Origin of the sequence: Xanthobacter cornucopiae, from assembly GCF_043195065.2 — a bacterium.
Lineage (GTDB): Bacteria > Pseudomonadota > Alphaproteobacteria > Rhizobiales > Xanthobacteraceae > Xanthobacter.
Window position 1 is genome coordinate 1886496 of record NZ_CM195531.1, and the last position, 56793, is coordinate 1943288.

Annotated in this window: 49 protein-coding genes, 2 tRNA genes and 1 riboswitch (1 of these 52 cut by a window edge); of the genes, 28 read left to right on the forward strand and 23 right to left on the reverse strand. The window is 69.8% G+C overall.

The features are described from left to right. A protein-coding gene (locus V5F53_RS08385; RefSeq protein ID WP_509212988.1) for an AI-2E family transporter crosses the window boundary here: on the reverse strand, positions 1-115 show its 5' end (the start). 920 nt of this gene lie to the left of the window's left edge; the window shows 115 of its 1035 coding nt (coding positions 1-115); it begins with the start codon at positions 113-115; its stop codon lies beyond the left edge, outside the window. A gap of 35 nt (positions 116-150) precedes the next feature. Beyond that, positions 151-708 (reverse strand): hypothetical protein, encoded by a 558-nt coding sequence (locus V5F53_RS08390; protein WP_393997152.1) that lies wholly within the window; start codon positions 706-708, stop codon positions 151-153. 230 nt (positions 709-938) lie between these two features. Between V5F53_RS08390 and V5F53_RS08395 the strand changes: the two genes are divergently transcribed. Next, positions 939-2108, forward strand: coding sequence for an alpha/beta hydrolase (locus V5F53_RS08395; protein WP_393997153.1), 1170 nt, complete (start codon positions 939-941; stop codon positions 2106-2108). Positions 2109-2302: 194 nt separating this feature from the next. Here the strand turns inward: V5F53_RS08395 and V5F53_RS08400 are convergent, their stop codons facing one another. After that, positions 2303-2644, reverse strand: a complete 342-nt coding sequence (locus tag V5F53_RS08400; RefSeq protein ID WP_393997154.1) for a hypothetical protein — start codon at positions 2642-2644, stop codon at positions 2303-2305. A 510-nt stretch (positions 2645-3154) separates the two neighbouring features. Here V5F53_RS08400 and V5F53_RS08405 point away from each other — a divergent pair. From V5F53_RS08405 to V5F53_RS08425, 5 genes are all read left to right on the forward strand, one after another. Beyond that, complete coding sequence (locus V5F53_RS08405) at positions 3155-4219, forward strand: helix-turn-helix transcriptional regulator (RefSeq protein ID WP_393997155.1); 1065 nt, start codon at positions 3155-3157, stop codon at positions 4217-4219. Between the two features lie 305 nt (positions 4220-4524). Further along, positions 4525-5055: a flavin reductase family protein gene (locus V5F53_RS08410; RefSeq protein ID WP_393997156.1), complete on the forward strand. Its 531-nt coding sequence runs from the start codon at positions 4525-4527 to the stop codon at positions 5053-5055. A 196-nt stretch (positions 5056-5251) separates the two neighbouring features. Continuing rightward, positions 5252-5827 carry a hypothetical protein gene (locus V5F53_RS08415; protein ID WP_393997157.1) on the forward strand — a complete coding sequence of 192 codons (576 nt, stop codon included), beginning with the start codon at positions 5252-5254 and terminating at the stop codon, positions 5825-5827. Positions 5828-5966: 139 nt separating this feature from the next. Beyond that, the gene (locus V5F53_RS08420) at positions 5967-6383 is read left to right on the forward strand and encodes a DUF3775 domain-containing protein (protein ID WP_393997158.1); all 417 of its coding nucleotides are present in this window, start codon (positions 5967-5969) and stop codon (positions 6381-6383) included. A gap of 237 nt (positions 6384-6620) precedes the next feature. Next, positions 6621-7148, forward strand: a complete 528-nt coding sequence (locus V5F53_RS08425) for a YbhB/YbcL family Raf kinase inhibitor-like protein (RefSeq protein WP_393997159.1) — start codon at positions 6621-6623, stop codon at positions 7146-7148. Here the strand turns inward: V5F53_RS08425 and V5F53_RS08430 are convergent. Both V5F53_RS08430 and V5F53_RS08435 read right to left on the reverse strand, forming a co-directional pair. Continuing rightward, positions 7055-7732, reverse strand: coding sequence for a phosphoribosyltransferase (locus V5F53_RS08430; protein ID WP_393997160.1), 678 nt, complete (start codon positions 7730-7732; stop codon positions 7055-7057). The two genes, V5F53_RS08425 and V5F53_RS08430, sit on opposite strands and share 94 nt — an antisense overlap. Then, positions 7729-8400 (reverse strand): dienelactone hydrolase family protein, encoded by a 672-nt coding sequence (locus V5F53_RS08435; RefSeq protein ID WP_393997161.1) that lies wholly within the window; start codon positions 8398-8400, stop codon positions 7729-7731. The genes V5F53_RS08430 and V5F53_RS08435 overlap by 4 nt, the downstream gene beginning before the upstream one ends. Positions 8401-9047: 647 nt before the next feature. On the opposite strand from V5F53_RS08435, the gene V5F53_RS08440 reads away from it, so the two are divergent. From V5F53_RS08440 to bla, 4 genes are all read left to right on the forward strand, one after another. Then, positions 9048-10202 (forward strand): NAD(P)H-dependent glycerol-3-phosphate dehydrogenase, encoded by a 1155-nt coding sequence (locus tag V5F53_RS08440; RefSeq protein WP_393997162.1) that lies wholly within the window; start codon positions 9048-9050, stop codon positions 10200-10202. After that, positions 10199-11017 (forward strand): HAD-IIB family hydrolase, encoded by an 819-nt coding sequence (locus V5F53_RS08445; protein WP_393997163.1) that lies wholly within the window; start codon positions 10199-10201, stop codon positions 11015-11017. Before V5F53_RS08440 ends, V5F53_RS08445 begins: the two co-directional genes overlap by 4 nt. Next, positions 11014-12570 (forward strand): glucosylglycerol-phosphate synthase, encoded by a 1557-nt coding sequence (gene ggpS, locus V5F53_RS08450; RefSeq protein ID WP_393997164.1) that lies wholly within the window; start codon positions 11014-11016, stop codon positions 12568-12570. Before V5F53_RS08445 ends, ggpS begins: the two co-directional genes overlap by 4 nt. A gap of 471 nt (positions 12571-13041) precedes the next feature. After that, entirely contained in the window at positions 13042-13908 is an 867-nt protein-coding gene (bla, locus tag V5F53_RS08455) for a class A beta-lactamase (protein WP_393997196.1), read from the forward strand. 18 nt (positions 13909-13926) lie between these two features. Here bla and V5F53_RS08460 read toward each other — a convergent pair whose 3' ends face one another. Further along, positions 13927-14547 carry a DUF938 domain-containing protein gene (locus V5F53_RS08460; RefSeq protein ID WP_393997165.1) on the reverse strand — a complete coding sequence of 207 codons (621 nt, stop codon included), beginning with the start codon at positions 14545-14547 and terminating at the stop codon, positions 13927-13929. A gap of 160 nt (positions 14548-14707) precedes the next feature. Between V5F53_RS08460 and V5F53_RS08465 the strand changes: the two genes are divergently transcribed. From V5F53_RS08465 to V5F53_RS08500, 8 genes are all read left to right on the forward strand, one after another. Beyond that, entirely contained in the window at positions 14708-15622 is a 915-nt protein-coding gene (locus V5F53_RS08465; protein WP_509212989.1) for a thermonuclease family protein, read from the forward strand. Between the two features lie 74 nt (positions 15623-15696). Further along, the gene (locus V5F53_RS08470; RefSeq protein WP_458575947.1) at positions 15697-17127 is read left to right on the forward strand and encodes a M48 family metalloprotease; all 1431 of its coding nucleotides are present in this window, start codon (positions 15697-15699) and stop codon (positions 17125-17127) included. Between the two features lie 353 nt (positions 17128-17480). Beyond that, positions 17481-19154 (forward strand): Na/Pi cotransporter family protein, encoded by a 1674-nt coding sequence (locus tag V5F53_RS08475; protein WP_393997167.1) that lies wholly within the window; start codon positions 17481-17483, stop codon positions 19152-19154. Positions 19155-19217: 63 nt separating this feature from the next. Next, positions 19218-19314: riboswitch (TPP riboswitch) on the forward strand. Continuing rightward, complete coding sequence (gene thiO / locus V5F53_RS08480; RefSeq protein ID WP_393997168.1) at positions 19303-20496, forward strand: glycine oxidase ThiO; 1194 nt, start codon at positions 19303-19305, stop codon at positions 20494-20496. It overlaps the preceding riboswitch by 12 nt. A gap of 5 nt (positions 20497-20501) precedes the next feature. Continuing rightward, positions 20502-20732 carry a sulfur carrier protein ThiS gene (gene thiS / locus V5F53_RS08485; protein ID WP_393997169.1) on the forward strand — a complete coding sequence of 77 codons (231 nt, stop codon included), beginning with the start codon at positions 20502-20504 and terminating at the stop codon, positions 20730-20732. Positions 20733-20781: 49 nt separating this feature from the next. After that, a complete protein-coding gene (locus tag V5F53_RS08490; RefSeq protein ID WP_393997170.1) occupies positions 20782-21561 on the forward strand; it encodes a thiazole synthase in 780 nt (259 codons plus the stop codon). A gap of 5 nt (positions 21562-21566) precedes the next feature. After that, the gene (locus tag V5F53_RS08495) at positions 21567-22196 is read left to right on the forward strand and encodes a thiamine phosphate synthase (RefSeq protein WP_393997171.1); all 630 of its coding nucleotides are present in this window, start codon (positions 21567-21569) and stop codon (positions 22194-22196) included. A 191-nt stretch (positions 22197-22387) separates the two neighbouring features. Next, on the forward strand, positions 22388-23134 hold the full coding sequence (locus tag V5F53_RS08500) for a carbonic anhydrase (RefSeq protein WP_393997172.1): 747 nt from the start codon (positions 22388-22390) through the stop codon (positions 23132-23134). A 142-nt stretch (positions 23135-23276) separates the two neighbouring features. Here V5F53_RS08500 and V5F53_RS08505 read toward each other — a convergent pair whose 3' ends face one another. From V5F53_RS08505 to ccrA, 4 genes are all read right to left on the reverse strand, one after another. Then, the gene (locus tag V5F53_RS08505; RefSeq protein ID WP_393997173.1) at positions 23277-23507 is read right to left on the reverse strand and encodes a hypothetical protein; all 231 of its coding nucleotides are present in this window, start codon (positions 23505-23507) and stop codon (positions 23277-23279) included. A gap of 349 nt (positions 23508-23856) precedes the next feature. Further along, entirely contained in the window at positions 23857-24264 is a 408-nt protein-coding gene (locus V5F53_RS08510; RefSeq protein ID WP_393997174.1) for an EF-hand domain-containing protein, read from the reverse strand. Between the two features lie 154 nt (positions 24265-24418). Beyond that, positions 24419-26122: a 30S ribosomal protein S1 gene (rpsA, locus tag V5F53_RS08515; RefSeq protein ID WP_393997175.1), complete on the reverse strand. Its 1704-nt coding sequence runs from the start codon at positions 26120-26122 to the stop codon at positions 24419-24421. A 421-nt stretch (positions 26123-26543) separates the two neighbouring features. Continuing rightward, positions 26544-27809: a crotonyl-CoA carboxylase/reductase gene (gene ccrA / locus V5F53_RS08520; RefSeq protein ID WP_393997176.1), complete on the reverse strand. Its 1266-nt coding sequence runs from the start codon at positions 27807-27809 to the stop codon at positions 26544-26546. 285 nt (positions 27810-28094) lie between these two features. On the opposite strand from ccrA, the gene V5F53_RS08525 reads away from it, so the two are divergent. Together V5F53_RS08525 and V5F53_RS08530 are read left to right on the forward strand one after the other, a co-directional pair. Beyond that, positions 28095-28331: a GlsB/YeaQ/YmgE family stress response membrane protein gene (locus V5F53_RS08525; RefSeq protein ID WP_393997177.1), complete on the forward strand. Its 237-nt coding sequence runs from the start codon at positions 28095-28097 to the stop codon at positions 28329-28331. A gap of 133 nt (positions 28332-28464) precedes the next feature. Then, complete coding sequence (locus V5F53_RS08530; RefSeq protein WP_393997178.1) at positions 28465-30438, forward strand: methylmalonyl-CoA mutase family protein; 1974 nt, start codon at positions 28465-28467, stop codon at positions 30436-30438. 91 nt (positions 30439-30529) lie between these two features. On the opposite strand, the gene V5F53_RS08535 is transcribed toward V5F53_RS08530, so the two are convergent. Continuing rightward, a complete protein-coding gene (locus V5F53_RS08535) occupies positions 30530-30991 on the reverse strand; it encodes an Lrp/AsnC family transcriptional regulator (RefSeq protein WP_393997179.1) in 462 nt (153 codons plus the stop codon). 141 nt (positions 30992-31132) lie between these two features. Here V5F53_RS08535 and V5F53_RS08540 point away from each other — a divergent pair, with 141 nt between their 5' ends. After that, on the forward strand, positions 31133-32410 hold the full coding sequence (locus tag V5F53_RS08540) for a D-amino acid dehydrogenase (protein WP_393997180.1): 1278 nt from the start codon (positions 31133-31135) through the stop codon (positions 32408-32410). Between the two features lie 193 nt (positions 32411-32603). Here V5F53_RS08540 and V5F53_RS08545 read toward each other — a convergent pair whose 3' ends face one another. Together V5F53_RS08545 and nifH are read right to left on the reverse strand one after the other, a co-directional pair. Then, entirely contained in the window at positions 32604-33431 is an 828-nt protein-coding gene (locus tag V5F53_RS08545; RefSeq protein WP_393997181.1) for a hypothetical protein, read from the reverse strand. 373 nt (positions 33432-33804) lie between these two features. Beyond that, positions 33805-34683 (reverse strand): nitrogenase iron protein, encoded by an 879-nt coding sequence (gene nifH / locus V5F53_RS08550; RefSeq protein WP_393997182.1) that lies wholly within the window; start codon positions 34681-34683, stop codon positions 33805-33807. A gap of 724 nt (positions 34684-35407) precedes the next feature. Between nifH and V5F53_RS08555 the strand changes: the two genes are divergently transcribed. Continuing rightward, positions 35408-36205: a TOBE domain-containing protein gene (locus V5F53_RS08555; protein ID WP_393997183.1), complete on the forward strand. Its 798-nt coding sequence runs from the start codon at positions 35408-35410 to the stop codon at positions 36203-36205. A 315-nt stretch (positions 36206-36520) separates the two neighbouring features. On the opposite strand, the gene V5F53_RS08560 is transcribed toward V5F53_RS08555, so the two are convergent. Beyond that, complete coding sequence (locus tag V5F53_RS08560) at positions 36521-36781, reverse strand: hypothetical protein (protein WP_393997184.1); 261 nt, start codon at positions 36779-36781, stop codon at positions 36521-36523. A gap of 240 nt (positions 36782-37021) precedes the next feature. Here V5F53_RS08560 and V5F53_RS08565 point away from each other — a divergent pair, with 240 nt between their 5' ends. Further along, positions 37022-38242: a nucleotide disphospho-sugar-binding domain-containing protein gene (locus tag V5F53_RS08565; protein WP_393997185.1), complete on the forward strand. Its 1221-nt coding sequence runs from the start codon at positions 37022-37024 to the stop codon at positions 38240-38242. Positions 38243-38940: 698 nt separating this feature from the next. Here V5F53_RS08565 and V5F53_RS08570 read toward each other — a convergent pair. The 3 genes from V5F53_RS08570 to V5F53_RS08580 all read right to left on the reverse strand — a co-directional run bounded on the left by V5F53_RS08570 (position 38941) and on the right by V5F53_RS08580 (position 42239). Next, positions 38941-39837 (reverse strand): FecR family protein, encoded by an 897-nt coding sequence (locus tag V5F53_RS08570; protein WP_393997186.1) that lies wholly within the window; start codon positions 39835-39837, stop codon positions 38941-38943. A 13-nt stretch (positions 39838-39850) separates the two neighbouring features. Next, entirely contained in the window at positions 39851-41221 is a 1371-nt protein-coding gene (locus V5F53_RS08575) for a tetratricopeptide repeat protein (protein WP_393997187.1), read from the reverse strand. A gap of 289 nt (positions 41222-41510) precedes the next feature. Further along, a complete protein-coding gene (locus V5F53_RS08580) occupies positions 41511-42239 on the reverse strand; it encodes an SGNH/GDSL hydrolase family protein (RefSeq protein WP_393997188.1) in 729 nt (242 codons plus the stop codon). 686 nt (positions 42240-42925) lie between these two features. On the opposite strand from V5F53_RS08580, the gene V5F53_RS08585 reads away from it, so the two are divergent. Further along, a tRNA-Asp gene (locus V5F53_RS08585) sits at positions 42926-43002 on the forward strand. 63 nt (positions 43003-43065) lie between these two features. Next, a tRNA-Asp gene (locus V5F53_RS08590) sits at positions 43066-43142 on the forward strand. Positions 43143-43553: 411 nt separating this feature from the next. On the opposite strand, the gene V5F53_RS08595 is transcribed toward V5F53_RS08590, so the two are convergent. Continuing rightward, positions 43554-45419, reverse strand: coding sequence for a DEAD/DEAH box helicase (locus V5F53_RS08595; protein ID WP_393997198.1), 1866 nt, complete (start codon positions 45417-45419; stop codon positions 43554-43556). 466 nt (positions 45420-45885) lie between these two features. Between V5F53_RS08595 and rnk the strand changes: the two genes are divergently transcribed. The 3 genes from rnk to V5F53_RS08610 all read left to right on the forward strand — a co-directional run bounded on the left by rnk (position 45886) and on the right by V5F53_RS08610 (position 47740). Further along, positions 45886-46290: a nucleoside diphosphate kinase regulator gene (gene rnk / locus V5F53_RS08600; protein ID WP_393997189.1), complete on the forward strand. Its 405-nt coding sequence runs from the start codon at positions 45886-45888 to the stop codon at positions 46288-46290. Positions 46291-46528: 238 nt separating this feature from the next. Then, positions 46529-46942 (forward strand): DoxX family protein, encoded by a 414-nt coding sequence (locus tag V5F53_RS08605; RefSeq protein WP_393997190.1) that lies wholly within the window; start codon positions 46529-46531, stop codon positions 46940-46942. 126 nt (positions 46943-47068) lie between these two features. After that, entirely contained in the window at positions 47069-47740 is a 672-nt protein-coding gene (locus V5F53_RS08610; protein ID WP_393997191.1) for an SGNH/GDSL hydrolase family protein, read from the forward strand. 20 nt (positions 47741-47760) lie between these two features. Here V5F53_RS08610 and V5F53_RS08615 read toward each other — a convergent pair whose 3' ends face one another. The 5 genes from V5F53_RS08615 to gspD all read right to left on the reverse strand — a co-directional run bounded on the left by V5F53_RS08615 (position 47761) and on the right by gspD (position 56367). After that, complete coding sequence (locus V5F53_RS08615; protein ID WP_393997192.1) at positions 47761-50724, reverse strand: outer membrane protein; 2964 nt, start codon at positions 50722-50724, stop codon at positions 47761-47763. Between the two features lie 278 nt (positions 50725-51002). Further along, on the reverse strand, positions 51003-52172 hold the full coding sequence (locus tag V5F53_RS08620) for an acyltransferase family protein (protein ID WP_393997193.1): 1170 nt from the start codon (positions 52170-52172) through the stop codon (positions 51003-51005). Positions 52173-52347: 175 nt separating this feature from the next. Further along, complete coding sequence (locus tag V5F53_RS08625) at positions 52348-52959, reverse strand: tetratricopeptide repeat protein (RefSeq protein WP_509212990.1); 612 nt, start codon at positions 52957-52959, stop codon at positions 52348-52350. A 540-nt stretch (positions 52960-53499) separates the two neighbouring features. Beyond that, positions 53500-54225 (reverse strand): prepilin peptidase, encoded by a 726-nt coding sequence (locus tag V5F53_RS08630; protein WP_509212991.1) that lies wholly within the window; start codon positions 54223-54225, stop codon positions 53500-53502. A 9-nt stretch (positions 54226-54234) separates the two neighbouring features. Further along, complete coding sequence (gene gspD / locus V5F53_RS08635; RefSeq protein ID WP_509212624.1) at positions 54235-56367, reverse strand: type II secretion system secretin GspD; 2133 nt, start codon at positions 56365-56367, stop codon at positions 54235-54237. Between the last annotated feature and the right edge of the window lie 426 nt (positions 56368-56793).

The window sequence follows — 56793 nt, forward strand, 5'->3', positions numbered from 1 at the left end:
GCCACACCACCGCGATGACGAACAGCGCGAACGCCACCGGCGCGAACAGGCTGTCGCCCACCGCCAGCGCCGCGCCCACCACCACGGCCGCCATGAGACCCATCATCACCGGCATCGTCCACCCCTTCCCCGCGGCTGAGGCCGCCGGCCTTACGCCACTTTATGATCGAACACGAATTCCAGCCGCATGGACTTGAGCTTTTCATAGAGCCGCACGTCCTGGGCATAGGGCCACCAGGCGTAGAGCAGCAGCTCCAGCGGATGCCACAGCCCCACCCACCCGGCGATGATGAAGCCCTCCACCAGCACCTGTCCCACCAAGCTTTCCGAACCGACCAGCGTCTCGGTGACGGCGGACAGGCCAAGGCAGAGGAACAGGAACAGGGCGCCCATGCGCAGGGCGTGGCGCCCTTCCAGCCGCAGCTCGGTGATCTTGCGGCGGCTGTACTGGATCTGCTTGTCGCAATACCGCTCCAGGTAGCGCGGCATGTTGGCGATGCGCGCGTCCGCCGCATCCGCCTCGGGCAGGTGGACGATGGCGCGCAGGCTTTTTTTCTTCCAATCCGCCTGCGCCTTCAAAGCATCCATCAATTGATCGATACCGGAAATGTCGAGATCGTCACCCTCGAAGGGGTCGATTTCGGGAACCTGAAAGAAATTCTTCACATCGCTGAGATGAAGATGGATCTCGTTCGCCGTTCCACTCATCGACAAATCGCCTTCCGCGCCGTGCTGCGCCGCAATAGCAGAGCCGCGGGGCAGTGGCGAGGCCGCGACACGCCGGCCTTCGCCGCCCGCCATGTCCGGCTCCGGCGCCCCGGCGCGGCCCTTCGGCCACGCATAGGATACGGTACACTATTCCGGCGCGACATCATTCTCATCGCCCCCGCGATCCTCTATGAGAAGAACCGACCGAACCCGAAGGACGCGCCGCACGCATGGAACGCCGCACCGGCAAGCTCATCTTCCGCGCCGGGCAGGTTCTGGCGCTCGTCGCCGCCTGCGCCGTCCCGCTGTCCCTGTCCGGCTGCGCGCGGCCCGACGGCGTGCTGCTTCCGGTCACCGTCGGCCCGGAGATCGGCAGCAAGGTGGACATGCTGGTGGCGACCACCCGCGCCCCGTCCGAGGTGCCGGGGCAGGTGTTCAGCGGGGAGCGCGGCGACAGCCTCTCCTTCGCCAACATCGTGGTGAACATTCCGCCGAACCGCGAGCCCGGCTCCATCCAGTGGCCGTCCCAGGTGCCGGGCAATCCCGAGCGCGAGTTCGTGGTCACCCGGCTCGACCCGCTGGCGCGCAGCCAGGTGCTGCCCTGGTTCCAGAAGCTGCCGGGCAACAAGCGGCGGGTGCTGGTGTTCGTGCACGGCTTCAACACGCCGTTCGATTCGTCCGTGTTCCGCTTCGCCCAGTTCGTGAACGACAGCCAGCCCAACCTGGTGCCGGTGCTGTTCTCCTGGCCCTCGCGCGGGCAGATCACCGGCTATGTCTATGATCGCGAGAGCACCAATTTCTCGCGCTCGGACCTCGCCTATGTGCTCGCCGCCGCCGCCAGGAGCCCGCATGTGGACGAGGTGGTGGTGCTGGCCCATTCCATGGGCGCGTGGCTGACGGTGGAGGCGCTGCGCCAGCTCGCCCTGCAGAACGGCCGCATTCCGCCCAAGATCTCCAACGTGATCCTGGCCTCCCCCGACCTCGACATCGACGTGTTCGAGCGCCAGGTTCAGGAGATGGGCCCGAAGCGGCCGGCGATGACCATTTTCGTGTCGCGCAACGACCATGCCCTCAGCCTGTCGCGCGCCATCGCCGGCGACGTGCAGCGGGTCGGCGCTCTCGACCTTACCGATCCCAGCTACGCCGCCCGGCTGGAACAGGCCAACGGCATCACCGTGCTCGACCTGACCGCGCTGCAGGGCGGCGATGCGCTGAACCACACCAAGTTCGCCACCCAGCCGGACATGGTCCGCCTCATCGGCGACCGGCTGATGGCCGGCCAGGACATTTCCGAAGGGGTGAGCGGCCCGGCCGGTGCGGTGGATGCGGTCGGCGGGGCGGTGGGCGCGGTGGTCACGGCGCCGATCCAGGTCTTCCGCGCCGGCATGACCGCCCGCTGACCCCCGGCCCCGGTGCACCGGGGCCCCCTCCCGGGCCAGCGCGCCGGCGCGCTGTGAACCGCCGCCCTCTCGAAGCCGGCGCAGCGCACACCGCCCGGCCACGATCGTGACCGGCGACGCACGCGCAACGCCGGCGACGGCGGCCAGCCCGCTTGCGCCCGGGCGCGCCACGCTGCGCGCCCGCGGGACGCCGCTCAGCGCACCCAGCGGCCGGGGATGAACACCCACTCGCCGCGCCGCATGACCCACTGCGGCCCGACGAAACGGTAGCCGGAGCGGTTGCGGATCCAATAGCCCTCGTTCCACACATGGCGGCGGTGGCGGCTGCTCCAGGCCCAGTAGCCCGGCACCCAGGTATAACCGGGGCGCGGCCCGGGCCGATGCTGGCTGCGCGGCGGCGGCGGCTGGTTGATGGGCGGCCCCATGGAGCGCTGGTTCGGCGGCTGCCACTGCTGCGCCTCGGCCTGGGGCGCGGCGGCCACGGCGGACGCACCGGCGGCCAGAAGGAGACGAAACACTCCGCGGCGAGACAACATCGGCAACACTCCTGATCGATCAATGCGGGGTCTCGGCCAGCCACGGCCCGCGCCGGGGCGGCGACCGATCGGCCTCGAGGCCTCCGGCCAGGACCCTGGCGACACCAACGCCCCCCGGTGCGCCCGGCCGAGGCCCCGGGGTGGGGAACGCGATCCCGCGCCCGCTGCGCGGAACCACGGCGGCGATTTTAGGTGCAAGCCCCGGGGCCTGCCATGAGCACAGCGTATCGGAGCTGTGCCGGGCGTCCCAATCGGAACCCGTCCGGCAAGACCCCTCCGGCAAGACCCCTCCGCCCCTTGTCCGCCCCCCGTCCGTCCCCGGTCCGCCGGCCGTGCCGAGGTCGACGAAAGGTGTGGGTGCACAGCCACGTTCATACCATATTCAGGCTCAACATCGGCGGGGCAGGGCGCGGGCGGGCGCCCCGCCCCTCCCGCGCCCGGATGGCGCCTGTTCCGGCGGCTGGCAACGGCCCGGCGGACCCACCCGAGAGACGATGACCGCGAGAGACGATGACCGCTCCTGCCTCATCCCCCCCTGACAGGCCCGACGCCGGGCCCGCCTCCAGCCTGCTGCTGGCGCCGTACCGGTTCACCACCCGGACCCTGGCTGCCGCCGACCAGTTCGCCGCGTGGCGCGACTTCATCGCACCCACGGTGGACCTGAGCCTCGTCGCCAGCCCGGATGGCGCGTTCGCAGCCGAGCAGGAGGTGTGGGACCTGGGCAGCATGGCCCTCACCTGCGCCACCATGCCGGGCGCGGGCCATGTCCGGGCCTGGCGCCACTGGCGACGCCCGGCGCTGGACCACTGGTGCCTGGTGCTGTGCCCGCCCCCCGGCGGCCCAGGCGCCCCGCAGGCGGCGAGCCTGGGCCTGCGCTCGCTCGCCTCGCCATTCCAGGGGGCCGGTGCCGACGACCGCGTGCTGAGCCTGTTCCTGCCGCGCGACCTGTTCCCCCATCTGGCCGCAACCTTCGACCAAGCGCCCACCGACCTGCCCGCACAGGGACTGGCCGGCATCCTGGCCGAGCACCTTTCGAGCCTGCACCGTCACCTGGCGCGGACCCGGGCCGAAGACCTGCCCCAGCTTGCCGCCGCCACCCAGGCGCTGGTGGCGGCCTGCATCGCCCCCCGGTCGGATGCGGCGGCCGGCGCCGGCGACCTGATCGCCCATACCCTGCGCGAACGGGCCCGGCGCCTCATCCGCCGCGACCTGTCCTCGCCGGCCCTGTCGCCGGAAGCCCTGTGCCGGGCCCTTGGCGTCTCCCGCTCGCGCCTGTACCGGCTGTTCGAGGAGCTGGGCGGCGTCTCCCGCTACATCCAGCGCCAGCGGCTGCTGGCCGCCTTCGCCCGCCTGAGCGACCCCGAGGATCGCGACACCGTGGCGCAGATCGCCGAGCGGCTGGGCTTTCTCGATCATTCCGGCTTCAGCCGCGCGTTCCGGGCCGAGTTCGGCCTGTCGCCGAGCGAAGCGCGCGCGGCCGGCCGAGGCTCCAGGCCCAGCCCGCCACGCGCCCCCTCGCCGCCGGCGCAGGGACTGCGCGATCTCGGCCACGTGCTCGGCCGCCTCCAGCCGTAGCCGGCCACCAGGCTCCGGCCGGGCACGAGCCGCTCAAGATATTGTGAGGTCCTTTCGCCAACGAGCCGACGTCTCCACTTGATCCTGAGCAAGGACCCGGAAAGCATCCGGGAGTTTCATGCTGTTTGCCGACGCAGGGTTCCGGCCCGCGCCGCATCGGGTTTGGAGACCCAAGGGGGGAGGCGCTTCATGTTGTCCCTGGTTTCGCTCGCGCTGCTCGCGTCCACGGCCGTCATGGTTCTGCGTTGGAGCGAGGTTCAGGCGCCGCAGCCGCGTCTGGTGCGCGTTCGCGCGCGCCATCGGCCGTGAAGGACCTCGCGCTCGGCGAGGTTTATCAGGTGCTGGAACCGGGGCCGGTGGTCTTGCTGACCACCAGCCGCCGGGCCCGGCACAACATCATGACCCTGTCCTGGCACATGATGGTGGAGTTCACCCCGCCCCTCGTGGCCTGCGTGGTCAGCGTCGCCGATTTCAGCCACGCCGCCCTGAAGGCGACCCGACAATGCGTGATTGCCGTGCCGGCGGTGGAGCTGGCGCGCAAGGTGGTCGGCATCGGCAATTGCTCCGGAGCAGACACGGACAAGTTCGCCAGCTTCGGGCTCACCGCGCTGCCGGGCGAGAAGGTGGAAGCGCCGCTGATCGGAGAATGCTTCGCCAACCTTGAGTGCAAGGTGGTCAACACCCGTCTTGCCAAGAGTCATAACCTGTTCATCCTGGAAGTGGTGAAGGCGTGGCGCGACCCCGCCCAGAAGGCGCCGAAGACCATCCACCATCAAGGCTACGGTCGATTCGTCGTGGACGGCGACGTCCTCACCATTCCCTCCCGCATGCCCTGAGGTGATCTGGATGGACGGGCAATGCGGTCGGCGTGCAGCCGCCACGGGGCGGGCGGCACGGCGCCGGAACGACCCGGCTTCGTAGCGCCACGGGGCCGCTCCCTGACCGGCGCAGATCGGCATTGAGAGCAGATCGGCATGGGGCGGATCGGCATTGGGAAAGCGCGGTGCCGGGGACGGTGGAGGACAGGCAGCGGTGGGCGCGCCCGGCGACGTCATTGAAATTCGCCTTGAGCGGATCCTGCAGCTCTTCAACATGCTCGACCCGTTCCCATTCCGGGAACGCGACCTGGATGCCGAAGCGGAAGACTTCATTGTCGGCTGGGCCCGCGAACTGCCCGCCCACCTGCCCATCCGCATCCTCATCCACCTGCCGCCCGGCGAAGCCGGCCGCCCCGAGGCGCTGGGCGCGGGCGAAGCCATCCGCACCTTCTTCCAGGCCCGCTCCGATGCCGTGTCCCGCGAGCTGAAGGAATTGTTCCGCATTGGCGAGCGCATGCTGGTCATCGGGCTCGCCGTGCTCGCCGTGTGCCTGTTCCTGGCACGGGCCGCGGCGGGCGCGCTCGGCAGCGGCACCTTCGGCAGCTTCGTGGTGGAAAGCCTGGTGATTCTCGGCTGGGTGGCCAATTCGCGGCCGCTGGAAATCTTCCTCTATGAATGGTGGCCCCTGGTGCGCCGACGCAACCTGTTCCGCCGTCTCGCCCACGCCGAGGTCAGGCTGACGGACGAGGGCCCCGCGCCGTCCCCCGCGCACCACGCGCCCGCGGCATGAAAATGCGCTATGATGAAACTGATCATCAGCTGGAGTTGCGGGCGTTTGCCGCGCGGCGCACGGCAGGTCGAAGCCGAGATGGTTCGTATAATAACACCGAAGCGGGGCCGCCCGTCGCGTCCCCACAGGGAGAGGCACCATGGCCGAGGCACCTGACCTGTCGATTCCCATCGAAAAAGTAAGCTTCCTGATCCAGCTCGCCCGCCAATTCGACGTCAAGGACGCGGTGAGCGATCCCGATTCCGGCTCCAATGCCACCGACGACGCCATGATCTCGGTGCTGGAGGATCATGCCGACGACCCGGTGCGAAGCGAGATCGTCAGCTTCATCCATGGCTTGAACGAGGACGAGCAGGTCGACCTCGTGACCCTGGCCTGGCTTGGACGCGGCGACGGCGAGACCAACAGCTGGGACGAGCTGCGCGCCGAAGCCGCCCGCGCCCACAATGCCCGGACGGCCAGCTACCTGCTCGGCATCCCGTTGCTCGCGGACGACCTTGAGGAGGGCCTGTCCCTGCTCGGCTATTCCGCCGAGGACATTGAGGGCGGGCCTTAGGTGTTTAGTCCCGACCGAGGTCCAGGCGGGAGGCCCGGCCTCATCGCAGCCGGCCACTTAATACCTCCATCCGGTTGTGCCGACCCGGTTCGACGCGGAAGGGGCGGGCGACATCACCCTGGCGTGATTTGAGGCTTGCGCGTCGCTTGGCCGTGTCGCAGAGACCACGGCAGACCGATACTGCGAGCCGGCGAAGGGTGGGGAACCCGCCCGGGAGGGCCGCGAAGGAATCCAGGCATGCGTTTGTCCTCCCCGGCCTTCGCCAACGGCGAGCCCCTGCCCCGCCGCTTCGCCTGCGACGGCGAGAACCTGTCGCCCCCGCTGCAATGGAGCGGCGCGCCTCCCGGAACCCTGGGCTTTGCCCTGGTGTGCACTGATCCCGACGCCCCGCGCGGCACCTTCCACCATTGGGGCGTGTTCGACTTGCCGGCCAGCACGGGCAAGCTGACCGAGGGCCATGTGCTGTACGGCATGCGCGGCGCCGTCAATGATTTCGGCCGGACCGGCTATAGCGGCCCGTGCCCGCCGCGCGGCTACGGCGCCCATCACTACGTGTTCGAGCTGTTCGCCGTGAATGTCGCGCGGCTGGACTGCGGCCTGCAGCCGAACTGCGCCGACGTGGCGCGGGTGGCGCGGCGCCACGCCACCGCCATCGCCCGCCTCACCGGCCTCTACGCCCGCGGCTTCGAGCCCGGAGGCGGCACCGGACAGCGCAACAGCTCGTCCTCCACCTCTTCGTCGTCCAACTGGCTGAAATCGTCGTAAAAGGCGCCGATGGCGTCGAACGCGCGCGGCGTCAGCAGGCACACCAGGTCATCCACCTGGCGCCGCAGCGCGGCCAGCGTCTCGGCCGGCGCCACCGGCACCGCCAGCACCAGCGCCTTTGGCCGCAGCGCCCGCAGGGCGCGAAGCGCTGCCGTCACCGTGGCGCCGGTGGCGATGCCGTCGTCCACCACGATCACCACCCGCCCGGCAACGGGCACGCGTGGCCGCGCGCCGAGGTAGCGGACGCGCCGGCGCTCGATCTCCTCCAGCTCCCGCCGCCGGATCGCGTCGAAGGTGGCCGCATCGACGCCGCCAAAGGCGATGATGTCGGTGTTGCGGACCACGATCGGGTCAGCTCCCAGGCCCTCCACCACCGCGCCCATGGCAACCTCCGGCTGGTCCGGCAGGCCGATCTTGCGCACCAGCACCAGGTCCAGCGGGGCGTGAAGCGCCCGCGCCACCTCGGCGCCGACCGGAACGCCGCCCCGCGGCAGGGCGAGCACCACCGGATCGCGCGCCGCGTAGCCCGCGAGCGCCGCCGCGAGCTGGCGTCCGGCATCGGCGCGGTCGCGAAATCGCCTCATGTCCGCCTCTCCCCTCCACCGGCGCGCAGATGGCGGATGAACCAGTCCGCGGACCGCTGGGCCACCGCATCGAGCGCGCCCGGCTCGCCGAACAGGTGCCGCGCGCCGGGAATAACCTCCAGGGTCACCGGGCCGCCGAAGCGGATCAGCGCCCGCCGGTTCAGCTCCAGCACCTCCCGGTCGGCGCCGCCGACCAGCAGCAGCGTCGGCGCCCGCACATGCGCCAGCGCCGACAGCACCAGATCGGGCCGCCCGCCCCGCGCCACGATGGCACCGATCGCACGATGGCCGCCGGCCGCGACCAGCAGCGCCGCCGCCGCCCCCGAACTGGCGCCGAACAGTCCGAGAGGAAGCGCCTGAGCCTCCCCCTCGCCAGCCACCCAGTCAAGCGCCTGCGCCAGCCGCTCGGACAGCAGCACCGGATCGAACATCTTCCGCTCGTCCCCAGCCTCCCACGGCAGCAGCAGATCGAACAGGAGGGTGCCGAGGCCAGCGCCCTGGAGATGCTCCGCCACCGCGATATTGCGCCGGCTCAGCCGGCTCGACCCGCTGCCATGGGCGAACACCACCAGCCCTCGCGCGCGCTCCGGCACGCTCAGCAGACCAGCGAGGCCGAGCGGCGCGACGACCACCTCGCGCCAACGGGATGAAGCCGTGTCATCCACCATGCGACAGGGCCCTCGCGCCACGTTAACTCCGTCATTTTCACCGTGCGGCGAACGCGCGATCATTGATCGAACGCAAGCCGCCCGCGTTTCCACCAAGTCCTCACCGCAGCCACGCGACCGGATCCGGCGGCCCCGCCGGGGCTTGAGCCGCGACGGCATCGCCCCTTGCGCCAAGCCACTCATGACGCAGTCCTTTTCCGCCAACAATGAGCCTCTCCACCCGCAGGCGAAGCTAAACCATGGCGCGCATGCATCAATAAATCTACCGCGAAAGACCCACATTCCCCCGACAGCTGATATATGTATAAAGTATTTTATTGCAAATAAAATTGTCTTTTATTGTTATAAATAATAATATGTACATTTTACTTTATTAATAAAATGTAACACAATATAATATACGATATGTATATCCATAATAATAACAACATTAATATGAAATATAGACGGAAATTTGACACAATCGCCATTTTCCACATATGCTCCACTATCGACATATGAACGATGAGCTTCTTCGGAAGCCTCGCCGGGCAAGGCTCACCTCCAAGGCCGCCACCAAGGCCGCCACCAAGTCTTGCCCCATTCTTGCCCCGTCGCCCCCCGTTTCAGGCGGGACGCGGCACGCCCTCGCAACACAGAGGGGTCCCATGACCGACCGCGAAGCCCTGGCCCACCCGACCCGGCGCCCCGCCCCGGAGCCAACGGCGCCAAAGCCCTACGAAACCCTTGCCGTCATCGGCGGCGGCGCCTGGGGCACGGCGCTCGCCATCGTCGCCGCCCGGGCGGGCCGCGAGGTGCGCCTCTGGCTGCGCGAGCCGGAGCGGGCCGCGGAGATCGCCCGCACCCGGCGCAATCTTCCCCGCCTCGGCGACATCGCCATTCCCGAACGGGTGGCGCCGACGGCGGACCTCGCGGCGGCGCTCCGGGGGGCGCAAGCCGTGCTGCTCGCCACCCCCTCGCCCACGGTGCGCGAGATGGCGGGGCGGATCGCGGCGCTGGGCGCGCCGGACGCGCCGCTGTTCGTCAGCGCCAAGGGCATCGAGGCCGGCACCGGGCTGATGATGTCCGCCGTGGCGCGCGCGATGGCGCCGCGGCGCGTCATCGGCGTGGTCTCGGGTCCCAGCTTCGCCCATGAGACTGCGGCGGGCCACCCCACCGCCGTCACCGTGGCCTGCGCCACCACCCCCGACGCTCCTCCTTTGGCCCGCGCCGGTGCCCGCATGGCGGCGAGCCTCACCGACGCCAGCTTCCGCCCCTACGTCTCCGACGACATGGCCGGGGTGGAGGTGGGCGGAGCGGTGAAGAACGTCGTAGCCATCGCCTGCGGCCTGCTGGCCGGGGCCGGCTTCGGCGAGAACACGCGGGCGGCCCTCATCACCCGGGGCCTCGACGAGATGAAGGAACTGGCCGTCCGCCTCGGCGGCCGGCGCGAGACGGTCACCGGCCTGTCGGGCATGGGCGACCTGGTGCTCACCTGCTCCAGCCCGCGATCGCGCAATTTCCGCTACGGCTTCGCGCGCGGCGCCGGCACGGCCAATGCCGAGGTGTTCGACGGCGCCCCGGTGCTGGTGGAAGGCCGCCACAACGCCATCACCGTCACCGATCTCGCCCGCCGGCTCGGCCTTCACATGCCCATCTGCGAGATGGTGCGCGCCGTGGTGGCCGACGCCCGGACGGTCGGCGAGGCGTTCGCCGCGTTCTGGGCCGCGCCCATCCAGGCGGAGCCGCGCGCGCTCGACCTCGCCTTCCCCCATCCGGCGGGCGCGGCGGTGGCGCGGCAATTCGAGGAGATGATGCCATGAGCGCGGCGGCCGCCTGCCCCGTTCGCCCGGCTGCAGCCGGCTGGCGCCTGGTGCTCGCCACCGACCTCGACGGCACCTTCCTCGGCGGCACGCCGGAGGACCGCGCCCGGCTCTACCGCTGGATCGCCCGCCACCGCGCCGAGATCGGCCTCGTCTTCGTCACCGGCCGCGACCTCGACTTCATCCGCGCCCTGTGCGCCGGCGCGGTGGCGGATGCGCCGGACGCGCCATCGCCCGACTATGTGGTGGCCGATGTCGGCACCACGGTGGCCCGCATGGAGGTGACCGACGGCGGCCCGCGCCTGATACCGCTGGCGGAGCTGGAAGCCCCCATCGCCGCCGCATGGGGCGATCGCTCCGCCTTCGTGCGCGCGACCCTGGCCGACCAGCCCGGCCTGCGGCTGCAGGAGACGGCCTTCCGCCATCGCGTATCCTATCACTACGACCCCGCCCGCCACGACCCCGCCGCGACGGCGCCGCTGCGGGCGGCCGGGCTCGACATCCTCGTCTCCGCCGGCCGCTTCCTCGACGTGTTGCCAGGCGGCGTGAACAAGGGCTCCACCCTGCTCGCCCTGCTCGATCACCTGGCGCTGGACCGCGACCGCGTGCTGGTGGCGGGCGACACCCTGAACGACCTCGCCATGTTCCGCACCGGCCTGCGCGGCGCGGTGGTGGGCGGCGCCGAGCCGGCGCTTCTGGCCGAGACCGGCGCCCTGCCGCGCGTCCGCCACTGTCGCGCGGCCGGCGCGGCGGGAATCGCCGAAGCCATCTCGGCCTTCGGTCTCCATCCCCAGCCCCCGGAGGCCTTCGCATGAAGTCCGATCTCGTCATCGTCTATCACCGCGCGCCCTACGAGGAGGCCGTGGAGAATGGCGAGACGGTGCTGAAGGAGCACGCCAGCCCCAACGGCATCGTGCCCACCCTCAAGGCCCTGATCGGCCGCATCGACCACGCCGCCTGGGTGGCCTGGAAGGAGGCCGCTGACCCCGCCAATCCGGATTTCGAGCGGGTGGTGGAGATTTCCGACAGCTTCGGCACCTACACCGTCAGCCGTTTGCCGCTCACCGCCGAGCAGGTGAGAAGCTTCTACCACCAGACCTCCAAGGAGGCCTTCTGGCCCATCCTCCACGGCTTCAAGGAACGCTACAATTACGACCCGGTGGACTGGCCCACCTTCCGCGCTGTGAACTGGGCCTTCGCCGAGGCAGCAGCGCAGGAAGCCGCCGACGACGCAGTGGTGTGGGTGCACGACTACAACCTGTGGCTTGTGCCCGGCTACCTGCGGCAGCTCAAGCCCTCGGTCCGCGTCGCCTTCTTCCACCACACGCCATTTCCCGCCCCCGACATGTTCAACGTACTGCCGTGGCGCAAGGAAATCGTCGACAGCCTGCTGACCTGCGATGCGGTCGGCTTCCATGTGCCGCGCTACGCGCAGAACTTCATGGCGGTGGCCCAGGCCCTGGCCGGGGCCCGGCCCCTGGCGGACGGACGAACCGACCCGCGCCTCACCCGCGCCGGCGCCGCGCTCAACGAGGCGTCCACGCCCCTCGCCCTCGCCGTGGACGGGCGCACGGTGCGCATCGACACCACTCCGGTGGGCGTGAACTTCCGCTACATCGAGGAACTGGCCGCCGCCCCCGCCGTCAGCGAGAAGGTAGCGGCGCTGCGCGCCGGGCTCGACGGCGCCAAGCTGGTGCTTTCGGTCTCGCGGACCGATTACACCAAGGGCAACGTGCAGCAGCTTGAAGCCTTCGAGCGGCTGCTGAAGCGCCGGCCGGAACTGCACGGGCGGGTGCGCTTCATGCTGGTGTCGGTGGGCGCCACCCGGGGCATGAGCATCTATGAGGACGTGCAGCAGCGCATCGAGGAGCTCACGGGCCGCATCAACGGCGCCTTCGGCAGCTTCGAATGGCAGCCGGTCTCGCTGATCTCCACCGCCATCCCGCTGCCGGAACTGGTGGCTTACTACCGTGTGGCGGATGTGGCCGCCATCACTCCGCTCGCCGACGGGCTGAACCTGGTCGCCAGCGAATTTTGCGCCGCCCAGGGCGAGGGCGGCCGGGGGGTGCTCATCCTGTCCGAATTCGCCGGCGCGGCGGTGCTGCTGGATGGCGCCATCCCGGTGAACCCCTTTTCCAACGCCCACATGGACCGGGCCCTGGACCAGGCCCTCGCCATGGAGACGGGCGAGGCGGAGGACCGCATGGCCAGGCTGCGCGCCTGCGCCCGCCGCTTCACGCTGGAGGCATGGGCCGAGGCCACCCTCGGCGGCTTCGCCGCACTGCGCGCGAGCACGAGCGTGGACGAGGAGACATTCGCTCTGGCGCGGCGCCGGGCACGCCGGTATATGGAGGGCAGGTCCCCGTAGCTCAGCAGGATAGAGCACAGGTTTCCTAGAAAATTGGGCACCCGGCGCGGAAACGGCCGGCGTGAATCCGCTCAAAGTCGGGGAAAGCTTCGGCCCTGCGGCCATGCCGATCCCGAGCCAAGCCTTCCGGCCCCGTGCCGGACAGGAAGGTGTAGAGACTAGACGGGCGGCGCCTAAAGCGCGGCGGAAGCAATCCGCCCGCGCCATGGCGAAGGGATAGTCCAGACCACGAACGCCGGCGGGCCACACGGAGCCGACCGGGCGGCGGTGAAAGCCGAAGTGGGATGAAACCTGGTGTCGCGTGTTCGAGTCACGCCGGGGACACCACCATGAGCGTCACGCATCTCCGGGCCGGTCGCGGCCGGCCCGGAGATGCGCGCGTGCCGCCCGGTGCCGGGCCCCCGATGGCGGGCCCCCTGGCCCGGGCACCCTGGCCATCGCCTGCGGTGGGAGATCCGCGCCTTGCCCCATATGCTCTGCAGACGCCGTTTCACCGCCGCCACCCTGATCGGCGCCGCCGGCCTCTGGCGCGTGCCCGCCGCCAGCGCCGGAGATATGGCGCGACAGCTCGCCGACATCGAAACCCGCTCCGGCGGGCGCCTGGGCGTCGCCGTCCACGACACCGGAAACGGACGCCGCTGGACCCACCACGCCGATGCGCGCTTTCCCCTCAACAGCACCTTCAAGGCCTTCGCCTGCGCCGCCCTGCTGGCGCGGGTGGATGCCGGTGCGGCCAGCCTCGACACCCGCGTCGCCATCGAGCCGGCCGCCGTCGTCGCCCATTCCCCGGTCACCGCGCCGCGCGCCGGCACCGCCATGAGCCTGCGCGACCTGTGCGCGGCGGCCACCGCCGTGAGCGACAACACCGCCGCCAATCTCGTCCTCGCCGCCATCGGCGGACCACCGGGGCTCACCGCCTTCCTGCGCCGCATCGGCGACGCGACAACGCGGCTCGACCGTTGGGAACCCGACCTCAACGCCGCCACCCCCGGCGACCCGCGGGACACCACCACGCCCGATGCCGCCGCCCGCAGCCTGGAACGGCTGGTGCTGGGCGACACGCTCCAGGCCGGCTCCCGCCGCCAGCTCACCGCCTGGCTGGAAGGCAACACGGTGGCCGCGCCGCTGCTGCGGGCGAGCCTGCCCGCGTCCTGGCGCATCGCCGACCGCTCCGGGGCCGGCGGCCACGGCTCGCGGGGCATCATCGCCGTGGCCTGGCCGCCGGACCGTGCGCCGGTGGTGATCGCCATCTACCTTACCGACACGCCCCTGCCGCTCGCCGGGCGCGATGCGATCATCGCCGAGGTCGGCCGCGCGCTGGGGGCGGCGCTGGCCTGACCCCCCCGACGGCGGCGGTCAGCCGCCCCGCCGGCGGAACACCAGGGACAGGTTGTTGGCGGGCATGGACACCACCTCCGCCAGATCGAGCCCGGCATGGATGGCGCAGGCCTCCACATCCTCCAGCATCCGCAGGCCCCAGAGGGGATCGCGACGGCGCAGGTCGGCGTCGAAGGCGGCGTTGCCCGGCGTCATCGGCGCGCCGATCCGCCGGAAGGCGCCATAGACATAGAGCACACCGCCTCCCGGCAGCAGCCGGCCGGCACCGCGCATGAGCCCCTCGGTTGCCGCCCAGGGGCTGATGTGCAGCATGTTGATGCAGACCATCGCGTCCACCGGCCCCACCGGCCAGTTGGCGGCGGCCGCGTCCAGGGCCAGCGGCGGGCGGACGTTGGCCAGCCCCTCGGCCGCGATCCAGGCGGCAATGGAAGCCCGGGCCTCGGCGGACGAATCGGAGGGCTGCCAGATGACGTCCGGCCGCCGGCGGGCCATGTGGATCGCATGCTCGCCGGAGCCGCTCGCCACCTCCAGCACCCGGGCGGCGGGGCCGAGCAACGGATTGAGGATGGCGAAGATCGGCTCGCGATTGCGCACCACGGCGGGCGCCGACAATCGGGCATCGGATTCCAGACCGGACATGCGCGCCTCTCCCTCCCCACCGGAGCCCTCGCCCCACCGGAGCCCTCGCCCCGGCGAGGCCAGCTTGCCCGAGAGCGAAGGCCGCCTCAACCGCATGGCAACGCAGCGTAAGAAAGGGTGATCGCCCGCGCCCCGCCCCCGCCTTCAAGATGGCCGCCGTTTGCGGTACTCTGCATGTATGCCCACCTGTGATCCGAAAGCGTTGTCCGGCTGTGCGGTCAACGGCGGCGAAACCGTCAGCCGCGCCGGAGCGGTAGCAAGTGCCCTCGCCGGCGCGCTCGCCGGCGCCTTGGCGCTGTCGGCGCCCGTGGCGGCACACGCCGCGCCGGCACGGGCGGACTGCGCCGGCCCGACCTTCACGCAGGTGGCGCCTGTGCGCATTGGCGGCGTGGCGCCGGACGGCAGCCTGACGCTCGACGACGGCCGGCGCTTCGTGGTCGAGAACATCGTGGTGCCCACCCGCCTGGAACCGGTGGACGGGCTGGCGGAAGCCGCCGCCCGCGCCGGCATGGCTGCGGTGGAAGGGCATCCGGTGCTGGTCTCCGGTACCGCCACGGATCGTCACGGGCGCACCGTTGGACAGGCCCGCCTGACGGCGGCGGTGGAGGGGCGGGTGGACCTCGCGGCGGTGCTGGTGGCGGCCGGAGCCGCCTATGCGACGGGCGACGGCCCGTGCGCCGCCGCCCTTCTGGCCGTGGAGGCGGAGGCCCGCGGCGCCGGGCGGGGCCTGTGGAAACGGGCTGGGGCCGTGGCCGCGGCTGGCGACGAACGGGACATGGCGCGTCGGCGCGGTCTTCATGCCGTTGCGGAAGGCCGCATCCTGGCGGTTGGCGTACGCCGTGATCGCACCTATTTGAACTTTGGAGAAACCTGGCGGCGAGATTTCACCGTTATGGTCCGAACCTCGGATTTCGCCACAATCCTCGGGCATGGCCAGGATCCCGCCATGTTGCGCGGTGCTTTGGTGCGTGTGCGCGGTGTCGTGCGGGAACAGGGCGGCCCGGCAATCATGGTCCAGTCCCAAGCCGGCATCGAGCGGCTCGGGGAGCGAACGGGAAGCGAGGAGCGAAGGTGAGCGTGGAGGCCCGAAACGCGAACGTGCTCCGGCCGGATGCGCCGCGGCGTCGGCCGCGCGCGGGCGTTTTCGCCTTGCCGTTGGCCTTGCTTCTGGCGGCCTGCTCCACCGCCGCCCTGGACCAGGTGAGCGTGCCCCTCGCCAGCACCGCCGCGCCGTCGGAATATGCGGACATGACCCCCGCCCAGCGCCGGGAGCACGAGCGGCTGGTGGCGAGCTACGGCGGCGCCTATGACGACCCCGAGCTCAAGGCCCTGATCCAGCAGGTGGTGGAACGTCTGGTCGCCGCCTCGGAGCGGCCGGACCTCAAGTACCGCGTGACCGTGCTGAACTCCCCGGCGGTGAATGCCTTCGCCCTGCCGGACGGCTCCTTGTACGTCACCCGCGGCCTGCTGGCTCTGGCCAGCGACACCTCGGAAATGTCCTCGGTGCTGGCCCACGAAATGGCCCATGTGATCGCCCGCCACGCCAATATCCGCGAGGATCAGGTGAAACAGGCGGTGCTGGTGAGCCGGGTCATTTCCGACGTGGTCAACGATCCCGATCTCGGCGCGCTGGCCATGCAGAAGAGCCAGCGGACGCTGGCCTCGTTCTCCCGCGGGCAGGAGCTGGAGGCGGACGCCATCGGCGTCGGCATCGCCTCGCGCGCGGGCTTCGACCCCTACGGCGCCTCGCGCTTCCTCACCGACATGGGCAAGTCGGCGGACATGCGCTCGGCGGCGCTGGGGGGCACCTCCTCCACCACGCCCGATATGGACTTCCTGTCCTCCCACCCGGCCACGCCCGAGCGCATCTCCATCGCCATCGCCAACGCCCGGCAGTATGCCGCGCCCGGCGCCGGCGAGCGCGACCGCGCCGCCTACCTGTCCGCCATCGACGGCATGGTCTATGGCGACGACCCCAAGGAAGGCTTCGTGCGCGGGCGGAAATTCTTCCACCCCAAGCTCGGCTTCACCTTCACCGCGCCGGAAGGCTTCTCGCTGGAGAACACCTCCCAGGCGGTGCTGGGCGCCACCGGCTCGGGCCGCGAGGCGCTGCGCCTCGACGCGGTGCGCGTGACCCCCGACCAGTCCCTGGCGCAATACCTCTCCTCCGGCTGGATCGACGGGGTCGAGGTCAATACGGTGGAGACCCTCACGGTCAATGGCTTCACCGCCGCCACCGCCATCGCCCGGGGCGACCAGTGGTCGTTCCGCATGTTCGCGATCCGCTTCGGCTCGGACGTCTACCGGCTGATCTTCGCCGCCCGCGAGCTGACGCCGGAGCTGGACCAGCGCTTCCGCGCCGCCGCCTCCACCTTCCGCCGCGTCTCTTCCGGCGAGGCGGAATCGGTGCGGCCGCTGCGCATCCGCATCGTGACGGTGGGCTTCGGCGACAGTCCCGACAAGCTGGCCGCCCGCATGCAGGTGCCGGACCGGCACATGGAGCGCTTCCTGGTGCTGAACGGCCTGGACGGCAACGCCAAGCTGAAATACGGCGACAAGGTCAAGATCATCTCCGAATAGCCGCGACGGCCGCCGCTCGGCCGCCGCATGGCGCCCGCGGACCGCAGCAGGCTCTGGACGCCCGGTGAAGGCGGAGTCTCGTGCTGCCGCGCCTGTCCGCGCCTGTCCGCGCCTGTCCGCCCCTGGGTGAACCGGGCGCCATGGCCCCCGTTCACCTGCGGCCGATACCGGCCCGGCCCCTCCCCTCCTCCGCCCGTCGACGCCGCCTGCAGCGGAGGCGCGCCCGGCGCGCGACCGGGTGTTTGGCCGTGCAGGCGATTATTGCATTGCAGCGAAATCCGCCTAATCTAATAGCCGGCAAATCATAGTCCGGCGGAGGCTCCGGCGACTTCACGAGAGGGAGGGGCGCGGCCATGACCTTTTCCGTCACGCTGATCGATCTCGCCGGCTACGCGGCCCTCCTGCTGTGGGGCACCCACATGGTGCGCAGCGCGGTGGAACAGGCGCTGGGGCCGAAGCTGAAGGCCTTTCTGGCCCGGGCGCTGCGCAATCGCTGGCAGGGCTTCACCGCCGGGCTCGCCATCACCGCCCTGCTCCAGAGCAGCACCGCCACCGCCTTCATGGTGTCGGGCTTCGCCGCCGCCGGGCTGGTCAATCTGGTGCCGGCGCTGGCCGCCATGCTGGGCGCCAATGTGGGCACCACCCTGATCGTGCAGGTGCTGTCGTTCGACATGGCGGCGGCGGCCCCGGCGCTGGTGCTGGCGGGGCTGCTCATGTTCCGCTCCCAGCGCGGCTCCCTGGCCCATGATCTCGGCCGCGCGGTGATCGGCCTCGGCCTCATCCTTCTCGCGCTGCACCAGCTGGTGGACCTGATGCGCCCGCTGGAGGACGCGCCCTCCCTGCGCATGCTGCTGGGGGCGGTGGCGACGGTGCCGGTGCTTGATGTGATCCTGGCCGCCGCCCTCACCTGGGCGGTGCATTCCTCGGTGGCGGTGGTGCTGATCGTGATGTCGCTGGCGAGCCAGGGCGTGGTGCCGCCCAATGCCGCCTTCGCCCTGATTCTCGGCGCCAACCTCGGCAGCGCCCTGGCGCCGGTGCTGGAGGCGGCCGGCGGCAGCGACCCCACGGCGCGGCGCCTGCCGGTGGGCAATCTCATCAACCGGGCGCTGGGGGTGGGGCTGGCGCTGGTCTTCATCGAGCCCATCGGCCGCCTCATGGTCACGCTCCAGGGCGACCCCGGGCGGGCGGCCGCGGACTTCCACACCCTGTTCAACCTCATTACGGCCGCGGCCTTCCTGCCGGTGCTCACCCCGTTCTCGGCGCTGCTGCAGCGCCTCTATCCCGACCGTGCCGACCCCGCCGACCCGAGCCGCCCGCTCTACCTGGCGCCCGGCGCCCACGAGACGCCCATCGTCGCGGTGGGGGCGGCGGCGCGCGAAGCCATGCGCCTTGCCGACACGGTGGGCGACATGCTGGCGGGCGCCCGCGACGCGCTGCTCTCCGGCGACCGCCGCCGGCTGGCGGAAACCCAGGAGATGGACGACATCCTCGACCGGCTCAACAGCGAGATCAAAACCTACCTCACCGCCCTGGATCCCGCCGAGCTGACCGCCGCCGACCGGGCGCGGGTGGACGAGATCCTGACCTTCGCCACCAACATGGAGCAGGCGGGCGACGTGGTGAACCACAACCTGCTGCTGCACGCCTCCAAGCGGCTGAAGCGCGGCCTTTCCTTCTCGCCCGAGGGCCGGCGCGAGCTGGAGACGCTGTTGAATCGCCTGGGGGAGAACGTGCGCCTCGCCGCCTCCCTGTTCCTGACCGCCGATCCGCGCGCCGCGCGCCTGCTGGCGGGGGAGAAGGCCGCCTTCCGCGCCAGCGAGAGCCTGGCCACCCGCACCCATTTCGACCATCTGCGCTCCGGGCTGGTGCATCTGGCGGAGGCGAGCACGCTGCATCTCGACCTCATCCGCGACCTGAAGCTCATCAATGCCCACATCGTCGCGGCGGCGGCCTATCCGGTGCTGGAGCGCAGCGGCGAATTGCTCACCAGCCGCCTCGCCGACGACGCCGCCAGCCATCCGGCCTGACGCCGGCCCGGCGGAAAGCACGGAAGCCGGCTTGCGATCCACGGCGCGACGTGGATAATACGCGCCCACGGCCTGGGGTGCCGCGCGCACGCGGCTGAGATCATACCCATATAACCTGTCTGGATCATGCCAGCGTAGGGAGATGCCGATGAGCGAGAGCTTGTCGTCTGTTTCGTCACCGTCCGCCGGCTCCGCTCCCGCCGGCGAAACGCGTCCACGCGTCGCCATCGTCGGTGCCGGCGTCATGGGGCTGTCCCTGGGCTGGCGCCTCGCGCGGGCCGGTTGCGCGGTGGATATTTATGAGGCCGGCGTCGCCGGGCGCGGCGCCAGCCATGCCGCCGCCGGCATGCTGGCCGCCTGCGCCGAGGCCGAGCCGGGCGAAGAGCAACTGCTGGCCCTGAACCGCGCCAGCCAGGCCCTGTGGCCCCAGTTCGCCGCCGAGCTGGAAGCCGAATCGGGCGCCAGCGTGGACCTGCGCACCGAGGGCACCCTCACCATCGGCCTCACGGCCGATGACGCGGCCCGGCTGCGGCACCTGTTCGCCCTCCAGACCGCCCTCGGCCTGCCGGTGGCGTGGCTCACCGCCGCCGCGGCGCGGCGCCGCGAGCCCCATCTCACCGGCCAGATCTCGGGTGCCATCCTCAGCGCCGAAGACCACCAGGTGGACAACCGCAAGGTGGTTGCCGCCCTCGCCACCGCCGCTGCCCGGTCCGGCGCGCGGCTGCACGAGAACAGCCCGGTTTCCCGCGTCGCCACCAGCGCCGGCAAGGCGCTCGGCGTGGTGGTTGGCGATGCGCTCCAGCCGGCCGACGTGGTGATCCTTGCCGCCGGCGCCTGGAGCCGGGGCGTGGACATCACCCCGGCCACGCCGCTGCCGGTGCGCCCGGTGAAGGGGCAGATGCTGGCCTTGCGGATGAATCCCAACGCGCCGCTGGTCCAGCACGTCATCTGGGCTCCGAACTCCTATATCGTGCCGCGCCTCGATGGCCGCCTGATCCTCGGCGCCACCACCGAGGAAAAGGGCTTCGATACCGATCTGACCGCCGGCGGCCTGCTCGCCCTTCTCACCTACGCCTGGCGCGCGCTGCCGGCGCTGGAGGAGCTGCCCATCGCCGAGCAATGGGTCGGCTTCCGCCCCGGCAGCCGAGACGACGCGCCCATCCTCGGGCCCAGCCCGGAGGTGGACGGGCTCGTCTATGCCACCGGCCACCACCGCAATGGCATTCTGCTGCTGCCGGCGACAGCCACGGTCATCGCGGATTTCGTCCTCGAGGGCCGCCTCGATGCGATCGCCGCACCCTTCGGCGCCGGCCGCTTCGCGCCGTGCGCGGCGGCGGAGTGAGCCCGATGGCCTCCGCCCCGCTGGCGCTCACGGTGAACGGCGCCGCCGAGGTGCTGGACGCCGCGACGGACGCAGCCACCCTTGCCGACCTCATCGGCGCCAAGGGCCTCGATGCCGCGCGCAAGGGCATCGCCGTGGCGCTGAACGGTGCCGTGGTGCCCCGCCGCGCCTGGGCGCAGACCACCCTGGCCGACGGCGACACGGTGGAGATCATCACCGCCAAGCAGGGCGGCTGACGGGCCCGCCAAGGCCACACCCAGAACAAACACAACACCGAGAACGCCCATGAGCACCAGCACCGATCCCCTCGTCATCGCCGGGCGCAGCTTCGCCTCGCGCCTGTTCCTGGGCACGGCTGGGTATCCGAACCAGAAGGTGTTCCTCGACGCGCTGGCCGCCTCCGGCGCGGAAATGGCGACCGCCTCCATCCGCCGCATCAGCCTCGCCGGCTATGAGGAGAGCCTGACCGAACTCATCACCGGCCGCGTTCACATCCTGCCCAATACCGCCGGCTGCCAGACCGCGAAAGACGCGGTGCTGACCGCCGAGCTCGCCCGCGAGGCGCTGGAGACCGACTGGGTGAAGCTGGAGGTGATCGGCGACCGGGAGTTGCTCTATCCCAATGTGGAGGAACTGCTGAAGGCCACAGAGGAGCTGGTGAGCCGGGGCTTCGTCGTCCTGCCCTATTGCAATGACGATCCCGTCACCTGCCAGAAGCTGGCGGACCTCGGCGCGGCCACGGTGATGCCGCTCGGCTCCATGATCGGCTCGGGGCTGGGCATCGCCAATCCGCACATGATCGAGCTGATCTGCGCGCGCTCGCCAGTGCCGGTGGTGCTCGACGCGGGCCTCGGCACCGCCTCCGACGCCGCCCTGGCCATGGAGCTGGGATGCGCGGCGGTGCTGCTCAACACCGCCGTGTCAAAGGCGCACGACCCGGTGCGCATGGCCGCCGCCTTCCGCGCGGCGGTGGAGGGCGGGCGGCTGGCGCGGCTGGCTGGCCGCATCCCGAAGAAGCTGCACGCCGAAGCCTCCAGCCCCGAATTCGGGCTGGTGGGAAGCTGAGCCGCGTGCTGCCGGCCCCGCCTCTGCTGCTCATCACCGATCGCCGCCAGGGACGCGGCGACCTCGCGGACGTGGTGGCAGCGGCCTGCGCCAGCGGCTGCCGCTGGGTCAGCCTGCGCGAGAAGGACCTGGCGGAGGCCGAGCAACTGGCCTTGTTCGCCCGGATTCGGCGCGCCGCCGCGCCATTCGGCGCCCGCCTGACCCTGCACGGCACTCCGGAGCTCGCCTGCGCCGCGAGCGCCGATGGCGTGCACCTGCCAGACGGCGCCGACCCGGCGCGGGCGCGCGCCCTGCTCGGCGCGGGCGCGCTCGTGGGCCTCTCCGTGCATCGGCCAGCCGGTGCGGAGGTCGACCGGGGGGATGTGGACTACATCACCGCCAGCCCTGTGTTTCTCACGGCCTCCAAGCCTGGCCACGGCCCAGCCCTCGGCCTTGGCGGCCTGTCCGCGTTCGTGGCGGCGGCATCGGTGCCAGTGGTGGCGCTGGGGGGCATCACGACGACGACCGCCGCCGCCTGCCGTATGGCCGGCGCCGGCGCCATCGCGGTGATGGGCGACGTGATGCGCGCGCAAGACCCCCGCCGCACCGTCGCGGCGCTGATCGCCGCTGTCGGGCGCGGGCCGTCTTCGTCCTGACCGCGCGTCGTCCTGAACACGAAACCCACCGTCGCGCCGGGGTGCTCGCCATGGTAGCGTCATTCCCGGGAGAGGGGCTCTCCTGGGGATGACGCCGGCCCGTGGATGGGCGGGACACCCCTCACGCACGGCGCTTCAGGCTTTCGGATGAACCGCGAGCCGCATCGCCCAAGGACTTTCCGGGGGCACACATGATCACACGCCGTTCTTTGCTGGCAGGACTCCTGGCATGCCCGGCCTGCGCCGGGGCCGCGCGCGCCGGCGGCGCCCATTGGAGCTATGAGGGCCATGGCGGTCCCGAGGAGTGGGGCGCGCTGGAGAAGGACTTCCAGGCCTGCTCGATCGGCACTCAGCAATCGCCGATCAACCTCACCGGCGCCGTCCGGGCCGAGGCCTCCGGTCCCGCTCTGTCCTGGAAAAACGCGCCGTTCAAGGTGGTCAACAACGGCCACACCATCCAGCTCGACGTGGCCGGCGACGCTGGCGGCGCGGAGCTGAACGGCAAGCGCTACACCCTGCGCCAGTTCCACTTCCACGCGCCCAGCGAGCATGCCCTGAACGGCAAGCGCACCGCCATGGAAGTGCATTTCGTCCACGCCGCCGAAGACGGCGGACTGCTGGTGGTGGGCGTGTTCCTGGTGCCCGGAGAGAAGAACGAGGCGTTCGCCACCGTCACCGCGGCCGCGCCGAAGAGCGAGGGCTCGGCGCCCCTGCCCGGCCCGTTCGATCCTTCCGCTCTGCTGCCGCAGGCGCGCGGGCTTTACCGCTACGAGGGCTCGCTCACCACGCCGCCGTGCTCGGAGGTGGTGGACTGGAACGTGTTCGCCACGCCGATCACCGTCGCCCAGGCCGACATCGACGCCTTCCGCGCCATTTTCCCCATGAACGCCCGGCCGCTGCAGGCGGTGAACCGCCGCTTCCTGCTGCAGCTGAACTGAAGCGCTGCGCCCGCCACCCGGCCGGACGCTGAAGACGGCCGGGTTGGCGTCCTGCAAGCCACCGAAGGCGCAATGCCCGGCGCGAAGACGCGCGCGGGGCGGGGCGGGTTCTGCGCCGCACGAGGCACCGCCGGCCTGAAGGCTATCGGCTCCGGCTTTCCACCACCATGCAGGGCGACGAAGTATCGGTACACAGCGTGAAGTCGTCGGAATACGCGCTTGATCGTGCAGCGAGAACGACGACACAGGGATGTTGCAAGGTGCCGCAGGCCTGGCCCTGCGCTTCCGCCGGCGCCACGGCACGCTGGATCACCGACACCGTGAGAGCGACGGCGATCACGGTGAGAATCGCCTTCGTGTAACGGTCGAGCATCGCATTCACCACTCTTTCAGGCTGAGGGCAGACGGTCTCACATTGGGTGCAAAAGAAAAGGGGCCGGTTCCCGCCGACCCCTTCCACCTCTGATCCCGAAAGGGAGAGCGCCAAACGGCTCGGTCGCCCTCCCCCTCTTCCCGGCGCGGTGTGAGGACAGCGCCGGGACACGACCGCTGAAGATGGCGAACCGGCACCTCGCCCGGCCACCGAGCCGAGCGCGCGCCGCAGCCGCGAACCTTCACGGACGGGCAAGGCAATGGCCGGACCACGCCGCAGCACCCTCATCCCCTCTCCCACATGCGGGGGAAGAGCGAAGCGCCCCGCCGGCCCGATCACGCCATCGGCATCACTTGACGAGCAGCAGGATCAGCTGCTGCCCGGCCGGCGCGTCAAGCTCCGCCTCGGTCAGCTTGCCATCCTTGTTGGTGTCGGCTTCGTTGAAACGGCCGCGGACGATCGTCAGCCATTCGTCCAGCTCAAGAGTCTGGTCGCCATCCTTGTTGACGGCGGCCCAGTCGGCATCGGTCAGGCGCCCCTTGGTCTCGCCCTTCTCCAGCGTGGTATCCTTGTCCGCGTTGAGAGCCTTGAAGGCCTTGGTGCCAAGGTCGATCACCTCGACGATCTCAAGGGTGTTGTCGCCATCCTTGTTGAACTTGGAAAGGACGTCCTTGCCGGTGGCGCCGGCGAAGGCCAGGCCCATGCCGGTGAGGGAGAACGCGGCGACGACGCCGAGACGGATCAACTGGCGCACCATGGGACGACCTCCTGGATCTTCGATTATCCGCTTTTGTACGCCGTCATGAGCGAGGCAGGCAATGCTGCCCGGCGCCGGGCAGCCCCAAAAGAAAAGGGCCGGCGCGCGGCCGACCCTTTCCGTGTCGCGTGAGGCGGAACCAAGCCCTGGGGGCTCAGTCCTCCTTGGCTTCTTCCGCGCGCTGCTTGAGGGCGGCGCCCAGGATGTCGCCGAGCGAAGCGCCCGAATCCTGCGAGCCGTAGGCGGCCACGGCCTCCTTCTCCTCGGCAATCTCCAGCGCCTTGACCGACACCTGCACCTTGCGCGCCTTGCGGTCGAACAGGGTGACGCGGGCATCCAGCTTGTCGCCCACCGAGAAGCGCTCGGGGCGCTGGTCGTTGCGGTCACGGGCAAGCTCAGAGCGCTTGATGAAGGCCGACAGGTCGGTGCCGGTGAGCTTCACCTCGATGCCGCCGTCCTTCACGTCGGTGACTTCGCAGGTGACGATGGAGCCCTTCTTGACATCGCCAGCCTCGGCGAAGGGATCGCCGGCGAGCTGCTTGATGCCGAGCGAGATGCGCTCCTTGTCCACGTCCACGTCGAGCACCACGGCCTTCACGACGTCGCCCTTGCGGTATTCGTCGATGACCTGCTCGCCGGGGCGGTTCCAGTCGAGGTCGGACAGGTGGACCATGCCGTCCACATCGCCGTCGAGACCCAGGAACAGGCCGAACTCGGTCTTGTTCTTGACCTCGCCCTCGACCACGGAACCGGGCGCATACTTCTCGGCGAAGGCCTCCCAGGGGTTCTGGAGGGTCTGCTTGAGGCCGAGCGAGATGCGGCGCTTGGCCGAATCGACTTCCAGCACCTGCACTTCCACTTCCTGCGAGGTGGAAACGATCTTGCCGGGATGGACGTTCTTCTTGGTCCAGCTCATCTCGGAGACGTGGATGAGGCCCTCGATGCCGGGCTCCAGCTCCACGAACGCGCCGTAGTCGGTGATGTTGGTGACGCGACCCTTGAAACGGGCCTCCACCGGATACTTAGCCTCGATGCCCTCCCAGGGATCGCCCAGGAGCTGCTTCATGCCGAGCGAGATGCGGTGGGTCTCGTGGTTGATCTTGATGATCTTCACCTTGACCGTCTGGCCGATGGACAGCACTTCGGTCGGGTGGTTCACGCGGCGCCAGGCGATGTCGGTGACGTGCAGCAGGCCGTCAATGCCGCCCAGGTCCACGAACGCACCGTAATCGGTGATGTTCTTGACCACGCCCTCGATGGCCTGACCCTCTTCGAGGTTCTGCACCAGCTCGTGACGCTGCTCGGCGCGGGTCTCTTCCAGCACGGTGCGGCGGGAGACCACGATGTTGCCGCGGCGGCGGTCCATCTTGAGGATCTGGAACGGCTGCTGATTGTGCATCAGCGGAGCGACGTCGCGGATCGGGCGGATGTCGACCTGGGAGCGCGGCAGGAACGCCACGGCGCCGTCGAGATCCACGGTGAAGCCACCCTTCACCTGGTTGAAGATCACGCCGAAGACCTTCTCGTTGGCGGTGAACGCCTTTTCGAGCTTGACCCAGCTCTCCTCGCGGCGCGCCTTGTCGCGCGAGAGGACGGCCTCGCCCATGGCGTTCTCGACGCGCTCGAGATAGACCTCGACCTCGTCACCCACCTTGATGGGGGCATCGCGGCCGGGGCCGGCGAACTCACGCAGGGCCACGCGGCCCTCGGTCTTCAGACCGATATCGATGATCGCCAGATCCTTCTCGATGGCGACCACGATGCCCTTGACGACGGCGCCTTCCTGGAGGTCGGCACGACCATAGCTCTCGTCGAGCAGGGCGGCAAAATCTTCACGGGTGGTTTCTACGGCGGACATTCACGCTCCAGACTTCATTGCGCCGGCGTCTCGTGTTGCGAGACCCGAACCGAACGGGTGTCCCGCGTTCTCCCGCGGGAAAACGTCGGAACGGCCGCCGACGTTCCATCGGCGGGCCGGCGCGAAGGCCGAACGGTGCGGGCTATGTCGAATTTCTGGCCTTGGAGGCCGCAAGGACCGAAGCGCGCTCAGCGAAAGCCTGGGTGGGGAGCCTCCGACGATCAGGGCGCGTATCCCGCGAACCCTGTCCCACCCGTCCGGTTCCCTGCCTTTGAGGGAGCACCGCTTCGTATTGCGCTCAGATAATGGAAAAGCCGCCCCATTGCAAGGGTTGGCGCCGTCACCGGCCACCGCCTTGAAACAAGGCCGCCGCGCCCCGGGGGACGCGGCGGCCGGATGACGGGCCAGGACGCGGGACGGATCAGCCGCCGCAGGCTTCCACCACGTCCTCGAAGGTGCGCAGGCCGGCGCGGGGCGCGTTCACGAGAACCGCCATATTGCCGGGGGCATGCTTGTTCTGCCACATCTTGGTATGCGCCTCGGGAATGCGATCCCAGGGGAACACCTCCGACATGCAGGGGTCCACGCGCCGGTCGACGATGAACTCGTTCGCCGCCGAGGCCTGCTTCAGGTGGGCGAAGTGCGAGCCCTGGATGCGCTTCTGGCGCATCCACACGTAGCGGGCGTCGAAGGTGATGTTGAAGCCGGTGGTGCCGGCACAGAACACGATCATGCCGCCGCGCTTGCCCACCAAAGTGGAGACCGGGAAGGTGCTCTCGCCGGGGTGCTCGAACACGATGTCCACGTCACGCTTGCCGGTGATGTCCCAGATCGCCTTGCCGAACTTGCGGGCTTCCTTCAGCCAGTCATTGTACTCGGGCGAGTTGACCTTGGGCAGCTGGCCCCAGCACTTGAAGTCCTTGCGGTTGATGACGCCCTTGGCGCCGAGGCCGAGCACATAATCGCGCTTGGTCTCGTCCGAGATGACGCCGATCACGTGCGCGCCGGAGGCCGCCGCCAGCTGCACGCCGAACACGCCGAGGCCGCCCGAGGCGCCCCACACCAGCACATAGTCGCCCGGCTTCACGGTGTGCGGCGGATGGCCGAACAGCATGCGGTAAGCGGTGGCCATGGTGAGGGTGTAGCAGGCGCTCTCCTCCCAGGTGAGGTGCTTGGGGCGGCGCATGAGCTGGCGCGCCTGCACCCGGCAGAACTGGGCGAAGGAGCCATCCGGCGTCTCATAGCCCCAGATGCGCTGGGTGGGGGAGAACATCGGGTCGCCGCCGTTGCACTCCTCGTCGTCGCCGTCGTCCTGGTTACAGTGCACGACCACCTCGTCGCCCACCTTCCAGCGCTTCACCTTGGAGCCCACCGCCCAGACGATGCCCGAGGCGTCGGAACCGGCGATGTGGTAGGGCACCTTGTGCACGTCGAACACCGAGATGGGCTCGCCGAGGCCGGCCCAGATGCCGTTGTAGTTCACGCCGGCGGCCATCACGTACACCAGCACGTCGTTTTCGCCGAGCTCCCAGGTGGGCACCACCTCAAGCTGGAACGACTGCTCGGGAGGACCATGCCGGTCGCGGCGGATGGCCCAGGCATACATCTTCGCGGGCACATGCCCGAGCGGGGGGATTTCCCCGAGCTCGTAGAGATCCTTCACCGCCGCACCTTCCGTTTGGCCCATAGCGTCCCGTCCTCTCTTATCCGACCCTGGCGAGCTCTTCGGCCACGTCCCTGGCCTTCGTATCGCGATGCAAACTAGCAGAGAAGAATTTCAAGTCGATAGCCCTCTCCCCGTCGCAAACTGTGAAACGCATCCACCCCCGCCCCGGGGTGGGGGCGGGATGGGCCTGGCACGCGGCCGGCCCCGGCGCCGCGCGCCAGATGACCCTGGACAAGCCCGGGACTTGGCCGCAACCGTAGGCGCACGGGCGCGCGCCCGGCGACACAGTCTGGGAAAGGTGAAGGCATGGGCTTGATTTGGATGATCATCGTCGGCGCCATCGCCGGCTTCCTGGCCGGGCAGCTGTTTCGCGGCTACGGCTTCGGCTTCGTCGGCAACGTGGCGGTGGGCGTGGTCGGCGCCCTCATCGGCGGCTTCCTCTTCGGCAATGTGGTGCTGGTGGGCGGGCTCGTGGGACAGATCATCTCCGCCACCATCGGCGCGGTGATTCTGCTGTTCATCATCTCGCTGGTGAAGCGCTGAGGCGCCTCATCCGCCCCTTGCCCAGCAAAGCGGCAGCAGCCGGCGCGCCAGTGGGGAAAATTTCCCATCGACGCGCCGCGCGTCGCGACGCACAATCGCGCCACCAAAAGGCAACAAACAACGGGGATCTGGGATGGTGGTTCGCGACAAACCTTGGCTTTTCCGCACCTATGCGGGGCATTCCACGGCGTCGGAGTCCAACAAGCTCTACCGCTCGAATCTCGCCAAGGGCCAGACCGGCTTGTCCGTCGCGTTCGACCTGCCGACGCAGACCGGCTACGACAGCGACCATCCCCTGGCCCGCGGCGAGGTCGGCAAGGTGGGCGTGCCCATCTCCCATCTCGGCGACATGCGCACCCTGTTCGAGGGCATCCCGCTCGCGAACATGAACACCTCGATGACCATCAACGCCTGCGCGGCGTGGCTTTTGTCGCTCTACATCGCCACCGCCGACGAGCAGGGCGCCGACCGCGCCAAGCTCCAGGGCACCACCCAGAACGACATCATCAAAGAGTACCTGTCGCGCGGCACCTATGTGTTCCCGCCCGCGCCCTCCATGCGTCTCACCAAGGACACCATCATCTTCACCACCGGCGACCTGCCGAAGTGGAACCCGATGAACGTGTGCTCCTACCACCTGCAGGAGGCCGGGGCGACGCCGGTGCAGGAGCTGGCGTTCGCGCTCGCCAACGCCATCGCCATCCTCGACACCGTGAAAAAGTCGGGCGAGGCGGAAGGGCCGGTGTTCGGCGAGGTGGTGGGCCGCATTTCCTTCTTCGTCAACGCGGGCATGCGCTTCATCACCGAGATGTGCAAGATGCGCGCGTTCGTGGACCTGTGGGACGAGATCTGCGTCAACCGCTACGGCATCACCGACGCCAAGCAGAAACTGTTCCGCTATGGCGTGCAGGTGAACTCGCTCGGCCTTACCGAGCAACAGCCGGAAAACAACGTCTACCGCATCCTGCTGGAGATGCTGGCGGTCACCCTCTCCAAGAAGGCTCGCGCCCGCGCCGTGCAGCTTCCCGCATGGAACGAGGCGCTCGGCCTGCCGCGTTCGTTCGATCAGCAATGGTCACTGCGCATGCAGCAGGTGGTGGCCTATGAAACCGACCTGCTCGAATATGGCGACATCTTCGACGGCTCCACCGAGATCGACCGCAAGGTGGAAGAGCTGAAGGAGCAGGCGCGCGCCGAGCTGGCCCGCATCGACGCCATGGGCGGCGCGGTCGCGGCCATCGAGAATTCCTACATGAAGCAGGCGCTGGTGGAATCCAACACCCGCCGCCTGGAGGCCATCGAGCGCGGCGACCAGGTGGTGGTGGGCGTCAACCGCTGGACCGAGAGCGAGCCTTCGCCGCTCACCACCGGCGAGGGCGCCATCCTCACCGTGCCGGAGGGCGTGGAGGCCGAGCAGATCGCCCGCCTGAAGGCTTGGCGCGAGGCCCGCGACGGCAAAGCCGTGGCGGCGGCGCTGGCGGACCTGAAGAGCGCGGCCCAGGAAGGCCGCAACATCATGGATCCGTCCATCGCCTGCGCCAAGGCCGGCGTCACCACCGGCGAATGGGGCACCTGCCTGCGCGAGGTGTTCGGCGAATACCGCGCCCCCACCGGCGTCGGCCGCGCCGCCCGGGTGGACGGCCAGGGCCTGGAGGAGGTGCGCAAGGGCGTGGACGCGGTGTCCGAGAAGCTCGGCCGCCGGCTCAAGTTCCTGGTGGGCAAGCCCGGCCTCGACGGCCATTCCAACGGTGCCGAACAGATCGCCGTGCGCGCCCGCGACTGCGGCATGGAAGTGGTCTACGAGGGCATTCGCCTGACCCCCGCCGAGATCGTGAACGCCGCCCTGGAAGAAAGCGTGCACGTGGTGGGCCTGTCCATCCTCTCCGGCTCCCACGTGCCGCTGGTGCGCGACGTGATGGAGCGCATGCGGGCCGAGGGCCTCACCGACATTCCAGTGGTGGTGGGCGGCATCATCCCGCCGGAGGACGAGGTGCAGCTCAAGGGCTTCGGGGTGGCGGCGGTCTACACGCCGAAGAATTTCGAGCTCAACCGCATCATGGCCGACATCGTCTCCATCGTGGATGGCGAGACGCAGAAGGCGGCCTGATCCACCGCGCCGGCATGCCTTGCGCCCGCCCCAGTGGCGGGCGCTTTGCTTCCGGGTGCCTCGCGCGGGGTAGCCGGCCTCCCGCGCGCGCTCACGCCCCCGCCGGGCGCCCGCTCACCACGGTGCGGATGGCGAACGACGACTGGATGCGCGCGACCCCCGGCAGGCGCGACAGCACTTCCTTGTGCAGGCGCTCGTAATCGGCCGCGTTCTTCACCTCGATCTTGAGGATGTAGTCCGACAGGCCGGTCATCAGGTAGCAGTCCGTCACCTCGGGGCAGCGCCGCACCGCCGCTTCGAATCGGTTGAGGAATTCCTCGGTCTGCCGGTCCAGGGTGATCTGCGTCAGCACCACCAGCTTGTCGTCCGCGCCCAGGGCATTGAGCAGGGCCGTGTAGCCCCGGATGACGCCTGTGCGCTCCAGCTGGCGCATGCGGCGCAGGCATGCCGACGGCGACAGCCCCACCTGGGCCGCCAGGTCCGCATTGGAGATGCGACCGTCGCCCCGCAGCACCCGGATGATGCGCTCGTCGACCTCGTCGAGGCTCGGCATGGACAGATTCTTCCCTGAAACGGCAGGAAATTGCAAGGCTACAGCGCCACCACGCAACTTATGTCGCCGATTCGTCTGAACTGCCGCGCGGTCCGGCGTAACATATCGGGCAAACAATCACACTTCCAGCGGTGGGCCATCATGCGCATTCTCGTTCTCGGCAGCGGAGTGGTCGGCGTCACGTCCGCTTATTATCTGGCTCGCAAGGGCCATGAGGTGACGGTGCTCGATCGCCAGCCGGCGGCCGGCATGGAGACCTCCTTCGCCAATGCGGGTCAGGTCTCGCCCGGCTACTCGGCGCCCTGGGCGGCTCCCGGCATCCCGGTCAAGGCCCTGAAATGGCTCATGATGCACCATCGCCCCCTGGTGGTGTGGCCGAGCCTCGACCCCAAGCTCTATTTCTGGCTGGCGCGGATGCTGGCGAATTGCACCGAAGCTGCCTACCGCCGCAACAAGGCGCGCATGGTGCGCCTCGCCGAGTTCAGCCGCGACGCGCTGCGGGAGCTGCGCGCGGAAACCGGCATCACCTATGACGACCGCGCCAAAGGCACGCTTCAGCTGTTCCGCACCCAGAAGCAGCTCGACCACGTGGGCGACGACACCGTGGTGCTCGATGCCCACAACGTGCCTTACGAGGTGCTGGACGTGAACGGCTGCATCGCCGCCGAGCCGGCGCTGGGGCGGGTGCGCCACAAGTTCGTCGGCGGCCTGCGCCTGCCCGGCGACGAGACCGGAGACGCCCATCTGTTCACCCAGCGCCTCGCCGCCCTTGCCGCACGGGAGGGCGTGACCTTCCGCTATGGCGCCACCATCGAACGGCTGCTGCAGGAGGGCGACGGGTCCGGCGGCCGCGTCACCGGCGTCGCGCTCATGGGTGGAGAGGTTGTGACGGCGGACCTCTACGTGGTCGCCATGGGCAGCTACAGCCCGGCCCTGGTGAAGCCGCTGGGAATCGACCTGCCGATCTATCCGGTCAAGGGCTATTCGCTCACCCTGCCCATCACCCATCCCGAGGCGGCCCCCGAATCGACGGTGATGGACGAGACCTACAAGATCGCCATCACCCGTCTCGGCGATCGCATCCGCGTGGGCGGCACCGCCGAACTGGCCGGCTTCAACCTCGACCTGCGTGAGCCGCGCCGGGCGACGCTGGCGTTCTCGGTGGGCGACCTGTTCCCGGACGGGGGCGACATCGACAAGGCCACCTTCTGGACCGGGCTGCGCCCGATGACGCCCGATGGCACCCCCATCGTCGGCCCGACCCCCTATGCCAACCTGTTCACCAACACCGGGCATGGCACCCTGGGATGGACCATGGCGTGCGGTTCCGGCCGGGTGCTGGCGGACCTCATCGGCGGTCAGGCGCCGGACATCGCCTCCGACGACTTTGCCTTGTCCCGCTACGCGGCGGCGGCCTGACCGGCCGCGCGGCGTAGGGCCCAACGGGCGCATCGCCAGCGCAGGCCAGGTCAAGCCCGTGGGGTATCCGGCCGCCGCACGCGCCGCGCGGCGGGATCACATTGCCCGCGGCGCCGCGGGGCGTGCGCCGCCGTGGTCGGGCTCGGCAAAAGAGCCACCCAGCCCCATGCGATGCGGGCGGGCAGCTTCCGTCTCACGCGCGGTTGCGGCTGTCGGAGCGAAAGCCGAAGCCCTCGCCCCATTCCGTCGCGGCGGCCCCGGACTGCTCCAGTTCGATGGCGAAATCCACCGCGCGGGCGATGACCTGATCGACACGGTCGATGCCGCTGACCTGCGCGGACGGGTTCGGCGCCACCTCGGCCACCGGTTCGCCGGCCCGCAGGGCCCGCGGCGGACGGATCAGCCCCCTGAGGCGCCCATCGCAGGGCGCCAGCACCAGCGCCGTGCCCACCAGACCGATCATCTCCCCTTCGCGCACCCGCTCGCCTATGGCTTTCTCGCTGCGGAAAACGCCGTCGGCCGGCGCCCGCACCGCCAGTTCGTGGCGCGAGAACACGCGCGGCCCGCCGCACGCCGCCCCGGCCCGGACCACCGCGCCGGGGTCCAGGCCCCCCACCTCGATGACGAGATCGCAATCCGCGCCCGCGATGGCCCCAGGCCCCAGGACGATGACAAGCTCCCCCGGCGCACGATCACGATCGGGCTGCTCCCGGGCATCCACGACCACATCCCAGGGCCAGCGTCCCACCGCCTCCAGCGGATGGCCGAGAAGGGGAATGAACATGCCGCCGCCGAGGCCGGACACCAGCTCACTGTCGCGGGCCACGCGCCGCGCCTCCACCCCGCCCAAGGTGGCGGAACCGTCCCACCAGGCATCGGCGAAGGCCATCTTGCGACGCAGAACCGGCTCGGGGGCGCCCTGGTGCAGGGCGACAGCATGCCCGGACAGCAAGAGGGTCCGGGCGATGGCCGAGGCCAGCTCGTTCACCCCCTGAACCAGAACGCAGCTCTTGTCGGGCATATTCCGTCCCCTCCTGTCGGCCCCGGCAATCCGTCATGGTCGCCCGGTCCGTGACACCAGCCTGCCCTCTCGTCGCTGCGGCCTCCCCCGCGACGGCACAGCCGATGCGCCCGGGGCACCGCGTGCTGGGCGCTACGCGCCGGGGGCGCCGCGCTCCACCCCCCACCGAGGGGCGGCGCTCACCACACCCGCCCGCCGACGCGGAAGGGGCGGGCCGCTGCGACCCGACCCGCCCCCTGCTGCCTCAGGACATCCAGCTGCGGACCGCGCTCACACCATCGGCCCCGGCCTTCGACCGGCGCCAAGCGGGTCCGCACAAGCGTCGCGCGGGCTTGACCAAAGGCCCATGAGCAACGCTCACGGGCCTTTGGTATCAGGCGGTAAGCTCGGAGGCGGTCTTGCCGACCTGGCTCTCGTCCACGGCCTTCATGATGCCGTGCTCCATGAGCAGGTCTTCCAGCTCGTCCATGGTGATCGGGGTCGGGATGATACCGTTGCCCTTGTTGGCGTGAACCTTGGTCGCCAGATTGCGATAATGCTGGGCCTGCTCGCTGTCCGGGGCGTACTCCACCACAGTCATGCGACGCAGCTCCGCGTGCTGCACGATATTCGCGCGCGGCACGAAGTAGATCAGCTGGGTGCCGAGCTTCTTGGCCAGACTGTCGGCCAGTTCCCACTCCTTATCGGTCTGGCGCTCGTTGCACACCAGGCCGCCCAGGCGCACGCCGCCGGAATTGGCATACTTCAGGATGCCCTTGGAGATGTTGTTGGCCGCGTACATGGCCATCATCTCGCCGGACATGACGATGTAGATTTCCTGCGCCTTGTTCTCGCGGATGGGCATGGCGAAGCCGCCGCACACCACGTCGCCGAGCACGTCGTAGGACACGTAATCGATGCCCTCGTAGGCGCCGTTCTCCTCAAGGAAGTTGATGGAGGTGATGACGCCGCGGCCGGCGCAGCCGACGCCCGGCTCCGGGCCGCCCGACTCCACGCAGCGGATGTCCTCGAAGCCCACCTTCATCACGTCCTCAAGCTCGAGGTCTTCCACCGAGCCGGCGTTGGCGGCCAGCGACAGGATGGTGTCCTGGGCCTTGGCGTGCAGGATCAGGCGGGTCGAGTCGGCCTTCGGGTCGCAGCCGACGATGAGGATCTTGTGCCCCATCTGCGCCAGGGCGGCCAGGGTGTTCTGGGAGGTGGTGGACTTGCCGATGCCGCCCTTCCCATAGAAAGCGATCTGCCTCAGGCTCATGACTGTCTCCGGATCAAGAGCACCCGCCGCCACCGGCCACGCTGGCCGGAACTTCAAGGGCATCACACGACGAAATGCTGTCATCTGCTTGAGCAAGAGCAATGCCACTCCTCTGCCCGCCATCGAGCCCGAACGAAGCCGTCCGACGAATTTTGGAAAAAATACATTATTTTCATATCGTTATAAAATATAACGATATGACGTTGTGGTCATAGATAAGCGCTATGATCTTTTATTATATGTCGATGAACGAGCCACGGCGGCGTGCCGCCGATCTCCAACCCACCCTTTCATCATTGAAAAAAAGCGTTTCTCCTCCAACCCGGGCGGGTCGCACGACCAGGAGAGAACAGGGATGCCGCGCGACGGTCACGACGCCGCCAGCAGATCGGAGCCATGGCGGAAATGTCCGAAACCGAACATTGTAGTTACAAAGCGAACACAGAACGATTACAGAAACGCGAACTCGAAACGCCAGTGTCCGATATGCATTATGTATTAAATATATATGACGTAGCGCCACCATGCGTCCGGAACGGACCCGACGGGCATCCGGACGCACGCCGGGGCGGCGCGCCCGCCCCGCGCCACCGGCTGCCGGCCCTGCGGCATCCAGGCATATTCGCCATTCAGCACCCGGGGAAAATGCTCTAAAGTGTTCAGGCCTTTCGCGGAATCACGGGGACGCCGGGGCGGCGGCCGCAACCGCGCAGCGGAGGACGAGATGGGTTCCGCCACCAAGATCGACGCCATGCTCGCCCTGCGCTCAGAAGGACGCTTCCTGGTGGGCCGCGACCGCATCGCCATCCTCGAGGCGGTGGCGCAGCACGGCAGCATCACCGAGGCCGCGAAGGCGCTGGGCTTCAGCTACAAGACCGCATGGGACGCCGTGGCCGCCATCAACAACCTCATGCCGCGGCCGGTGCTGATCGCCAAGGCCGGCGGCAAGCGCGGCGGCGGCGCCACCTTGACCGAGGAAGGCCACCGCCTCATCGCCGCCTTCCGCCGTCTGGAGGAGAAGCTGGCGCGCATCTCCACCCTCATCGCCGAGGAAGGTCTGGACGGCCCCACCGACCTGCTGTTCTGGAGCGTGGCCATGAAGACCAGCGCCCGTAATGTGTTCCACTGCACCGTCACCGACGTGCGCCGTGCGCCGGTGAATGTGGAGGTGGTGCTGAAGGTGTCGGACGCCCATTCCATCGTCGCGGTGATCACCAACGACAGCGCCGACGATCTTGGCATCGCGGTCGGGCGGGAGGTGATGGCCCTGGTGAAGGCGTCCTTCGTCATGCTGACGCAGCCGGTGGCCAACCTCAAGCTGTCCACCGCGAACCTCATTCGCGGCAAGGTGCTGGAGCGCATCGACGGCGGCGTGAACAGCGAGATCGTGGTGGATCTCGGCGGAGGCAAGACGCTGACCTCCATCATCACCCGCTCCGGCGCCGACGAGATGGGACTGGAGCCGGGCGCCCCGGTCGACGCCTTCTTCAACACCTCCCACGTCATCCTCGCGGTGGATTGACGCCTCCGCGCCCTCGCCCGCCAGGGCAACCTCGCCCCCTCGCGAACAGGCCCGAACAGGCCCGAAAATATGTGCGGCGGACGACGCTTGCGCCGCCCGCCGCACATCCGAGGCCGGCCTGCGGCCAAACCCTGCGTTTGCATTCACGCCACCCGTAAATCCGGAACCGGAGAGCAAGGATCGCCCCGGATTCACGAATGGCGCCACGCCATCGACGCAGGGCCCGGTCAACCGACCCGGTCCCATCCCCGCAGGCCCCACGCCGGCATGACCCCGACCGCGGCGGATCGTCGGAGCCCGGCAACCGCGCGGTGGTCAGGCCGCGAGGTCGCCCACCAGCGCGTCGAACGCGGGGCGAGGAATACGGAAGAAGCCACGGCCATTGGCCAGCGTGCGATAGTATTGCGGAAGCCCCAGATACAGCCGATTGAACCACTCCCGCGCGGTCAAGCTGCCCGGCTTGGCATCGATCGTGAAAATCTCCGCACTGGGAAGAAAACGCACATGGATCAGGACGTCTTCCGACGGATTACCAAGAGCGATGGTCGGCTCGACAATCTGCGCATGGACAGTCATGGATCGGCTCCGGAAGGATTTTGACTTTTAGTTTTACGATGAACACCGTCATATATTTATTTTATATATCGCGTCAAGCAACGAATTCAGCGGAACCTTGGAACTCCCGGCATTGTGGAATGGACGCGCGCAATCGGAGTGCGGCAATTTTCAATGCTGCCGGCCGCGCCGCCACGGTGCCTTGAACCAGATCAAATTCTGACTGACTTTGCGGGACGATCCTCGATCCGGGATATCATTGTGATTGCACCTGCCGCTGAGACCGCGCGCGCCCATGCCTCCGGGCGGAGCCGACGCGTGCTGCTGGCCTGGGAACAGGGGCTGGGCTTCGGCCACACCACACGCCTGGCCCTCATCGCCAATGCCCTGCGGCAGGAGGGCCTCGACGTGGTGGCCGCCGTTCGCGACCGCTCTCTCGCCGCACCGCTCACCGAAGCGGGCGTACCGCTCCTCGCCGCGCCGGCCTGGGCCCGGCCGGCGCCACGGCCGGGGGACGACGTTGCGGCCTCGGCCACCCTCACCGATTCTCTGGCCCAGTTCGGCCTCCGCGATCCCGCCAGCGTGCGGCCGGCGCTCGCCGCCTGGCGCGCCCTTCTCGATCACGCGCGGCCAGACCTGGTGATCTGCGATTACGCGCCCCTTGCCACCCTGGCCGCGCGCGGCCGCGCGCCAGTGATGCAGGCCGCCAACGCCTTCTGCCTGCCGCCCGCCCATCTCGACGCCATGCCGCTGTTTCACACCTATGCGCCGCCCCGCCACCACGACGGCGAACTGCTCGCGACCTTGAACGGATGCCTGGAGGCCGAGGGGCTGGCGCCCATGGCGCGGATCGGCGACCTGTTCGGTGGCGAGGCGGCCTTCGTCGCCTCGTTCCCGCTGCTCGATCCCTTCGCGGATCTTCGGACCACCCCGGCCGAGGGCCCGCTGACCACCGCCCCACCCCGCGCGCCCGAGCCCGGCGCCACTGGTATCTTCTGCTATCTGCATCCCGACGTGGCAGGGCGCGCGGACGTGACGCGCGCGCTCCGCACCCTGGGCCCGCTCGCCGAAGCCTATATCCCGCTGATGCCCCCGGCCCTCGGGGAACGGCTGCGCGCGGCGGGCGTGCGGCTCCACGTCCGGCCGGTGGACATCGGGGAAACGCTGGCGCGGGTGCGCATGATCGTGCACCAGGGCAATGCCGGCGTCGCCTCCGATGCGCTCATCGCCGGCATCCCGCAATTCGCCATGGGACAGCATGTGGAGCACTACCTGAACGGACAGGCGCTGACGGCAGCCGGCGTCGGCCGTCACGTGCAGTTGTTCGATCCGGCCTATCAGCTCGACGCGGGCGAGATTCTCGCCGTCCTCGAAGACCAGGATATGGCGCTGGTGGCGGAGGCCGCCGGCCGCATGCACCGCGCTCACATGGCCTGCGCGCCCATGGACCAGTTGATCGCCCGCTGCCGCGCCTTGCTGTAGCGCCACCGAAGACGCGGACGGGGCCAAGGCCCTGCGGCGGGCGCGGCGAGGCGGGAACCTCCGCACGCCCCCGCGTCTCCCCCGCCGCCAGCCCTGAGGCATCGGATCTCCGCCATGACGACGACCGAGGCGCGGTTGGCGCATCCCTGAACGGAATGCAGGGCGCCAGCCAGGACTTCCCTGACATTCACCCGACGAGCCAGCCGCTCTGACGAGCCCGGCGGACCTTTCGATGCCGCGCCAGCGGGCCATGCGGAACGCACGGTCCGCTGGCGCGGCTTCGCCTCTGTGCGGATCGCCGTCTCGCGCCTCGAACCGGACCCGTCCGGCAAAGGGCGGCCCCATTGGCCTTGGCGACCAGCGCCAGGAATTACCCGGCCGGCGTTCTTTCAGGAGGGCAGCGCGAGCCCGGCCGCCGCGACCGGGCGTGGACCGCCACGTGGAATCCGCCTCGCCACCGACGGATCGCGTCTCGCCGGTTCGCCAGCACCCGCGACCGTCTCATGCCGATGGATCAGGCGCCCCTTACGCAGCGGCACATGCGGCCTTCCAGCCGGTGGCGAGCTTCGCCCGCCCCGCAGTCCACCCGCCAGCCCGGCCAGCAGGCGCCACGGGTGCGCCGGTTCCAGCACACCCGCCGCCTCGTCTCTCACCGCCGGCGGCCCCCTGGCGACACCGGACCGATGGACCTCGGCCCGCTAGCCGCCATAGCCATAGGGCGGCGGCGGGTCGGGCGGGCGCTCGATGGGGATGAGCACCTGGGCCTGCCCCTGCTGGGAGGCATCCCGCGCGATCTGGTCCGCCTCGCCTTCGAGGCGCGTATTGACCGAGCGACAGGTGACCGAGGCGAGATCCATCGTGGTCTGGCCCTGGGCTGGCCGCGCGCACGGGTGACCGGAAGCGGCGCCCACCTGGATGTCCGGCGTCGGCTGGCGCCGGCCGCCGGTCTGACCAGACTGGCTCCGGGTCTCGGCGATCAGGGCATCCATGTCGGCTTGCGGCACCCGGGCGGGGGCCGAAATGCCATCCGGCCCCACGTCCACCATGAAGCCCGGCCGGCGCAATTCCACCGTCTGGCCGCCCGGCCCCCTCACCGTGAGGGTGCCGAACTGGAGAATGGCGCGGGTGCGCCCGTCCCCCACCCGGAAGGCGGCCACCCCGCCGCGGATGCCGATGGTGGCCACCGGGGTCTTCACCACTGCGCCGCCGGTGTGGCTGGCGTTGCCGCCGACGAACCGAAGCGTGCCCCTGGCAAGGCTCAGGGCCATGCTGCCGGTGCCGGCAGCGGGATCATAGACGAACTCATCGATGAGCAGGTCGGATCGCGGACCGATGTTGAGCGTGGTCTTGTCCAGGAACACCACCTGGACCGAGCCGGAGTCCGACGTCTGCACCCGCTCGCGATGAACGATGGGCGCGCCCAGCTCCAGCACCCGGGTGCCGGAAGCGCCGACGCCGGTGGAGCGGGGATTGACGGCGGCGGCCGTGCCCACCGTCTGCTGGGCCAGGGGGGCATTCGCGGCGGCATCGGCGGCGGCGACGAGCGCCAGCGAAGCCACGGAGGCGAGGAGCCGTGCGGGCGTGCTGATTGGCATGGCTTAGCGCTCCTCAGAACCGCACGTTCGGGCCGAACGAGATGCTGAAATTGTTGAAATTGTAGTTGGGCAGGGAGGAGTCCGCCCAGCTGTACTGCACCTGGGTCAAAAGCCCGAACTGCTCCTGCACCGGCACGTCGAGCGCCAGGCCCACGCGATACTGGTTGTCGTCCCGGCTGGTGAAGACGGACACGAACGGATTCGGCGCGTCGAACGCATAGCGCGTGTAGCCGAACGAGGGGATCGCCACCCAGGGCTTCACCCCCCACAGGCCCTGGAATTCATAGGGCAGCGCGAGGTCCACGCTGAAGGTGTTGTAGGCGTACCACGGCAGCTCGGCGCTCGCGTCGTTATAGGCGAGGCGCGCCCGCCAGCGCAGGTCGTTGGTGATGCCGCCGAACAGGCTGGCGCCCACCGTCCACATCTCACCGCTCTGGAAGCCGGCGGTGGGATAGTCGAACGTGTCGCTGTAGTTGCGCTGGCGCAGCTCCACAAACGGCTCGACCCCGAGCTTCGCCACGGCCGGCCCCGGCTCCACACCGCCAAAATGGAACGGCAAATAGAGCGAAGCGCCCACGCCATAGGTGCCCAGATAAGAGGAACCGCCGAGATTGACGCCGCCGACGATGCCATAAACCCGCGCAGACGAGCCCGGCAGCGCATCTGGCAGCAACGCCAGGCGCGGACCGGAATTGAACTCGACAAAGCCCAGGTTCAACCGCTGAATGTCGAACTGCTGCGAATAATAGGCGCTGAGGTTGCTCTCCCACACATCGCCGCGCTGATTGCCGAAATCATACACATGACGGATGGAGGCGAGGCCGAAGACATTGCCATCCGCCTTCGACTGGTAGCTCGGCGGCAGCAGGGCGGCGACATCGTCGCCGACGACGATGCGGCTCGACGGCCCATAGGTGGCATTGGACTGGTAGCGCACGCCCGCCTGAGCGTACACGCTCCACTGATTGGTGGAGAGGCGGCGCTCGATCTCGATGAGATAGGCGGCGACGCTCTCGCGCTCGCCCGGCGCAAGATCCCCGGCGTTCGCGACCGAGGAAAAATAGCTGCGGGCGCTCTCATAGGCGCCGAGCCGGTAATAAAGCCGGCCAAGCTCCAGCCGCACATTGGCGAGGCGCGGATTGTAATAGAGCACGCGCTCATAGACGCCGATGGCGGCCTCATAATCGCCGCGCGCCACCGCAAGGCCTGCCACCCGATACGCCAGCGCCACATCCGACGGCTGACGCAGCGAGCGCAGGAACAGCGCGTCATACTCTTCGCCCGGGGTGGCCGCCTCGGCCGCATGTGCCACGCCGGCTGTTCCGCCGACGACGCCCAGCACACACGCCAGCGCGACGAGTGCCGCCGCCTGGCCTCCGCGCATGTGACGCGCCCTTTGACTGGAAGTCACACCCTGTCGTCGCGCGCGCCGACCCGCGCCCGCCTTTGTCTTCTCATAAACCAGCATAGCACTCTTCCAGCTATCGCTGGCAAGGCCCCGCCCCTTGCCTTCCGCCTCTCTTAGCATCCGAAGTTCCGTAAGGGGATTCGAAACAACTGGCCTTTTCCTGATTCCCGTCGCCTTCCCGATGTGGCCTGCATTTTTGCCACACTAAAGGAAAAATTAACTTATAATACTACCTCTATGCCCGGATTTGCAGCAACACTGCCGCTCACCGCTGCGGCACCTGCGGGCGGGCGGGGGGCGGGGAGGCGGCAACCGGCGCCCGGGCGGCGCGGACGGCGGCGGCGATGGTGCCGGCGAGCTGCTCGGCGAGGCATGCATAGCCGGTGTCGTTCATGTGAAAGCGATCCCAGGCGAACAGGCCCTTGAAGCTCTCCGGATCGTCGGACGCCCATTGCTTCATCATGGCATAGCGGCGCAGCAGCGGGGCCTTGCGCTCCACCGCGACCTCATCCACGGCGGCGACGAACCGCTCGTACTTGGCGACATCCAGAATCAGCGGAAAGTACTGCTGGTCGATGATCGTCGTCGCGACGTCGGCCTTGGCGGTGGCCTCCAGCCCCTGCCGCACCAGCGCGCGAAGGCGCTCCGGCGTGCCGCCGAAGATCACGTCGTTCGTGCCCACCTGCCACAGCACCAGATCCGGCTTGTCGCCCTGGGCCAGAAACGCGTCCAGCCGCTTCAGCGTCGCCGGCGCGCTCTCGCCGTTGAGACCGGCGTTGGTGATCTCGATGGTCCCCTCCCCCAGAGCCTCCACCAGACGCCGGGCCAGTTGCGCCGGATAGGTCATCTCCGGCCGCGACGCGCCCGCGCCCGCCGTGCTCGACGAGCCGATGGCCAGGATGCGCAGCACCTCGCCGCTGCGCACCCGCTCCACCGCCGGGGGAGACAGCACCAGGGCCGGCGTCGGCCGGCCGCTGCCGGGACAGGCCTGCATGGGAGTTGCCGCCAGGCATGCCCCCAACACGGCCGCCGCCCACAGGACGAGCGAGCGAAACCGCCGCCCGGCTGGCACCCGCGCCCGACGATCCGCTTCGATGCCGGGCCGAACCGTCCCCGCGCCATGGCGGAAACCCAATGACCGCACAGCCGCAGCCCCTGCAGCGATCCCATCCTGATCCAACGCGCGCCCCGCCTCTCACTGGTCGCAGCCACCACGCCGGCGCCTGCGCGCGACGCGCCGGAACACCCCAGCACCTCAGGGCAATCCTGAGATCGGGGCGTCCCTTGGGAATGCGTCATTATTGCCGCAAGACGGCGCGAGAATGAAGCCCCATGGCGCACCGGGTGCCGCCCCGCCGCCCGGACCGACGACAAGACCGGCCGCCGATCCTGAAGGCACAAGAAGCGCCATCGCCCCGCCCCTGGCGGCCCAAGGGGACATTCCCATGGCAAAGCTCCAGCCGATTCTCCTGCTGGTCGCGGCAAGACGGGGGCGGGCCGCGGCGTTCAGCCGACCGAGCGAAGAGAAATATTCTTATTTATTTACATATATTTGTCGCAGAACCACGGGAAACTATCCACACCCTTGCCGCAAACCTCGCCGGCTTCGCTTGACGAAACGCCGCCACCTGCCCTATCAGAGCGCTCTCGGCGGCGGCGCACACGATGCGGCGCTGGCCTGGGGGTGTAGCTCAGTTGGTTAGAGCGCCGGCCTGTCACGCCGGAGGTCGCGGGTTCGAGCCCCGTCACTCCCGCCACTTTCCAAGAATTCTATGCGTTGATAGCCAGATGTGGCGCCACACCGGGTGAGGCGTCGATCCGGGGGTGTAGCTCAGTTGGTTAGAGCGCCGGCCTGTCACGCCGGAGGTCGCGGGTTCGAGCCCCGTCACTCCCGCCACTTTCCCTGAACATCATCTGGTGATAGCCAAGTAGGATCTGGCATCTCCGTGTCGGAGATGAAACAGGTTCGCGCCCCTCCGGCAGCGCCCTCCATCCGCTAGTCATGTGTTTCCGCCCCCTGGGCAGCGCAGGTCAGCCCGCACGCAGGCCCGGGGTGATGCGCCAGCCGCGCTGGCAGGTCGCCGCCGATGGCGATGGCAGGTTCCCTCGTGGATTGACACGGCGCCATTGGCGGCCCGCTGGACGAGCAGCATCTCATCACGGTTTCACGGAAACGATCTGACGCCGCCCGGGCCCAGGGCAAGGCTCCCCCCAACCCAGATCAACCACTCCGGGCCGGCCGCGCGCATCCCGTCCTGAGCCGGCGGGAGCCAGCTCAGGATTCTTTGCGCTCAGGACCTCTCGGGGCTCAGGACCTCTTGCCCTTCGGCCGTCCGGCCGGCTGCCCTTCGGGCGCGTTCGGGCGCTCGCGTCCGGGCCGGCGCTCCGCGCTCGCCCGCCCTGCCGGCTTGGGCTCGCGCGGGCCCTCATGTCCGCTTCCGGGTCCGGCCTTGTCACGGAACGGCTTTGCCCGGGGGGATTTGTCCCGGAAGGACGTCTCGCGGGACGGCTTGTCCTGGGTGCGGGCCCAGCGTGGCACCGCGCTCCGCCCGGCACGTTCGGGCCGGCCCGCCGGGGGGCCGCCGGGGAGCCGCTCGATCACCACGTCGGAGCCATCGGGCTTGCGCACCGCCGCCGTGAAGTGATCGACCGCGGCGGCACCGACCTCGAACGCGGTTTCCTCATCCAGAATGCGGATGACGCCGATGTCCTCGCGCGTCACGTTCCCGCGCCGGCAGATCAGCGGCAGCAGCCAGCGCGGATCGGCATTGTTCCTGCGGCCGATGTTGAGGCGGAACCACGTCCCCTCACCGGCAGGCGAGGCGGCGCCGAAGCCCCGCTGGCCGCCTCGCTCCCGCGCGGCGCGCGGCTCCCCGGGATCGGCCACCTCCTCCGGCGCGGGCAGGCCGGCGCGATAGAGGCGCACCAGCGCCGCCACCAGATGCTCGGCCGAATGCTCCGCCAGCAGGGTGCGGGCGACGCCGGCCTCGTCCTCGCCCGGCTCCTCGCTCAGCAGCGGATCGCGCAACATGCGGTCATGATCGAGCTTGCGAATGTCATCGGCGGTGGGCGGCCCCGACCAGGCGGGAGTGACGCCCAGCCCGCGCAACATGTCCTCGGTGCGCCGCCGGCGGAACGACGGCACCAGAAGCACGCTCACGCCCTTGCGCCCCGCCCGTCCGGTGCGGCCGCTGCGGTGCTGCAGGCTCTCGGCGTCGTTGGGCAGATCGGCGTGAATGACCAGGCCGAGGCTCGGCAAATCGATGCCGCGCGCGGCCACGTCGGTGGCCACGCACACCCGCGCCCGGCCGTCCCGCAAGGCCTGAAGCGCGGCATTGCGCTCGTTCTGGCTGAGCTCGCCGGACAGGGCGACCGCCGAGAACTGCCGCTCCTGCAGCGTCGCATGCAGGTGGCGCACGCTTTCGCGGGTGTTGCAGAATACGATGGCGCTCGGCGTATCGTAGTAGCGCAGCACATTGACGACGGCGTGCTCCACCTCCTTCGGGACCACGCGGATGGCGCGATACTCGATGTCGGCATGGCCGCCCTCCGCGCTCGCCACCTCGATCCGCAGCGCCTCGCGCTGGTAGCGCTTGGCGAGCATGGTGATGCCGCGCGGCAGCGTCGCCGAGAACAGCAGGCTGCGCCGCTCCGGCGGAGTGGCGTCGAGAATGAACTGGAGATCCTCGCGGAAGCCGAGGTCGAGCATCTCATCGGCTTCGTCGAGCACCACCACCTTGATCGCGGAAACGTCCAGCCGCCCCCGCTCCAGATGATCCCGCAGGCGCCCCGGGGTGCCGACCACGATGTGGGCCCCGCGATTGAGCGCCCGCTGCTCCTGGCGCGGGTCCATGCCGCCGACACAGGACACGATGCGCGCGCCGGTCTCGGCATAGAGCCACTCGAACTCGCGCTGCACCTGCAAGGCCAGCTCACGGGTCGGCGCCACCACCAGCGCCGCCGGCACGGTCGGGGGCTCGAAATGGGTGTCGGCGCCAAGCAGCGTGTCGGCCATGGCGAGGCCATAGGCCACGGTCTTGCCGGAACCGGTCTGGGCGGAAACCAGGAGGTCGCGCCCGCAGGCCTCGGGCGCCAGCACGGCACCCTGCACTGGGGTCGGGTCGGTGTAGTCTCGCCCGGCCAGCGCGCGCGCAAGCGCCGGGTTTGTCGTCATGAAGGGCACGGGCTGTTCCGCCTATCTCACAATGTCGTCAGGCGTCGAACGGGAGCCATCGGAAGGGGTGGAGACGCATCCTTAACCGAGCCGCGCCCGTGATACCACGCCCTTCCCGAAATGATCCACGCCGCCCGCGCCCCCGGCGGGCGAGCGCCCCGCGCCTGGAAGGCCGGTCCGCACGCTCCGGGATGCGCGGGCCAGGGCCGACTTGACATAAGGGAAGCAGGTGGGGTGTGATCAAGCCATGAGCGCCTCGCCCCTGAATCATCGCCGTCCCTGCCCCATCGCAGGATAATCGCCCCGCGCTCGGATCATCGTGCCCCGAGTGCCGGGGGCATCCACCCTGCCGCCTCGTGGCAGCGGGCGTGTCGCGCGATTCTCGACATCCAGCCCCCCCTCTCGCCATCCGCCCGGCAGCGTTTGCCGGCGACGGAATACGGCCGCGTGGAACCGACATCACACCATGAGCAAACCGAACACATCCAAACGACTGCCTGCGATCATCATCGGCACGGCGGAGCATCACCGTCTCAGCGGGCTGGCCACGGCCGCGCTCGACCATTCCCCGGAGGTGGCGGAGGAACTGCTCGACGAGTTGGAGCGGGCCCGCGTCGTGGCCCCTGGCCGCGTTCCCGCCTCGACGGTACGGATGGGATCAACCGTGACCTACACCGCCGACGGCGGCACGCGCACCGTCACCCTGGTCTATCCGGCGGAAGCGGACATCGCCAACGGGCGTGTGTCGATCATGACGCCCATCGGCGCGGCGCTGATCGGGCTTTCGGAGGGCCAGTCGATCCCCTGGACGGCCCGCGACGGCCGGCGCAACGCGCTGACGGTGCTGAAGGTCGAGCCACCCCAGGGCTGACCCCGCCACGCACGGCCGCCAGCCCGGCGGACCGCCCGCGCCGAACACCGCGCGGCGCCGGCATTGACCCACAACCTGCGAGCGCCCCTTCCCGGCGCCCGCGCCGCTTCATGAAGGACGACGTGCCGGGGGTTCAGCCCCCGTTCAGGTCAGAGAAGAGAAAAGACGTGCCTCTCCCGCCGCAACCGCCGCCGTGCGCGCGGCGGGAGAGGTGGCTTTACCTTCATGAGGCTTGATCTTGACGCCCCTTCCCTTGTCTGCCCTGCTTGAAAGCCCTGCTTTTGCGGTCTTTGCACGCATAGTCCTGACCTTCATCTTCTGGAGCGCGGGCATCGGCATGGCCGTGGACTATGGCGACACCCTCCACACCATGGCGCGCTTTGGCCTCGATCCGGCGGCCGCATGGGCCCCGGCGGTCATCGCCACGCTCCTGGTGGGCTCGCTCCTGGTCATCGTCAACCGTCTGGCCTGGCTCGGATATGGAATCCTCGCCACCTTCACCGCCCTTTGCATTCCCATCGCCCACGCGTTCTGGACCATGGCCGGCGAGGCGCGCATCGCCCATTTCCACGTGGCGGTGGAGCACATCAGCCTGATCGGCGGCCTCATGGCGGGCGCCATCGTCAATCACCGGCTCGCCAGGCACGGCTGAGCACGAAGCGCACCGGAAACGCTCGGACACGTTCGTGCAAACAATTGAACCGGCGCGGTCTCATCCTGGACACCGCGGGGGACGACCATCCGCCCATCACGTTACCTCAACGGCATGGGCCTCTCGATGTCTCCCGCTCACTCCTGCGACGCTCTTCCCAACCCGCGGCGCCGGACCCTGGTCCGGCTCTGGCCGCTGGCTCTCGGCGCGCTGCTGCTGGCGGCGGCGCTCCAGGGCTGGCGCCACCTGCCGCCCACCTGGCGCATCCAGCTGGATCATGAAGCAGTATCGTTCCTCACCGACGCGCCGGTGCTGCTGCTGGGCGACAGCATCACCTATGCCAACGGCCCGCTGGCCTTGTGCGACGCGGCGGTGTTCAACGCGGCGGTGCCCGGCGCCCGGCTGAAAGACGTGCTGAGCCAGGGGCCGCGACTGGCGGAACGGGTACAGCCCACCCAAATCGTGGTCGCCATCGGCGTGAACGACGCCATCATGCCCCACGGCAGCATCGAGGACTGGAGCGCGCAATATCGGAGCCTGGTGACGGCGCTCCCGGCCAGCGACCTCGTCCTGGTGGAGATCAATCCGGTGGACGCGCGCTTTCCGCTGGTCGCCCGCTCCTTCGATCAGGACTTCATCGCCAGGCAGAACAGGGTCATCCGCGAGACGGCGGCCCGCTCCGGGGCGCGGCTGGTGCCGGCACCAGCCGCCGCCGAAACCTTCGACGGCCTTCATCCCGATCACGCGGGCGCCGCTCTCTGGCGTGCCCGCCTCACCCGCGAAGCCTGCGGCCGCTAGCGCCCGCGCTCCCGCGCGCGTCAGAGCGCCCCGCCAAGCCCCGAAAAGCGGTAGTTCAGGGTCATCGCCACCAGATCCAGACTCAGCCCGCCGGGTGCAAGGCTCACCCCCGCCAGCGACGGCGGCGCGCTGGTGGTGAAGGCCGACGAGCCGCCGACATCGACATGCCTGTAGTCCAGCCCCACCGACAGATTCGGCAGCAGCGCGTATTCGACGCCGCCGCCGAGGGTCCAGCCCGTATTGGTGCTGTCGTGCCGGAGAATCTGGCTCACGAAATTGTAATTGTTGAACATATCGGTTTGACGATCGAACGCGAGGCCACCCCGGGCATAGACCAGCGCCCGATCGAATGCATAGCCGATCCGGCCGGTCACGGTGCCGAGCGCATTCACCCGGCTGCCACAATCGAAGCCGGACAACGCCCCCGCCGCAGCGGTGGAAAAACAGGTGTTGGTGCCGACCACATTGGCCCAGGCGGCTGAAGCCTCCACGCCGAGAACGAACGAACCCAGCTGGTAATCGGCGCCGAGCTGCCCCCCCGCCATCACCCCGCCGAGGTCCACCGCATCGCCGGACACCGGGGTCGGGAACGGCGAGGCATAGGTGGAGCGGGCCTTGCCGCCGCCCAGCGCCGCGCCGACGTAAACGCCGGTCCAATCCACCGGCTCCGCCGGTACCGCCTCGGCGCTACCCGCCGGGGTGGGAGTGTCGCCGAACCGGTAGGACGCCTGCAGGAAGGCGCCGTAGCGCTCCGCATAGAAGGTCATGGGCGAGCGGAACTCGACCAGAGGAAACTGCGTCGATGCGGTGTCGGTCGCGAAATACCAGTAGCGGCCGCCGATCCCCACATCCAGCCGGTCGGTGACGGCATAGCTCAGCACCGCCTCCAGCTGGGTGCCCCAGCCGCGCCCGCTCTCCACCTGGGGGTTGATGTCGGACCGGAACCAGTGGTTGTCGGCGCTCGCCCGCGTCGCATAGGGCAAGTAGGCGGCGTCGAGCTCCAGCCGCAGCCGCTCCGACAGGTTCAACCGCGCATTGAGGCCAACGGCCAGCCCCTGCCAGGTCTCGGTCTCGCTGAGACCGAGAGAGCCGAGCAGGGCGGGAAGCTCCGCAGCCTGCTGACGGCCGCAGGTGGTGTCCGCAGCCAGCTGGCGGCATCCGAAGCCGTTCACGCTCTGGTACAGCGCCCGATAGCCGACGAACGCGCCGAGGGTGCCGCCCCCCTGGCTCGAACCTTGGCGCACCAGCTCATAGCCGAGGTCGAGGGCGCCATAGGCCAGCTGCCCGTCGCGCAGCGCGCTCAGGGTATTGGAATACGTGACCTCGGACGGAAAATCCTCGTCGTAGAGATCGCCGCCGGCAAGCGTGCCAAGGCCGGCATAACCCTTCAGGAACAGCCCGTCCTGGTTCTCGAAGCGGAAGAAGGTCTCCAGCGCTTGCCCGTTGGTATTCTGGTAGATCAGGCGCGAGTTGAGGCGATCGGGCCGGAACGGGTCCATCAGGTCCTTTTGCATGCGCCCGCTGCTGGCGAAATAGCGCGCGCCGACCTCGGCGCTCCAGCCGGCCGGCAAATCGGAGGCCTTCACCGCCGCCGCAACCGGCGCGCCATCGGTGCCGAAGCGATAGTTGACACCCATGCGGACGACATCCAGCCGCTGCTTGAAACGCGCCGTCGCGGTCTCGCCCCAGCCCGAATAGGCCAGGCTCTGGGTGCCGAAGTCGTAATAATCGTATTCGAGAAAAGCTGACAGGCTCCGGGTAAGTGCATATTCCACGCCGCTGCCGACCATCCAGCCCCAGCGGGTGCCGGCGCTGGTGAGATGCCGGATATCGGTGGTGGGAAACGCCGCGCCCGCAGCCGTGGCCCAGGCCGCGCCCGCCTTGCCGTACAGCAGCAGGTCGCCCCAGCTCTGCCCGAGCCGGCCGGACAGGGCGCCGAGGGAGCTCACCGCATTCTGGCAGGCATAGCTGCTTGACAGCCAGGACTGGCCGGCGATGCATTTGGCATGGCTGCTCAGGTCGGCGACGCTGGCGGAAACCTCAAGGCCCGCCACCCACGCCCCCACCTGGGCATTGACCCCCAACTGGCCGCCGCCGAGAAGGCCCATGGCCGTACCGGACCCGGGGAAGTTTCCCCCAGCCGCCGCCGCGGCGAACGCGCCGGTGCCCGAGGTCCATTCATCCCGTCCGAACGCACCGCCGGCATGGGCGCCAAGGTAGAAGCCGCGCCAGTCGCGGCCCGGCGCCGGCAGGCTCGGCCCGGTGCCGGGCAGCGGCCCGCCGAACGGCCGCCAGTTGAGGCCCAGCTTCACCATCTGCGCCGATTGGGACACCGCCGGCGCGGAGGCCAGCGCGCCGTTCGCGAGCGCCACATCGTCGGTGCCGAAGTCGAGATAGGCATATTCCGCCTTGGCCGACAGCTCAGGCGTGAGCCCGATCTCGACGCCGCCCCCGGCGGTCCATCCCGTCCTGAAAGCAGAGCCTGTGAACTGGCCGGAAAAGCCGGTGCCGCTCACCGTGCTGCTGGTGTTGGCAAAAGCCGCGCCCGCCTTGCCATAGAGCAGCACATTGTCGAACACATAGCCCAGGCGGCCGGTCAGAGTCGCCAGCACATCGGTGTCGGCGGTGCAGATGGACACCCATTCACGCAGGCAGCGCGCCCGGGAGAACAGGAAGCCCGACCCCAGGTCGCCCTCCACGCCCAGGACATAGGACCCGATCTGATAATTATAGCCGGCCTGGACGCCGACCACGGCCGCTGCGGCGGACCCGAGGCCGGCCGCGGAGCCGGGGGGATGGGGGCTCAGCAGGCCGGTGGCCGGCCCCCACCGAGTATCGACGCTCCCGGCACCCACGTAGCTGCCCAGATAGAAACCGGTCCAGCTCGCCGGCGCGGCGTCGCTCGCTCCCGACGCCAGCCGGGGCGGCAGATCCGCCGCCCCGGCTGGCGCGACGGTGATCGCCAGGGCGGAAACCGATGCCAACAGAAATCCGCGCGCCACCATCACTCCCCGCCCGCTCCCGAATCTCCAGCCGCGGCGGAGTGTGCCGATTTGCCAATGCCGAGAAAAGGGTGAGCTTAACCTTCCATTAAACATTTCCGGCGTCCGGCCGGACGCGCCGGACGCGGCCACGAAGACCCCCCCGCGACACGCCCGAGCGGCTTGGGCACCCTTGCGGGCTCGACCGCCCTGAACCAAAGTTGCTTTGAGCCCGAAACCTTGGGTGCCCGTAACCTTGGGCCTTGGAGGCGCCCGGCCGTTCAGGAGCCGCGTGTCGCGCCGACCAGCAGCCGCGCGCGGCCACGCACGCGAAGGGTCTTGAGCACCGCCAGGACCGGGCGCTCGACAGTCGCCAGGAAGGCGCCCGCCAACACCGCCGTGGCCGCCGCCACCCCCGCGAACAGCCCCAGCAGCGCCAGCGGAGACAGCGGGTGGAAGGCGACGAATATCCATGACGCCGGCGCCACGATCAGCGGCACATGCACCAGATAGATGGGGAAGGACAACGCGCCCAGCCGCTGCATGGCCGGCCTCTCCAGGGTGCCGCGCAGCCACGGCGTGGTCAGCACCGCCAGCATCAGCAGCACGGCCCCCGCCTGCCTGAAGCCCTCGCCGCCGAGTTGGGATTGCAGCGCCGCCAGCAGGCCGGGGCCGTCCGTATGTCCGGGATAGGTGGCGCCGAGCACCAGCCCGGCGATCCCCAGCATCGCCCCCGTCACCGGCAGGTCACGCAACCGATGGCGCTGCTCGAAGATCAGCGCGCCGCCGCAGAAGGCGGCGAAGGAGAACAGCCCGGACAGGGCGAAGCCGACCAGGCCGACCGTCAGCGCCGGCGTGCGCCACCGCCCCTTGAACACCGCATAGGCGCCGTAGATCAGCAGCGACCCGAGCAACTCCGTCTGCATGGTCCACAGGGGATTGTTGAAGCGGGTGGTGCCGTTCAGGAACACGCCGATGCCGCCCTCGAAGATCGCCTGCGACAGGGGCGGAATGGGCGGCTGGTAGGTCCAGCGAAACCAGGAGCTGCCGGTGAGGGCCTGGGCACCGCGCGCCGCGTCCGGAAACCCCTCGAGCCACGCCCATGCGATCACCGACGACACCAGCGCCGGCACCGCCAGCCGGAAATAGCGCAGGCCGATCAGCAGCGGCGCCTCGCGCAGCGTGCGGGGGCTGGACGCCGCCAGCACGAAACCGCTGAGCGCAAAGAACACCGCCACGGCAAAATGCCCGTTCCACAGCACCGCCACCGGCGTATCGAACAGGCCGAAGCCGCCGCGCGCGCGGTCCATGAACGGCCCCGGCGTGAAGGCATAGAAGAAATGAAACACCACCACGGCGCAGGCCGCCACGCCCCGCAGTCCGTCGAGACAGGTGACGCGGGTCGCCGCTGATGGCGCGGCGGCGGGCGCCGGGGACGGAACGGAAGTCATGCAGCCTGCGAACGATCCGGACGACTCGAGGGACAGACAGGATATTTTCGGAAGCCGCCCCATCGCAAGCATGCACGGACCCCGTCGCGGCGCCTTCCGCCCCTTCTGGCTCACGGGCGGGGCGGGGGTGGTGTGTTTCGGGTTGGTGCCGCCCGGTGATTTTTCTGGTTTGGGTTTAGGGGTGTGTGGTGATTGGGGGGGCGGGGGTCCAGGTGACGGCGAGGGATTGGGCGAGGTGGAGCTGGGCGCGGCTCATCTTGGTGGCCACCGCGTCGCGGATGCGCAGGTAGATGTCGCGCTGGTGGCGGTCGGCGCGGGCCGCCGCCAGGATCAGCCATTTCTGCGACAGCACCACGTCGCGCGGCACGCCGCGGCCGGCGTCATAGGCCAGGCCCAGCAGGTATTGCGCGGTCGCCTCGCCCTGCTCGGCGGCGCTGGCATACCACCAGGCGGCCACCGCGACGTCCTGCGGCACCCCATGGCCCTTCTCGTAGAGAAAGCCGAGCAGCGCCTGGGCCCGGGCATTTCCGGCCTCGGCCAGGGGCGCGAGCTGGCGCGCGGCGGCGGCGGCATCGCCCTGGGCATAGAGCGCGAAGGCATCGGCCACCGGCCGGCGCGGGGCCTTCCCGGTGCCCTCGCGTCCCGCCCACGCGCCCGCCGGCGGGCGCCCCGCCGCCTCCCCCGCCCGGACCGGACCCAGGCCCGCGAGCAGCATCGCCAGCAGCATCGCCAGCCGTCCCGCCGCGCGCCGGCCGGCCTCCCGCGTCCCCGCCGCGCGCGAAATCATGGGCCCGCCCCGCGCCGCCGCGCCTGTCGCGGCGTCATCCGTTCCCCCCCGTCCGCGCGCGCCGTGGGCGGTCCCGGCCTGGATGGGCGCCGTCCCGGCCGCCGTTGCCCGGAGGGTCGATCCTTCGGGGGGCGACCTCCTGGCCGTCGATTCGCAAACCGTCGCATCCCGCTCCCCCGCTCCCTCGGCGCTCCATCCTTGGCCCCTCGCTCCTTGGACCTCTGCTCCTTGGGCGCCCGACCCGAGGGCGGTCGCGGCCGGCGTGGCCGGGCCCGGGGTCAGGGCGGCCCGGGCGGGGCGCGCCGGTGTGGGGTCCGGCGCGCCGGATCGCGCCGGGGCGGGCCCCGGGGCCGAAGGTGCCACTCCCTGGCCCTTCGTGTCCTGGCCCTTCGTGTCCTGGCCCTTCGTGTCCTGGCCCTTCGTGTCCTGGCCCTTGGTGTCCTGGCGTCCTGGCCGGTCGGGCCGGGCCGCGTCCGGGCCGGCCGGCCGGCGGGCCAGGGGGCCGGTCTCCTGTCGTGCCTGCCCGCGCCCGGCCATGGTTCAGCCTCCGCCCTGGATCAACGGGTCGAGCCCCGCGCCGTCGAGCGGCGAAAGGTCGAGGAACAGGGCGCCGAGGAACAGGGTGTCGAGGAGCCAGGCCACCCAGATCGCCGGCGCCAGGAACAGCCCGAACGGCAGGCGATCCTGCCGGCGCGGCGCCCGGCCGCCCAGCACCTGCCGCGCCCCCACCCCCAGCAGCGCCGCCAGCGCCGCCAGCTCGATCGCCACCGGGATCGCGCTCACCCCCAGCCAGGCGCCGGCCACGCCCGCCAGCTTCACGTCGCCGAGCCCCAGCCCCTCGCGGCCGCGCAGCGCCCGGTAGCCGCGCCGCAGCCCCAGGAACACCAGCCCCAGCACCGCCCCCCGCAGGCCCGCCGCCAGCCCCCCGTCAAGCCCCGCCACCGCCACGCCATGGGCGAGCCCGAGCCCCAGGGCGGCCGCGTTCAGCCCGTCGGGAATGAGGAAGCGCCGCGCGTCGATCACCGCGATGGCCGCCAGCACCGGCACCGCCGCCGCCGCCAGCAGCCCGCCCCAGCCCGGCGCCACGGCGAGGCTCGCCGCCATCGCCGCGCCCCCCGCCACAGCGCCCCCCGCCAGCAGCGCCGCCGGCGGCCGGCCATCGCGCCCGGCGCGGCGGCGGGTCGCCGGAGAGGGCGCCACGACCGGCGGGGACACGACCGGCGGGGACAGGACCGGAGAGGGCGGGACCGCGGGCCGTTCGACCATGCGCCGGCCTCAGCGGTTGAAGAGCGGCTGCGGGCCGCCGGGCGGCACCCCCACCGAGCCCTTCAGCTTGGCCCGCAATTCCTCCGCCACCGTGTGCGCGTCCACATTGTCGCGGATGATCTGCGGCCGGATGAAGATGATCAGCTCCGTGCGCTTCACCGTGGTGTTGGTGTGGGCGAACGCCTCGCCCAGGCCGGGGATCTGGTCCAGCCCCGGCACCCCCTGGCGCACCCCGTTCGAGCGCTCGCTGATCAGGCCCGCCAGCAGCACCGTCTGCCCGCTCGCCACCGCGATGGTGCTCTTGACCTTGCGCTGCGACACCGTCGGCGTCAGCGTTGTCGCGCTGCCCGACGCGCTCGTCTCCGACGGGGTGACGTTGGAAATCTCCTGCTCGATGTCGAGCCGCACCTGGCCGTTCACGTTCACCCGCGGCACCACGTGCAGGATGATGCCGGTGTTCTTGTACTCGATGGTGTTCACCACCGTGTTGGACGACGACAGCACCGTGGCGCTGCCGGTGGAGACCGGCACCTCGTCGCCCACCTGCAGGGTGGCCTTCTGGTTGTCCACCACCACCACCGAGGGGTTGGACAGCACCTTCACGTCGGTCACCGTGTGCAGGGCGTCAAGGATCATGCGCGGCTGGTTCTCCCGCCCCACCAGCAGGTTGAACCCGGGCAGCACGCGGTTGATGGCCTGGTCGGTGATGTCCCCGGACAAGGTGTTGAGGGCCGAGCCATTGTTGCGGCCCAGGCCCAGGTCCTTGCTGGTGAGGTAGAACTGCACCCCATAGGCGAGGGCGTCGTTGAGCGTCACCTCGGCCACCGTGGCCTCGATGGCCACCTGCAGCTGGGGCTGGTCGAGCTGGGTCAGGGTGCGCTCGATGATGCGGTAATTCTCCTGGCTGGCGAAGATCAGCAGCGAGTTGTTGATGGCGTCGGCGGTGATGCGCACCCCCGGCAGCACCGCCCCGGTGCCGGCCCCGGCCGCCGCCCCGCGCGGGCTCGCCCCCGCCCCATCCTCGCCGCCCGCGCTCTCGCCGCCGGCCGCCGCCGCCGGCGGCGACAGGCCCAGCCGCTGCTGCACCGTGAGGCCGCCGCCCGCCCCGCCGCCGGAGGCCACCGCCCCCGCCCCGGGGGCGACCTGGCTCGCCGCCTGGTCGAGCCCGCCGGCGCCGGCGCCGCCGATGAACAGCTCGTTCAGCACCTTGGCCATCTGCCGCGCATCGCCATAGCGCAGCCGATAGACCCGAACCCCCACCGTGCTGTCGGAGCGGTCCAGCCGCTCGATCCAGGTGGCCGCGGTCCTCAGCAATTCCGGCCGCCGGGCCACCACCATGATGGCGTTCAGCCGGCCGATGGCCTGGAACTTCACCAGCTTGTGGCTGAGCCCGCCCTCGCCGCTGTCCATCACGCTCTCGATCTCGGCGATCAGCGTGTCCGGCGCGCCGTTGCGCACCGGGTAGATGCCCACCGACTGGCCGCGCATCCAGTCGGCGTCGAAGCTGAGCGCGGTGCTGATGGCGGCCTGCCGCTCCGCCGCCGTGCCCTGCACCAGCAGCAGGTTGCGTCCCGCGTCCACCCGCACCGAGCCGGCCTGCACCGCGAAGCTGTCCAGCAGCGGCATCAGGGTCGCCGCCGAGACATAGCGCAGCGGCACCACCGAGAGGCCGTAGCCCGGCTCCGGCCGCCCCGGGCCGCGGTCCACGCCGCCGCCCCCGGCCGCCTCGCTCAGCGGCGTCAGCCGATAGCCGCCGGCATCGCGCACCATCGCCACATTGTTGGCCCGCAGCGCCGCTTCCAGCACATAGGCGAGCTCCCCCTTCGGCACCGCCCGCGCCGACGACAGGCTGATGGTGCCCTGCACCCGCGGATCGATCACGTAGCCCACGCCGAGGATGTCCCCCAGCACCACCTTGGCCACCGTCGTCACCGGCGTGTTGTCGAAATTGAGGTCGTAGCCGTCGCCGTCCGCCGCCGCAAATCCCGCCGCCCCGCCGGCCGCAAATCCCGCCGCCCCCGCCGCCCCAGGCGTTCCGGAGGCCACGTACTCCACCGCCCGGCGCGTGTCCGCAAGCTCCTGCGGCCCCGAAACCGCGCGCGTCTCCCGCGGCGAAAGATCCAGCCCCCGAACCTGATCCATCACCCCCTGAGGCTTAACATCATCCTCAATATTCGCACAGGCCGAAAGGCTCGTCACAAGCGCCATCGCGAGCAGCAAGCGGAGCTTGTCCGGTCGGGGGCCGAGCCGGTCTGACCGATCTTTCCGCACGCTCCACCCGATGCCTCGATAACAAGCCGGCTGCCGGTCGATGTGGCTGACCCCGCGCTTCCGACGGCGCCCGTCCCTGTATCTGGCGCGTATGACAGTAATATTAGAACCACCCCATACGCGCATTTGCCGCGCGGATGCAAGACATGCGGGAATCCGCCGGCCGCCCGGCGTCATCCGCACGCCACGCTACCGTCACCGGGTGCCTCCACATTGCGCCGGCCAGCGGCACGGCGGAGTCGCGGCCAGGGTCCAGCCCCGCCGGAACCTGTGACGGGGCAAGGGGAACGGAGCGGG

Bases quoted from the DNA above. Each gene is read 5' to 3' on its own strand.
- V5F53_RS08630 (WP_509212991.1), bottom strand. From the start codon at position 54,225: ATGGTCGAACGGCCCGCGGTCCCGCCCTCTCCGGTCCTGTCCCCGCCG.
- V5F53_RS08500 (WP_393997172.1), top strand. From the start codon at position 22,388: ATGATCACACGCCGTTCTTTGCTGGCAGGACTCCTGGCATGCCCGGCC.
- V5F53_RS08420 (WP_393997158.1), top strand. From the start codon at position 5,967: ATGGCCGAGGCACCTGACCTGTCGATTCCCATCGAAAAAGTAAGCTTC.
- V5F53_RS08525 (WP_393997177.1), top strand. From the start codon at position 28,095: ATGGGCTTGATTTGGATGATCATCGTCGGCGCCATCGCCGGCTTCCTG.
- ggpS (WP_393997164.1), top strand. From the start codon at position 11,014: ATGAAGTCCGATCTCGTCATCGTCTATCACCGCGCGCCCTACGAGGAG.
- thiS (WP_393997169.1), top strand. From the start codon at position 20,502: ATGGCCTCCGCCCCGCTGGCGCTCACGGTGAACGGCGCCGCCGAGGTG.
- ccrA (WP_393997176.1), bottom strand. From the start codon at position 27,809: ATGGGCCAAACGGAAGGTGCGGCGGTGAAGGATCTCTACGAGCTCGGG.
- rpsA (WP_393997175.1), bottom strand. From the start codon at position 26,122: ATGTCCGCCGTAGAAACCACCCGTGAAGATTTTGCCGCCCTGCTCGAC.
- V5F53_RS08570 (WP_393997186.1), bottom strand. From the start codon at position 39,837: ATGCCAATCAGCACGCCCGCACGGCTCCTCGCCTCCGTGGCTTCGCTG.
- V5F53_RS08540 (WP_393997180.1), top strand. From the start codon at position 31,133: ATGCGCATTCTCGTTCTCGGCAGCGGAGTGGTCGGCGTCACGTCCGCT.
- V5F53_RS08440 (WP_393997162.1), top strand. From the start codon at position 9,048: ATGACCGACCGCGAAGCCCTGGCCCACCCGACCCGGCGCCCCGCCCCG.
- bla (WP_393997196.1), top strand. From the start codon at position 13,042: ATGCTCTGCAGACGCCGTTTCACCGCCGCCACCCTGATCGGCGCCGCC.
- V5F53_RS08505 (WP_393997173.1), bottom strand. From the start codon at position 23,507: ATGCTCGACCGTTACACGAAGGCGATTCTCACCGTGATCGCCGTCGCT.
- rnk (WP_393997189.1), top strand. From the start codon at position 45,886: ATGAGCAAACCGAACACATCCAAACGACTGCCTGCGATCATCATCGGC.
- V5F53_RS08610 (WP_393997191.1), top strand. From the start codon at position 47,069: ATGTCTCCCGCTCACTCCTGCGACGCTCTTCCCAACCCGCGGCGCCGG.
- V5F53_RS08460 (WP_393997165.1), bottom strand. From the start codon at position 14,547: ATGTCCGGTCTGGAATCCGATGCCCGATTGTCGGCGCCCGCCGTGGTG.
- V5F53_RS08625 (WP_509212990.1), bottom strand. From the start codon at position 52,959: ATGATTTCGCGCGCGGCGGGGACGCGGGAGGCCGGCCGGCGCGCGGCG.
- V5F53_RS08580 (WP_393997188.1), bottom strand. From the start codon at position 42,239: ATGCAGGCCTGTCCCGGCAGCGGCCGGCCGACGCCGGCCCTGGTGCTG.
- V5F53_RS08545 (WP_393997181.1), bottom strand. From the start codon at position 33,431: ATGCCCGACAAGAGCTGCGTTCTGGTTCAGGGGGTGAACGAGCTGGCC.
- V5F53_RS08430 (WP_393997160.1), bottom strand. From the start codon at position 7,732: ATGAGGCGATTTCGCGACCGCGCCGATGCCGGACGCCAGCTCGCGGCG.
- V5F53_RS08435 (WP_393997161.1), bottom strand. From the start codon at position 8,400: ATGGTGGATGACACGGCTTCATCCCGTTGGCGCGAGGTGGTCGTCGCG.
- V5F53_RS08560 (WP_393997184.1), bottom strand. From the start codon at position 36,781: ATGACTGTCCATGCGCAGATTGTCGAGCCGACCATCGCTCTTGGTAAT.
- V5F53_RS08390 (WP_393997152.1), bottom strand. From the start codon at position 708: ATGAGTGGAACGGCGAACGAGATCCATCTTCATCTCAGCGATGTGAAG.
- V5F53_RS08475 (WP_393997167.1), top strand. From the start codon at position 17,481: ATGACCTTTTCCGTCACGCTGATCGATCTCGCCGGCTACGCGGCCCTC.
- V5F53_RS08445 (WP_393997163.1), top strand. From the start codon at position 10,199: ATGAGCGCGGCGGCCGCCTGCCCCGTTCGCCCGGCTGCAGCCGGCTGG.
- nifH (WP_393997182.1), bottom strand. From the start codon at position 34,683: ATGAGCCTGAGGCAGATCGCTTTCTATGGGAAGGGCGGCATCGGCAAG.
- V5F53_RS08405 (WP_393997155.1), top strand. From the start codon at position 3,155: ATGACCGCTCCTGCCTCATCCCCCCCTGACAGGCCCGACGCCGGGCCC.
- thiO (WP_393997168.1), top strand. From the start codon at position 19,303: ATGAGCGAGAGCTTGTCGTCTGTTTCGTCACCGTCCGCCGGCTCCGCT.
- V5F53_RS08575 (WP_393997187.1), bottom strand. From the start codon at position 41,221: ATGCGCGGAGGCCAGGCGGCGGCACTCGTCGCGCTGGCGTGTGTGCTG.
- V5F53_RS08400 (WP_393997154.1), bottom strand. From the start codon at position 2,644: ATGTTGTCTCGCCGCGGAGTGTTTCGTCTCCTTCTGGCCGCCGGTGCG.
- V5F53_RS08620 (WP_393997193.1), bottom strand. From the start codon at position 52,172: ATGACTTCCGTTCCGTCCCCGGCGCCCGCCGCCGCGCCATCAGCGGCG.
- V5F53_RS08595 (WP_393997198.1), bottom strand. From the start codon at position 45,419: ATGACGACAAACCCGGCGCTTGCGCGCGCGCTGGCCGGGCGAGACTAC.
- V5F53_RS08425 (WP_393997159.1), top strand. From the start codon at position 6,621: ATGCGTTTGTCCTCCCCGGCCTTCGCCAACGGCGAGCCCCTGCCCCGC.
- V5F53_RS08510 (WP_393997174.1), bottom strand. From the start codon at position 24,264: ATGGTGCGCCAGTTGATCCGTCTCGGCGTCGTCGCCGCGTTCTCCCTC.
- V5F53_RS08555 (WP_393997183.1), top strand. From the start codon at position 35,408: ATGGGTTCCGCCACCAAGATCGACGCCATGCTCGCCCTGCGCTCAGAA.
- V5F53_RS08535 (WP_393997179.1), bottom strand. From the start codon at position 30,991: ATGCCGAGCCTCGACGAGGTCGACGAGCGCATCATCCGGGTGCTGCGG.
- V5F53_RS08395 (WP_393997153.1), top strand. From the start codon at position 939: ATGGAACGCCGCACCGGCAAGCTCATCTTCCGCGCCGGGCAGGTTCTG.
- V5F53_RS08490 (WP_393997170.1), top strand. From the start codon at position 20,782: ATGAGCACCAGCACCGATCCCCTCGTCATCGCCGGGCGCAGCTTCGCC.
- V5F53_RS08530 (WP_393997178.1), top strand. From the start codon at position 28,465: ATGGTGGTTCGCGACAAACCTTGGCTTTTCCGCACCTATGCGGGGCAT.
- gspD (WP_509212624.1), bottom strand. From the start codon at position 56,367: ATGGATCAGGTTCGGGGGCTGGATCTTTCGCCGCGGGAGACGCGCGCG.